Source organism: Proteus sp. G2618 (genome assembly GCF_009915995.1).
In the GTDB taxonomy this organism is placed as follows: domain Bacteria; phylum Pseudomonadota; class Gammaproteobacteria; order Enterobacterales; family Enterobacteriaceae; genus Proteus; species Proteus terrae.
Genome location: NZ_JAABNI010000016.1, coordinates 173,014 through 230,684 on the forward strand (window position 1 = coordinate 173,014; position 57,671 = coordinate 230,684).

General features: G+C 38.1%; 46 protein-coding genes, 1 tRNA gene, 1 pseudogene and 1 riboswitch (1 of these 49 running past the window's edge). Of the genes and pseudogenes, 29 read left to right on the forward strand and 19 right to left on the reverse strand.

Annotated elements, in window-relative coordinates:
• The 8 genes from GWJ01_RS09130 to GWJ01_RS09165 all read left to right on the forward strand — a co-directional run.
• On the forward strand, positions 1 to 717 hold the end of the coding sequence (locus GWJ01_RS09130; RefSeq protein WP_109394122.1) for a methyl-accepting chemotaxis protein. It extends 813 nt beyond the left edge of the window; the window shows 717 of its 1,530 coding nt (coding positions 814–1,530); its start codon lies off the left edge, out of view; it ends in the stop codon at positions 715 to 717.
• A gap of 835 nt (positions 718 to 1,552) precedes the next feature.
• Positions 1,553 to 2,098: a fimbrial protein gene (locus GWJ01_RS09135; RefSeq protein WP_109394121.1), complete on the forward strand. Its 546-nt coding sequence runs from the start codon at positions 1,553 to 1,555 to the stop codon at positions 2,096 to 2,098.
• Positions 2,099 to 2,185: 87 nt separating this feature from the next.
• Positions 2,186 to 4,684 carry a fimbria/pilus outer membrane usher protein gene (locus GWJ01_RS09140; RefSeq protein ID WP_109402053.1) on the forward strand — a complete coding sequence of 833 codons (2,499 nt, stop codon included), beginning with the start codon at positions 2,186 to 2,188 and terminating at the stop codon, positions 4,682 to 4,684.
• 31 nt (positions 4,685 to 4,715) lie between these two features.
• Positions 4,716 to 5,471, forward strand: a complete 756-nt coding sequence (locus GWJ01_RS09145) for a fimbrial biogenesis chaperone (protein ID WP_109394119.1) — start codon at positions 4,716 to 4,718, stop codon at positions 5,469 to 5,471.
• 26 nt (positions 5,472 to 5,497) lie between these two features.
• A complete protein-coding gene (locus GWJ01_RS09150) occupies positions 5,498 to 5,995 on the forward strand; it encodes a fimbrial protein (protein ID WP_109394118.1) in 498 nt (165 codons plus the stop codon).
• A 9-nt stretch (positions 5,996 to 6,004) separates the two neighbouring features.
• The gene (locus tag GWJ01_RS09155) at positions 6,005 to 6,529 is read left to right on the forward strand and encodes a fimbrial protein (protein WP_157957602.1); all 525 of its coding nucleotides are present in this window, start codon (positions 6,005 to 6,007) and stop codon (positions 6,527 to 6,529) included.
• A gap of 6 nt (positions 6,530 to 6,535) precedes the next feature.
• Positions 6,536 to 7,072 (forward strand): fimbrial protein, encoded by a 537-nt coding sequence (locus tag GWJ01_RS09160; protein ID WP_161711001.1) that lies wholly within the window; start codon positions 6,536 to 6,538, stop codon positions 7,070 to 7,072.
• 28 nt (positions 7,073 to 7,100) lie between these two features.
• On the forward strand, positions 7,101 to 7,949 hold the full coding sequence (locus GWJ01_RS09165) for an MrpH family fimbial adhesin (RefSeq protein ID WP_109394115.1): 849 nt from the start codon (positions 7,101 to 7,103) through the stop codon (positions 7,947 to 7,949).
• Between the two features lie 62 nt (positions 7,950 to 8,011).
• Here the strand turns inward: GWJ01_RS09165 and GWJ01_RS09170 are convergent.
• From GWJ01_RS09170 to rpsU, 4 genes are all read right to left on the reverse strand, one after another.
• Positions 8,012 to 8,088: transfer RNA gene (locus GWJ01_RS09170), tRNA-Ile, on the reverse strand.
• Positions 8,089 to 8,404: 316 nt separating this feature from the next.
• Positions 8,405 to 10,261, reverse strand: coding sequence for an RNA polymerase sigma factor RpoD (gene rpoD / locus GWJ01_RS09175; RefSeq protein ID WP_109394114.1), 1,857 nt, complete (start codon positions 10,259 to 10,261; stop codon positions 8,405 to 8,407).
• A 186-nt stretch (positions 10,262 to 10,447) separates the two neighbouring features.
• Positions 10,448 to 12,196 carry a DNA primase gene (gene dnaG / locus GWJ01_RS09180; protein ID WP_161711021.1) on the reverse strand — a complete coding sequence of 583 codons (1,749 nt, stop codon included), beginning with the start codon at positions 12,194 to 12,196 and terminating at the stop codon, positions 10,448 to 10,450.
• A 112-nt stretch (positions 12,197 to 12,308) separates the two neighbouring features.
• A complete protein-coding gene (rpsU, locus tag GWJ01_RS09185) occupies positions 12,309 to 12,524 on the reverse strand; it encodes a 30S ribosomal protein S21 (RefSeq protein ID WP_001144069.1) in 216 nt (71 codons plus the stop codon).
• Positions 12,525 to 12,865: 341 nt separating this feature from the next.
• On the opposite strand from rpsU, the gene tsaD reads away from it, so the two are divergent.
• Positions 12,866 to 13,888, forward strand: coding sequence for a tRNA (adenosine(37)-N6)-threonylcarbamoyltransferase complex transferase subunit TsaD (gene tsaD / locus GWJ01_RS09190; protein ID WP_109394113.1), 1,023 nt, complete (start codon positions 12,866 to 12,868; stop codon positions 13,886 to 13,888).
• 106 nt (positions 13,889 to 13,994) lie between these two features.
• On the opposite strand, the gene plsY is transcribed toward tsaD, so the two are convergent.
• On the reverse strand, positions 13,995 to 14,651 hold the full coding sequence (gene plsY, locus GWJ01_RS09195; protein ID WP_075672895.1) for a glycerol-3-phosphate 1-O-acyltransferase PlsY: 657 nt from the start codon (positions 14,649 to 14,651) through the stop codon (positions 13,995 to 13,997).
• Between the two features lie 104 nt (positions 14,652 to 14,755).
• Between plsY and folB the strand changes: the two genes are divergently transcribed.
• On the forward strand, positions 14,756 to 15,106 hold the full coding sequence (gene folB / locus GWJ01_RS09200; protein WP_075672896.1) for a bifunctional dihydroneopterin aldolase/7,8-dihydroneopterin epimerase: 351 nt from the start codon (positions 14,756 to 14,758) through the stop codon (positions 15,104 to 15,106).
• Here the strand turns inward: folB and GWJ01_RS09205 are convergent, their stop codons facing one another.
• Positions 15,107 to 16,345: a multifunctional CCA addition/repair protein gene (locus GWJ01_RS09205; protein ID WP_109394112.1), complete on the reverse strand. Its 1,239-nt coding sequence runs from the start codon at positions 16,343 to 16,345 to the stop codon at positions 15,107 to 15,109. It lies immediately after the preceding gene.
• Positions 16,346 to 16,371: 26 nt separating this feature from the next.
• A complete protein-coding gene (locus GWJ01_RS09210; RefSeq protein ID WP_109394111.1) occupies positions 16,372 to 16,992 on the reverse strand; it encodes a TIGR04211 family SH3 domain-containing protein in 621 nt (206 codons plus the stop codon).
• 219 nt (positions 16,993 to 17,211) lie between these two features.
• Between GWJ01_RS09210 and GWJ01_RS09215 the strand changes: the two genes are divergently transcribed.
• The 3 genes from GWJ01_RS09215 to hldE all read left to right on the forward strand — a co-directional run bounded on the left by GWJ01_RS09215 (position 17,212) and on the right by hldE (position 22,522).
• Positions 17,212 to 18,135 (forward strand): CYTH domain-containing protein, encoded by a 924-nt coding sequence (locus tag GWJ01_RS09215; protein ID WP_109394110.1) that lies wholly within the window; start codon positions 17,212 to 17,214, stop codon positions 18,133 to 18,135.
• Positions 18,136 to 18,161: 26 nt separating this feature from the next.
• The gene (gene glnE / locus GWJ01_RS09220; protein WP_109402050.1) at positions 18,162 to 21,002 is read left to right on the forward strand and encodes a bifunctional [glutamate--ammonia ligase]-adenylyl-L-tyrosine phosphorylase/[glutamate--ammonia-ligase] adenylyltransferase; all 2,841 of its coding nucleotides are present in this window, start codon (positions 18,162 to 18,164) and stop codon (positions 21,000 to 21,002) included.
• Between the two features lie 95 nt (positions 21,003 to 21,097).
• The gene (hldE, locus tag GWJ01_RS09225; RefSeq protein WP_109402049.1) at positions 21,098 to 22,522 is read left to right on the forward strand and encodes a bifunctional D-glycero-beta-D-manno-heptose-7-phosphate kinase/D-glycero-beta-D-manno-heptose 1-phosphate adenylyltransferase HldE; all 1,425 of its coding nucleotides are present in this window, start codon (positions 21,098 to 21,100) and stop codon (positions 22,520 to 22,522) included.
• Positions 22,523 to 22,617: 95 nt separating this feature from the next.
• Here hldE and GWJ01_RS09230 read toward each other — a convergent pair whose 3' ends face one another.
• Positions 22,618 to 23,322: a GntR family transcriptional regulator gene (locus GWJ01_RS09230; protein WP_109394107.1), complete on the reverse strand. Its 705-nt coding sequence runs from the start codon at positions 23,320 to 23,322 to the stop codon at positions 22,618 to 22,620.
• Between the two features lie 301 nt (positions 23,323 to 23,623).
• On the opposite strand from GWJ01_RS09230, the gene GWJ01_RS09235 reads away from it, so the two are divergent.
• The gene (locus GWJ01_RS09235; protein ID WP_109394106.1) at positions 23,624 to 25,252 is read left to right on the forward strand and encodes an alpha-glucoside-specific PTS transporter subunit IIBC; all 1,629 of its coding nucleotides are present in this window, start codon (positions 23,624 to 23,626) and stop codon (positions 25,250 to 25,252) included.
• Positions 25,252 to 26,574, forward strand: coding sequence for a 6-phospho-alpha-glucosidase (locus tag GWJ01_RS09240; protein ID WP_109402048.1), 1,323 nt, complete (start codon positions 25,252 to 25,254; stop codon positions 26,572 to 26,574). The genes GWJ01_RS09235 and GWJ01_RS09240 overlap by 1 nt, the downstream gene beginning before the upstream one ends.
• A gap of 98 nt (positions 26,575 to 26,672) precedes the next feature.
• Here the strand turns inward: GWJ01_RS09240 and ubiK are convergent, their stop codons facing one another.
• Positions 26,673 to 26,993: a ubiquinone biosynthesis accessory factor UbiK gene (ubiK, locus tag GWJ01_RS09245; RefSeq protein WP_098941958.1), complete on the reverse strand. Its 321-nt coding sequence runs from the start codon at positions 26,991 to 26,993 to the stop codon at positions 26,673 to 26,675.
• A 202-nt stretch (positions 26,994 to 27,195) separates the two neighbouring features.
• A riboswitch (FMN riboswitch) is annotated at positions 27,196 to 27,355 on the forward strand.
• A 124-nt stretch (positions 27,356 to 27,479) separates the two neighbouring features.
• Between ubiK and ribB the strand changes: the two genes are divergently transcribed.
• Complete coding sequence (gene ribB, locus GWJ01_RS09250; protein WP_023582768.1) at positions 27,480 to 28,133, forward strand: 3,4-dihydroxy-2-butanone-4-phosphate synthase; 654 nt, start codon at positions 27,480 to 27,482, stop codon at positions 28,131 to 28,133.
• A gap of 174 nt (positions 28,134 to 28,307) precedes the next feature.
• Positions 28,308 to 29,093 carry a 4,5-DOPA dioxygenase extradiol gene (gene ygiD, locus GWJ01_RS09255; RefSeq protein WP_075672906.1) on the forward strand — a complete coding sequence of 262 codons (786 nt, stop codon included), beginning with the start codon at positions 28,308 to 28,310 and terminating at the stop codon, positions 29,091 to 29,093.
• A 156-nt stretch (positions 29,094 to 29,249) separates the two neighbouring features.
• Here ygiD and GWJ01_RS09260 read toward each other — a convergent pair whose 3' ends face one another.
• From GWJ01_RS09260 to tolC, 3 genes are all read right to left on the reverse strand, one after another.
• On the reverse strand, positions 29,250 to 30,413 hold the full coding sequence (locus GWJ01_RS09260) for a glutathionylspermidine synthase family protein (protein WP_075672907.1): 1,164 nt from the start codon (positions 30,411 to 30,413) through the stop codon (positions 29,250 to 29,252).
• Between the two features lie 8 nt (positions 30,414 to 30,421).
• Positions 30,422 to 31,150 carry a DUF1190 family protein gene (locus GWJ01_RS09265; protein ID WP_075672908.1) on the reverse strand — a complete coding sequence of 243 codons (729 nt, stop codon included), beginning with the start codon at positions 31,148 to 31,150 and terminating at the stop codon, positions 30,422 to 30,424.
• Between the two features lie 329 nt (positions 31,151 to 31,479).
• On the reverse strand, positions 31,480 to 32,871 hold the full coding sequence (gene tolC / locus GWJ01_RS09270) for an outer membrane channel protein TolC (RefSeq protein ID WP_109402046.1): 1,392 nt from the start codon (positions 32,869 to 32,871) through the stop codon (positions 31,480 to 31,482).
• 213 nt (positions 32,872 to 33,084) lie between these two features.
• On the opposite strand from tolC, the gene nudF reads away from it, so the two are divergent.
• The 10 genes and pseudogenes from nudF (at position 33,085) to GWJ01_RS09315 (ending at position 47,702) form a co-directional block, all read left to right on the forward strand.
• Positions 33,085 to 33,720, forward strand: coding sequence for an ADP-ribose diphosphatase (nudF, locus tag GWJ01_RS09275; protein WP_161711002.1), 636 nt, complete (start codon positions 33,085 to 33,087; stop codon positions 33,718 to 33,720).
• Between the two features lie 226 nt (positions 33,721 to 33,946).
• Positions 33,947 to 34,786: a 3',5'-cyclic-AMP phosphodiesterase gene (cpdA, locus tag GWJ01_RS09280; protein ID WP_109402045.1), complete on the forward strand. Its 840-nt coding sequence runs from the start codon at positions 33,947 to 33,949 to the stop codon at positions 34,784 to 34,786.
• 3 nt (positions 34,787 to 34,789) lie between these two features.
• Positions 34,790 to 35,365 (forward strand): esterase YqiA, encoded by a 576-nt coding sequence (gene yqiA / locus GWJ01_RS09285; protein WP_161711003.1) that lies wholly within the window; start codon positions 34,790 to 34,792, stop codon positions 35,363 to 35,365.
• A gap of 124 nt (positions 35,366 to 35,489) precedes the next feature.
• Positions 35,490 to 37,385 (forward strand): DNA topoisomerase IV subunit B, encoded by a 1,896-nt coding sequence (gene parE / locus GWJ01_RS09290; RefSeq protein ID WP_109402044.1) that lies wholly within the window; start codon positions 35,490 to 35,492, stop codon positions 37,383 to 37,385.
• 32 nt (positions 37,386 to 37,417) lie between these two features.
• Positions 37,418 to 39,598: pseudogene (gene parC, locus GWJ01_RS09295) on the forward strand (DNA topoisomerase IV subunit A); the annotation flags it as partial.
• 327 nt (positions 39,599 to 39,925) lie between these two features.
• On the forward strand, positions 39,926 to 40,375 hold the full coding sequence (locus GWJ01_RS19045) for a DNA gyrase C-terminal beta-propeller domain-containing protein (protein WP_231135762.1): 450 nt from the start codon (positions 39,926 to 39,928) through the stop codon (positions 40,373 to 40,375).
• Positions 40,376 to 40,439: 64 nt separating this feature from the next.
• Positions 40,440 to 41,189: a 1-acylglycerol-3-phosphate O-acyltransferase gene (locus tag GWJ01_RS09300; protein ID WP_098941966.1), complete on the forward strand. Its 750-nt coding sequence runs from the start codon at positions 40,440 to 40,442 to the stop codon at positions 41,187 to 41,189.
• 238 nt (positions 41,190 to 41,427) lie between these two features.
• The gene (gene ftsP, locus GWJ01_RS09305) at positions 41,428 to 42,849 is read left to right on the forward strand and encodes a cell division protein FtsP (protein WP_109402043.1); all 1,422 of its coding nucleotides are present in this window, start codon (positions 41,428 to 41,430) and stop codon (positions 42,847 to 42,849) included.
• A 458-nt stretch (positions 42,850 to 43,307) separates the two neighbouring features.
• Positions 43,308 to 46,532: an autotransporter Pta gene (pta, locus tag GWJ01_RS09310; protein ID WP_161711004.1), complete on the forward strand. Its 3,225-nt coding sequence runs from the start codon at positions 43,308 to 43,310 to the stop codon at positions 46,530 to 46,532.
• A gap of 111 nt (positions 46,533 to 46,643) precedes the next feature.
• Positions 46,644 to 47,702, forward strand: a complete 1,059-nt coding sequence (locus GWJ01_RS09315; protein WP_161711005.1) for a hypothetical protein — start codon at positions 46,644 to 46,646, stop codon at positions 47,700 to 47,702.
• A 25-nt stretch (positions 47,703 to 47,727) separates the two neighbouring features.
• Here GWJ01_RS09315 and GWJ01_RS09320 read toward each other — a convergent pair whose 3' ends face one another.
• The gene (locus GWJ01_RS09320) at positions 47,728 to 48,342 is read right to left on the reverse strand and encodes a LysE family translocator (RefSeq protein WP_109402040.1); all 615 of its coding nucleotides are present in this window, start codon (positions 48,340 to 48,342) and stop codon (positions 47,728 to 47,730) included.
• Between the two features lie 174 nt (positions 48,343 to 48,516).
• Here GWJ01_RS09320 and folA point away from each other — a divergent pair, with 174 nt between their 5' ends.
• Positions 48,517 to 49,002 carry a type 3 dihydrofolate reductase gene (gene folA / locus GWJ01_RS09325; RefSeq protein ID WP_161711006.1) on the forward strand — a complete coding sequence of 162 codons (486 nt, stop codon included), beginning with the start codon at positions 48,517 to 48,519 and terminating at the stop codon, positions 49,000 to 49,002.
• 442 nt (positions 49,003 to 49,444) lie between these two features.
• Here the strand turns inward: folA and apaH are convergent, their stop codons facing one another.
• Genes apaH through lptD form a run of 6 tightly spaced genes read right to left on the reverse strand, consistent with a single transcriptional unit; the run spans position 49,445 to position 56,222 of the window.
• The gene (apaH, locus tag GWJ01_RS09330) at positions 49,445 to 50,266 is read right to left on the reverse strand and encodes a bis(5'-nucleosyl)-tetraphosphatase (symmetrical) ApaH (RefSeq protein WP_109394093.1); all 822 of its coding nucleotides are present in this window, start codon (positions 50,264 to 50,266) and stop codon (positions 49,445 to 49,447) included.
• 2 nt (positions 50,267 to 50,268) lie between these two features.
• On the reverse strand, positions 50,269 to 50,646 hold the full coding sequence (apaG, locus tag GWJ01_RS09335; protein ID WP_006535978.1) for a Co2+/Mg2+ efflux protein ApaG: 378 nt from the start codon (positions 50,644 to 50,646) through the stop codon (positions 50,269 to 50,271).
• A 25-nt stretch (positions 50,647 to 50,671) separates the two neighbouring features.
• On the reverse strand, positions 50,672 to 51,490 hold the full coding sequence (rsmA, locus tag GWJ01_RS09340; RefSeq protein WP_109394091.1) for a 16S rRNA (adenine(1518)-N(6)/adenine(1519)-N(6))-dimethyltransferase RsmA: 819 nt from the start codon (positions 51,488 to 51,490) through the stop codon (positions 50,672 to 50,674).
• On the reverse strand, positions 51,483 to 52,481 hold the full coding sequence (gene pdxA, locus GWJ01_RS09345; RefSeq protein ID WP_109394090.1) for a 4-hydroxythreonine-4-phosphate dehydrogenase PdxA: 999 nt from the start codon (positions 52,479 to 52,481) through the stop codon (positions 51,483 to 51,485). Before pdxA ends, rsmA begins: the two co-directional genes overlap by 8 nt.
• Positions 52,471 to 53,808: a peptidylprolyl isomerase SurA gene (surA, locus tag GWJ01_RS09350; RefSeq protein WP_109402038.1), complete on the reverse strand. Its 1,338-nt coding sequence runs from the start codon at positions 53,806 to 53,808 to the stop codon at positions 52,471 to 52,473. The genes pdxA and surA overlap by 11 nt, the downstream gene beginning before the upstream one ends.
• Positions 53,809 to 53,858: 50 nt before the next feature.
• Positions 53,859 to 56,222: an LPS assembly protein LptD gene (gene lptD, locus GWJ01_RS09355; protein ID WP_109402037.1), complete on the reverse strand. Its 2,364-nt coding sequence runs from the start codon at positions 56,220 to 56,222 to the stop codon at positions 53,859 to 53,861.
• A gap of 430 nt (positions 56,223 to 56,652) precedes the next feature.
• On the opposite strand from lptD, the gene djlA reads away from it, so the two are divergent.
• On the forward strand, positions 56,653 to 57,453 hold the full coding sequence (djlA, locus tag GWJ01_RS09360; protein ID WP_109394087.1) for a co-chaperone DjlA: 801 nt from the start codon (positions 56,653 to 56,655) through the stop codon (positions 57,451 to 57,453).
• Positions 57,454 to 57,671 lie beyond the last annotated feature (218 nt).

Sequence of the window (57,671 nt, forward strand, 5' to 3'; positions counted from 1 at the left end):
ATTGCTTCTGGTAACCAAGATCTCTCTTCTCGTACCGAAGAGCAAGCGAGTGCTCTGCAACAGACAGCTGCAAGTATGGAAGAGATTAAAATAGCAGTAGTGAATAATACTGATAATGCGATTTTAGCCAACTCTATTACCGCAGAAACCCGCGATTTAGCAATTGATGGCTCTAATATCATGAATGATGCTATTAACTCGATGAAAAAAATCGAGGTAGGTACATTAAAAGTTGCTGAAATCAATGATGTAGTTAATAACATTGCAAGCCAAACTAATATTCTGGCATTAAATGCTGCTGTTGAAGCTGCTCGAGCAGGTGAACAAGGCCGTGGATTTACGGTTGTTGCAACAGAAGTAAGAAATTTAGCGGCAAGAAGTGCGGATGCTGCGCGTGAAATTAACCAAATTATCAGAGAATCCGTTGCTGACGTGGCTCATGGTCGAGAATTAGTGAATAGAACGGGCGAGCATATGCAGGACATTGTTTCTTCTATTACGAAAGTTAGCGATATCATGCAGGGCATTAGTATCGCATCAGAAGAGCAAAAAGTGGGCATTGAACAGATTGCAGTCGCCATTAACCAAATGGATTCTGTTGTTCAGCAAAATGCAGCTTTAGTTGAACAGGGCGCGACGTCAACAATGATTTTAGATGAGAAAGCACAAAACTTAACAGATAAAGTTTCAGTCTTTCAAATTAAAGAACAATACTAATAAGTTGAATTAGCCAGTTAATTTCGCATTTAAAACAAGCTCACTCTAAATGCAAAACGAGAGTGAGTTTGTTTATTTAGCTATTATTTTCTATCTATTATTAATAGAAAATTCAATTCTAAGCTAATATGTTGATGAAATTTCTCCACTCACACTTTTTATAAATAGAGAGTGTTTTTGCAAAAATAAATAGCATCGATACTATCTTTTATTTTTAAAATCAAGTTTTTTCTATTTTAATTATTTTTTTGTAAGATTTTTTTTCGTTTTTTTGAAAAATAATTACCTGTTAAAAGTTTATTGATTGAATAGTAAGTTATTTTTAAAATTATCTGATTAATTATCCAGATAAGAATAATCTTAAATTAAATACTTTATTTTTTTAAAAAAAATAGAAATGAAAAATATATTTAAAATACGTAACTATATGTTTTATTTGTATTGTTTTTTTTGCTTTTTTAGTTTTTAAAATTAAGTATAAAAACGTGGTTTCTTTAAATGATGCTCTATTTCTAGATTCATTTGATTTTTAAATAATATCAAAAAAAATTATTTTTTTTAATGTTTTGATTTATATAATTTTTTTGTGCGTGTTTTTTGTTTTTTGTTTTATTTTTCATAAAATGTCATTGTTTTTTTCTTTGTGGTAATGTTTGCGAAACATAAATAATGAAATCTATCTTTTAGAACTTTAAATAGTTTGACGGGATAACTGTATCTAATAAATTTGATGTTTATTTTTTAGAAAACTAAAGATTTCATTTTTATGGTTAAGATTAATGCAGATTAATTATTTTTAATTTGCCTTTTTACAATCAAATAGAGATGGTGGAAAATGAAATTAACTAAATTAGCAGCTGTATTGGGTTTTAGTTGTTTAATGATTGCTGGCTCTGCATTTGCAGAAGATCCTGTTGCTCCGATTACTGGTGGCCATGGACAAATTACTTTTGAAGGTGAAATTATCGATGCACCTTGTTCAATCGCTCCAAATAATGACAAACAAACTGTCCAATTAGGACAAGTATCATCTTCATTATTGAAAGAAGGTGGTCGTAGCACCTCTGAAGCGTTTACTATCAAATTAGAAAACTGTTCAACCAAAACTTATAAAACAGTAGAAGCAACTTTCTCTGGTTTAGGTGCGACAGGTATTGATAACGCTATTGCTATTGATGGTACAGCAAAAGGTGCGGGCGTTATTATTTCTCAATACGGTGGTAACATCGTTAAATTAGGTGAAGCAACATCACCTGCACAAATATTATCTGAAGGCCCTAATGAATTACGTTTCTCTGCTTATTTACAAGGGAAGCAAGGCGTTGATGTGACTCCAGGTACTTTCTCATCTATTGCTACTTTTGCATTAACCTATAAATAAGATTATTAGTTCCCTGAGCCAGTTTTGGCTTAGGGACTATTTATTTGGTTACAGGTGAGAGCATTACACGCAATAGATAGGGGAACTATGTTACATTTCAACTTTAAAGTATGGCAATGTATATTCTATGTGATATTAAGCATATCGCTTGTTCATAGTTCCTTATTATATGCAGATGAACCCGTTGAGTTTAATACTGATATTTTAAATTTAGAGGATAGAAATAATATTGACTTATCCCGATTCTCTAAAGAAGATTATATTTATCCGGGTGTTTATGAAGTTTCTATATTGCTTAATGAAGATTTAATCGAGCATAATTATAAGATTAAATTTATAAAATCATCAAATAACGATGATGAAACTCTAGTTTGTATTCCTCATGAAATTGTCGAAAAATTTTCATTGCAAGAGCCTTATTTTAAGGATCTAACATGGTGGGGTAATGAACAGTGTTTGAATATAAATTCATTACCAAGCATGACAGTAAAACCACAATTAAAGAAAAGTAAACTGTTTATCACCGTACCCCAAGCTTACCTAAATTACACTGCTCAAGGATGGGATCCCCCATCTAGATGGGATGAAGGAATTTCAGGGGCATTATTTGATTATCATCTAACTGCACAAGATATAAAAAGAAAATCAGAAAGTAGCCATCAATTTAGTCTTAATGGACAAGGAACTATGGGGCTAAATTTGGGTGCATGGCGTTTACGCGCTGATTGGCAAAGTGTTTATGATAATAAAGATCCAGAAGATAAAAACTTCGATTGGAAGTGGGCTCAAGTTTATGCTTACCGCTCTATTAAGTCCTTAAGTGCTAAGCTTATGCTAGGTGAAAATTATAGTTCATCTGATTTGTTCGAAAATATTCGATATTTGGGTATGGCATTATCATCTGAAGATAATATGTTGCCACCTAATCTTAGGGGATATGCACCACAAATTAGTGGCGTTGCGTCATCTAACGCTAAAGTGATTATTAGCCAGCAAGGTCGAGTTATTTATGAAACAACGGTAAGTCAGGGGCCTTTTGCAATTCAAGATATCAACGAAAGTATTTCAGGGGTACTTGATGTTAGAGTAGAAGAAGATAATGGTAAAACCCAAGAATTTCAAGTGAATACATCAAGTGTTCCTTATTTAACGAGACCAGGACAAATTCGCTATAAAACCTTGATAGGAAAACCTTCAGATGTTGATAGGGATCGAAAAGGTCCAATGTTTGGCATGGGAGAATTTTCATGGGGAATAAATAATGGTTGGTCTCTATTTGGTGGAGCAATTGTTAGTGATGAATATAATTCTTTTTCTGCGGGAATTGGGCGTGATTTATTAATGCTTGGTGCTATTTCTGTTGATATGACGACATCATTTGCAAAAGATGTTAATAATCAAAATGATGATAAGCAAGGAAATGCTTATCGTATTAACTACTCAAAAAGATTTGAAGAGTATAATAATCAAGTTACATTAGCTGGATATCGTTTTGCTGAGCAAGATTTTTTGACATTAAACCAATACATTGATAGTAAATATTACAATAGAGAAGTGAATAAAGATAAGGCTCTCTATTTATTAACATTTAGCCAAAGTTTCCCTGATTTTGGTCTTAATGCTTACCTTTCTTATAGCCATCGTACTTATTGGAATAGTGAAAAGAGCGATTACTTTAGTTTTTCATTATCGAAATATTTTAATGTAGCAAACTTTAAAAATAATTCTATCAATATCAATGCTTACAGAAATAATAGTTACGGAAGAAGCGATAATGGCTTTTTTATTAACTTAAGCGTTCCGTTAGATACAAAAACAACAATCAGCATGAATAGTTATATTAACAGTGGAGATATCGCCAATACGGTTAGCTATAACAAAACAGTTGATGATAGAAATAACTATAATATTACAGGTGGTACGACAGCGAGAGGTCGAGCAAACGTAAGCGGTTATTATCGCCATTATGCTGACTCTGCAGTTGTTTCTGGTAGTGCTTCATATACTGATTCTGTTAGCAGTGTTGCTACATTATCTATTGACGGTGGTGCGACATTAACACCTAAAGGTGGGGCGCTTCATCGTATTAATATTCCAGGAAGCTCACGTATATTATTGGATACTAATGGGGTTCAAAACGTTCCAATTAGTGGGAATGGCCCGAATACAACCACTAACTATTTTGGTAAAGCAATTTTACCATTAGGCAGTGATTATATGCGTAGCCGTGTATCCGTAAATATTGATGATTTACCTAGTAATATTGAAGCAAAAGGCTCAATACAGCAATTTACGTTAACCGAAGGGGCAATAGGTTATCGCAAGTTTAATGTGTCTGAAGGCGCTAAAATTATTGCAAAAATTATGCTAAAAGATGGCTCTTTTGCACCATTTGGTTCAACGATATTAAATGAATCAAATCAGGATATGGGTATGGTGAGTGATAATGGCTCAGCATATTTAGGTGGTGTTAAGTCTCATGAAATATTATTCATCCAGTTATCTGAAAATAACGTATGTAAAATAGAGTTGCCAGATTTATCGTCTAATGAAAACTACACATCAGTTTTATTAGTATGTAATTGAATTTTAAAAATTAAAAATTAAGGTTTAAGATATGCGTCTATCAGTAAAAAAAATATCAATGTTAGCTTTTCCATTATTTTCTTTATTTTTTATTGAAACAGCAAATGCTGCGGTTTCTTTAGATAGAACACGGATCATTTTAAATGAAGGGAAAGGCTCGGTCAGCTTAAATATTACAAATAATAGTCCTGATCAGCCTTATTTAGCGCAAGCATGGATAGAAGATCTTGCAGGTAAGAAAATAGAAGAGCCTATTCTTGCACTTCCACCGATACAACGATTAGAAAAAAATGAACAAAGCCAAATAAAGGTTCAACCTCTTGATGTTGTTACTTCTCTTCCTCAAGATAGAGAAAGTGTATTCTATTTTAATTTAAGAGAGATCCCTCCTAGAAGTGATTCAGATAATGTTTTACAAATTGCATTGCAAACACGAGTAAAAATTTTTTATAGACCAGCTTCATTAATACTTGCCTCTGATAAGTTGGAACTTGCACCACAGAATAAATTAACCTTAGAAAAACAAGGTAATAACTATGTGATGAATAATCCAACTCCTTACAATATTACCTTTGTAAGTGCTAAAAAAGATTTTTCAGATAATACCATTGAAGAATTTAAATCTTTTATGATTGAACCCAATGGAAAAGAAAAAATTAATATCGGTGTGAGCCAGTTTAATAAAAAACCAATACTAACCTACATTAATGATTATGGTGCTCAAATAGATATTGAATTTGACTGTAAAAGTACTCAATGTACGGTAAGTAAATTAAACCAAAGCTAATAAATATAAATGATTAGGTTGCTGATATGACAAGAAGAAGGGGCGTTCTCTTTATTTTTTTATTTTTTATTACGTCATTTTTTATCGTAAGAGAAAGTGTTGCTCAAAAAAACTTGCAAGTGAATGTATATGGAGAAATATTACCTCCAGTCGCTTGTATTATTAATAATAAAAACACGATTAAAGGTGATTTTGGGGAGTTGTATCCTGCTGATTTTGATGGTAAAAAAAATAAAATTGAGCTAATTATTCCTTTATCTTGTAATGAACGACCAACGAATAATATGAAGTTTTTTATCACTGGATCTCCTTCTTCTTTTGATAATAATGCAGTTACAGCCGGACGCAGTGATATTGGTGTTAAGTTTTTTTATCTAGATAAAGAAGTTACGCTTAAATCGGAATACAATTTTACATATACAAATACAATTAAAATTGAGGCACTTCTGCTTAAAAATCCAAATGAAAAGCTCATTTCTGGTGATTTTACAGCAACCGCATTTCTAAATGTCGATTATCTTTAGGAGGAAATGATGAATAGAAATATATTTTTGTTCTCTTTTTTATTATTGATAATCGGCTTGTTGCCTAGTGTTTCTGTTTATTCAGCAGAGGCTAAAACCTCTTTAGCAACTGCAAATATAGAGCTAAAAGGTAAAATATTAAACCCTCCTCCAATCTGTACATTTAATAATAATGATCCTATTTATGTGAATTTTGGAAATAATGTGGTTATCTCTAAAATAGAACAAGATAACTATCAGCAAAAGTTTAATTATGATTTATCGTGTACAGGGGATAGTAAAGAGTTCTCTTTTAAAGTTTCAGTTAAAGGTGATCCTGCTGTATTTGATAATCAATTATTAGCAACTAGCGTTACTGACTTAGCTATAAAAATAGTATTGAATAACACAGAATTATTACCTGTAAATAAAAAAGTAAAAGTGGAACGTAGTAAATTACCGGAATTTAGTGCATTACTTGTTAAAAAACAGGGGGCTAATTTGGCTGAAGGTAAATTTCGTTCATCAGCATCTGTTATATTTGAATATGAGTAGAGGCTAATGAAACTTAAAAAGTTATATTTTAATTCACTCATTTTCTCTTTTCTTACCTTATCACTAATGAGTGTAAAGGCAGCAGATAATCTCTTTTTTGAAGGCAACTTAGTGAAAGAGCCTTGTACTGTTTTATCTGATAATAAAACATTAACGGTGAGGTTTAATACGGTTGATGTAAAAGCATTACGTGATGGGCAAAAAACAGAAGATATCCCTTTTATTATTACCGTTTCAAATTGTGATAACAGTGTCGCTAAAAATATTAATTTTTTGTTTAAAGGATTTGAATCGGATTCACATAAAGGATATTTGGGCATTAATATTAACGGCAAACCTTCAGGAATTGGCATAGGTATAGAAGATAAAAATAAGAAGTTTATCGCAATTAATAAAGATAATAGCCAATTTTCATTAAATAAAAATGAAAATCAATTTCTATTTTATGCCTTTTTGAAAGCAGAGCCCAGTGTGGTTATGAATAAAAAAATCGAATTAGGAAAATTTAGTAGTATTGCCACATTTCATATCACATATCCATAATTTATGAATACGACAAAATGGAGTTAAAGTGAAAGGTTACTTTAAAGCATTATTGATATTATCTATGATATCTTCATTTCCTGCTCAGGCGAATATTTTTTCTTATATTTCTAAAGTTGAAAATATAAGCGGAGGTATCCCTGGGTTAGCTTATATAGGACAGATTGAACGCTGGACTCTGATGCCTGGTGTAGCCAATCCTTGTTATAATGTGGCAGGCTGTGAGGTCTATGTCGCTCATCGTCATTATTCTAATGGTACAGCTGGAACCTATTCAAGCCGGGATCCAAAAATAGCCGATGCTTCTAAATATAAAACAATGGATGAATTAAGAGAGGCATTTCTTAAAATAACACCATTACCTTACACTTTTAGGGTTGTTCATTCAGGAACGATTGTTACATCTGAATGTGTAGGAATATTTTATGGTCAAAGAAGGAGTGCATCAGATCCTTTATTACCGGGTTCTATTTGTGGTGCTGCGCCATCAGCAGATTTGGTTTGTGATTTTAATGTCGAAAATATTGACTTTAACTATAATCAATTGGCATATAATGATGTGCTAAATAATAATACGGATGTTACTAAGCAAACAAAAAGTGTAAAAATTCAATGTAACTATAATTCCAAAGTTATTATTTCTGCTACAACTAATGATGAGGGGGCAATTTGGCTTAATCAAGAAAATACATTACAGTCTTTTTTAAAAATAAATAATAAACCTGCTAATGAATTGTTTGAATTACCTATTGCAAATAAAGAAACAGCCTCCCGTTATACCAACTCATTTACATTAAGTTCAGAAATTAAAAGTGTAGGAAAACCTAAATCAGGGCCTTTTCGTGGTTCTGCGGTGATTGTTATTGTTGTTCTTTGATTTTTATAATATTAAGCTACAAAAAAAGCCCCAGATAATTGCTTATCTGGGGCTTTAAAATTTGGTGGCCCCTACTGGACTTGAACCAGTGACCAAGCGATTATGAGTCGCCTGCTCTAACCAACTGAGCTAAGGGGCCTAATGAAGTGAGATTATACGTGCCATTTGGCACTAGGTCTAGCCTTTGAATGACTGTATGCGCAATTTCTGTTCAATCTAAACAATAAAAAAATAAAACAGAGAATAACTGTGATATCAATAACATAGTGTAATAATTAACGGGTGAGCTTACATATAGGTACAATAATATAAATAATAAGGCTATTTTTTATAAATATATGTAGATGAAGTCTATCGCAGCTTAAATCGTGTGTAGATACTGTTTCACAATTCCATAAAAAAACGCCTGTGATATCACAGGCGTTTATTATAACTTTTATTGAAAAGTAAGTTGATTACTCGTCAAGGAAGCTACGTAGTACTTCAGAACGGCTTGGGTGGCGTAATTTACGCAGTGCCTTCGCTTCAATCTGACGAATACGTTCACGGGTAACATCAAACTGTTTACCCACTTCTTCCAAGGTATGGTCGGTATTCATATCGATACCGAAACGCATACGTAGGACTTTCGCTTCACGTAATGTTAAGCCAGCTAACACTTCGTGAGTTGCTGAACGTAAGCTTTCTGATGTTGCAGAATCCAGTGGTAATTCGAGGGTTGTATCCTCGATAAAATCGCCTAAATGTGAATCTTCATCGTCACCGATTGGGGTTTCCATGGAGATTGGTTCTTTAGCGATTTTCAGTACCTTACGGATCTTGTCTTCAGGCATCAGCATGCGTTCTGCAAGCTCTTCTGGTGAAGGCTCACGTCCCATCTCTTGCAACATTTGACGAGAGATACGGTTCAGTTTATTAATCGTTTCGATCATGTGAACAGGAATACGGATTGTACGCGCCTGATCAGCGATTGAACGAGTAATTGCCTGACGGATCCACCATGTTGCATAAGTTGAGAACTTATAACCACGACGGTATTCAAATTTATCAACCGCTTTCATCAGACCAATATTCCCTTCCTGGATCAGGTCAAGGAACTGTAAGCCACGGTTGGTATATTTTTTCGCGATAGAGATAACAAGACGTAAGTTCGCTTCGACCATCTCTTTTTTCGCACGACGTGCTTTGGCTTCACCGATAGACATACGACGGTTAATATCTTTAACCTGTTCGATTGTCAGTCCAGTTTCAACTTCAATTTGTTGCAGTTTTTGTAAACTGCGTTGTACTTCTTCTTCAATACCTGCCAGTTTTTCAGACCAAGGCTTATTCATTGCTCGAGCTGCAGTGAACCATGTGTCATTGGTTTCGTTACCTGTAAACAAAGTAATGAAGTTTTTCTTTGGCATCTTAACTTGATCAACACAAAGACGCATGATGTGACGTTCTTGAGCACGAACTCTGTCCATCATTTCACGCATATTGTTAACCAGATAATCAAACTGTTTTGGTACTAAACGGAACTGTTTGAAAATTTCAGATAACAATAAGATTTCAAGCTCTGTATCTTTGTGGTTACGACCTTTCGCCTTGATAGTTTGGCGAGTTTTTTCGTATTGCTCACGAAGCTCAGTAAATTTCTGACGCGCTAATTCAGGATCGATGCTGTTATCATCATCGCTATCGCTGTCATTGTCGCCATCTTCATCTTCGTCTTCATCTTCGTCTTCAGCGCTGTTGTCAACTTCATCATCATCTTTGCCTAAATTGACATCTTCACTTTCTGCCATTTCTTCGGCATTAGGGTCAATAAACGCAGTAATTAAGTCTGAAAGACGTGCTTCGCCAGCTTCAACGCGATCATACTGTTCAAGAAGATAAGTAATTGCTTCAGGATATTCTGCAACGGAACATTGAACTTGGTTAATACCATCTTCAATGCGTTTTGCGATATCAATTTCACCTTCCCGGGTGAGCAGTTCAACTGTACCCATTTCGCGCATATACATACGGACAGGGTCGGTTGTACGGCCAATCTCAGATTCTACACTAGAAAGTACCTGAGCTGCGGCTTCTGCAGCATCATCATCAGTATCATTTGAATTTTCTGCCAGCATCAGATCATCGGCGTCAGGTGCTTCTTCCATAACCTGAATGCCCATGTCGTTAATCATCTGGATGATGTCTTCGATTTGATCTGAATCGACGATATCTTCCGGCAGATGGTCATTGACCTCAGCATAGGTCAGGTAGCCTTGCTCCTTACCTTTAGTAACAAGTAGCTTCAGCTGTGACTGCGGGTTTTGCTCCATAAGACGGTATCCACACTTCAAAGTAATTTGGGTTGGTGTCGGTCGGCGATAACTGTTCAGCCAACAATAACTACGGAGGGGCATTTTCATTGTCGATTGCTACGGTCCCCTCAGCGTAGCAAATGTAGGTTTTTAGTACCTACCGATAGCGGCAATTAAGCCGTGTTTTTAATCTTAATTCTGTGTTTACTTTTTAACGCGTGCCTGTATTATCAATTGGACTTCTTCGCGTTCATCTTGCGTTAGGCCTTCTGTTCTCTCTTTCGCAATAAGCGTGTTTAAACGTTCGTCCATTGCCGTTAAAAAAAGATGATCTAACGTGTCTGTAAAGGTTTTTTCTGCAATCTCATCTATATCTATATCGTTCCACATTGCCAATTTTTCAAGCTGTTTACCGAATTTATTCTCTCTATAGAGTTCGATAATCTGTCCTGTATTTAGGCCCGGTTGTGCTTGGCAAACGGAAACTAACTCAATAAAAAGCGATAGACCTGCAATTTTTTCTGTACTTAATCCCTCGAGAGGGGGCACTAATTTAGAGAATTCTGGGTTTTGTATCAATAAGGCAATCAATATACGCATTGGTGTAGTACGTAATTTTGTCGGTTGATACGACAACTCGTGATTAACCGGCGTTCTACCAAATAAACGATCCATTTGCTCAATATCGGGATTTCCCGTTAAGCTTCCAAGCTCTCTTAATAAATATAGACGTAAAGTTTCACTTGGGATCTTATCTATTAATGGTCTGGCTAAACTATATAGCTTACCATTGCCTTCTTGAGTACTCAGATCCACTTGAGGAACGAGTGAATCAAATAAAAATTCTGATAATGAATGTGCTTGTTCCATACGTTTTTCAAAAGCTTCTTTACCTTCACGACGAACCAATGAATCAGGATCATCACCTTCGGGTAAAAACATAAAACGTAAAGAGCGACCATCATTTAAAAAAGGAAGGGCGGTTTCTAATGCTCGCCATGCGGCATCACGACCAGCTCTATCTCCATCATAGCAGCAAATAATGTTATCCGTTGTCCGAAAGAGCAACTGGATATGTTCTGCTGTAGTGGAGGTTCCTAATGAGGCAACGGCATAATCAATACCAAACTGCGCTAATGCCACAACATCCATATAACCTTCGACAACTAATAGCTTTGTGACGTTATTATTAGATTGTTGCGCTTCATAAAGTCCGTAAAGTTGGCGACCTTTATGGAATATCTCTGTTTCTGGTGAGTTCAAGTATTTAGGTAAATCATCACCTAACACTCGCCCACCGAAGGCAATAACACGACCACGTCTATCTCGGATAGGAAACATGACTCGTTGGCGAAAACGATCATAAGTGCGACCATTATCGTTAGTTATTACCATACCCGCTTCAAGAAGTAAGGCTTTATTATCGGCACTTTGACCAAAACGTTTTAGGGCGTTATCCCAACCTGTTGGCACAAATCCAATAGAAAAACGGGTAATAATATCTTCACTAAGACCTCGATGCGCGAGATAGTTTCTTGCTTCCTGTGCATCAGGTTTATTGAGAGCGCTACTATAATACTGATTCAACTTCTCCATCACTTGATAGAGGTTTTGTCTTATATGTCGTTCAATAGGGCTACTGCCTGTTCCTGTTTCATAAGGAACTTCTAACCCATGCATTGCTGCTAACTCTTCAATGGTTTCGACAAAATCGAGCCTGTCATAATTCATTAAAAAATCAATAGCATTGCCATGCGCGCCGCAACCAAAACAGTGGTAAAACTGTTTGTCGCTATTTACTGTGAAAGAGGGCGTTTTTTCATTATGAAACGGACAACACGCTGAATGATTTTTGCCTTGTTTTTTTAACGGCACGCGAGCGTCGATAAGATCGATGATATCGGTTCGAGCTAGCAAATCATTGATAAATGAACGTGGAATTCGTCCAGCCATAAGCCCTTTTACGCCTGTTGTTGAACGAGAATAAGCCGCGCTCTCAGAAGAAAGCACGGCCTTTAACTGCGACTACAGTGTCTGCATATGTTGCGGTATAAGCCGCAAAATATTAGTACAGACGAGTACGACGTGCGTTTTCGCGAGCTAATTTTTTAGCGTGACGTTTTACTGCTGATGCTTTAGCGCGTTTACGCTCAGTCGTTGGTTTTTCATAAAACTCACGACGACGAACTTCTGCTAATACGCCTGCTTTTTCACAAGAGCGTTTGAAACGACGAAGAGCAACGTCAAATGGCTCGTTTTCACGTACTTTGATTACCGGCATGTGCCTCTCACCTCAATAGAAATCGGTTTGCGCTGGCATTATTTAAGCCAGCCGACATTTAAAATGGTGCGGAATTTTACTTCAAAGCAGGGCACTTTGTAAAGAGATGCACAAAATTGAAACGCAAACTCTCACTTTTGTGTCTTTTTTGGATAACACGAAAAGCGAAAGTCGCTAACCACACATTTAAATCACTTAAAATAGGTGGGTAATTATAGAACAGAAAAAGGAATTTGTCACATGCTGGTATGTAAAAGATGTGCCGAAGGCGTATAAAATCACCGAAATAATGGTACAATCGATTTATTACGCGAGTCCGCGAAGAAGAATTTGGAAGCGTCATGCGAGTTTTAGGTATTGAAACATCTTGCGATGAAACCGGTATCGCAATTTACGATGATAAAGCCGGTCTATTAGCGAATCAACTTTATAGCCAAATTAAACTGCACGCCGATTATGGTGGTGTAGTTCCTGAACTTGCTTCACGGGATCATATCCGTAAAACAGTACCTCTTATTCAAGCGGCACTGAAAGAAGCTAATCTTATGGCAAAAGATATTGATGCTGTTGCTTATACTGCGGGCCCCGGTCTTGTTGGTGCTTTGCTTGTAGGAGCAACAATTGGGCGCTCATTAGCTTTTGCATGGAATGTTCCAGCTATTCCTGTTCATCATATGGAAGGCCATTTATTGGCACCAATGCTTGAAGAGAAAACACCTGAGTTTCCGTTTGTGGCACTTTTGGTTTCTGGTGGTCATACACAATTAATCAGTGTGACAGGAATTGGTGAATACACCTTATTAGGTGAATCTATCGATGATGCTGCCGGTGAAGCTTTTGATAAAACAGCAAAATTGTTAGGATTAGATTATCCTGGCGGTCCTGTATTATCGAAAATGGCGCAACAAGGCACAGAAGGTCGATTTGTTTTTCCTCGTCCAATGACAGACAGACCGGGGCTTGATTTTAGTTTCTCTGGTTTAAAAACCTTTGCAGCTAATACTATTCGCCAAAATGACGATTCAGACCAAACTCGCGCTGATATTGCACGGGCGTTTGAAGATGCTGTTGTTGATACACTAGCGATAAAATGTCGTAGAGCTTTAGAACAAACGGGCTTTAAACGTTTAGTGATGGCGGGTGGTGTAAGTGCTAACCGGACATTACGTGCAAAAATGGAAACCGTGATGAAGCAATTAGGCGGCGAAGTTTTTTATGCGCGTCCTGAGCTGTGTACTGATAATGGTGCAATGATTGCATTAGCGGGGATGATCCGCTTTAAAGGCGGTACAGAAGGCCCATTAAGTGTGACTGTAAGACCACGCTGGCCTTTAGCTGAGTTGCCTGCCCTTGAAAATAAATAATGTATTGTAAAGTGTCTATTTCTAATTTGACACTCGATATCTGCAGAAGAAAGCCACTTTATAAGTGGCTTTTCTGTTTTAAATTCAAATTTTAAACGGACGTTAATTAATCTTCTTTTTCTTGCTCTTTCGCTTCTTGAATGATCTCTTTTTCCGTTTTTTCGGTTTTCTTTTTCAATTTGTGCCAGATCCGGCTCTCTTGGCCACGCCATAAACGTTGAATATTGTCATGATGACGGTAAAGTACAAGACATGATAATAACGCGACGGGATAAGTGAATTCTGGTTTAAACCACCAAACGTAAAAAGGGGCAAGTAGTGCGCTGATGATCGCGCCAAGTGATGAATAGCCACTCAATAAGACGGTGAGTAACCATGTTCCTGCGATAAGACCACTTAAATCCCAACCAATGGCAGCGATAGCACCAAATGCAGTGGCGACGCCTTTTCCGCCTTTAAAGTGGAAGAAAACAGGGTAGATATGCCCAAGGCAAGCTGCGATTGCCACAATGCCGAGGTAAAAAGGAGGCACATTTAAGTAGTAGGCGAGCCAAACAGGGAGCATCCCTTTTAGGACGTCACAGATAAGTACCGCCGCTGCGGCCGCTTTTCCACCAATACGTAGGACGTTGGTCGCTCCGGGATTGCCAGAGCCAAATTTTCTTGGATCAGGTAGTCTTGCCAGTCGGCAAATCAATATCGCGCTGGAGATTGAGCCGCACAAGTAGGCGAAGATGATCATTCCAAGTGCGTTAGCACTCATTTGTATTCTCCAATGTTTATGTAAGTTCGTTAGGCATGTATGGATAATACGCATATTTCATCGGAAGTGGTATCCGATGAGCAGAAAAAATAAGAGATGACGTGATGGATATCGTATTTATTGAGCAATTATCAGTAATAACCACAATCGGTGTTTATGATTGGGAAAAAACCATAAAACAAAAATTAGTGTTCGATATCGAAATGGAATGGGATAACAAACGCGCATCCCAAACCGATGATGTGGTTCATTGTTTAGATTATGCCAGTGTGAGTAACGCAATCATTGATTATGTTGAGACTCGACGTTTTGAATTAGTTGAACGCGTAGCAGAAGAAGTGGCACAGTTGTTGATAACTCAATTTGCTGTACCTAGAGTAAAAATTAAATTAGCGAAACCCGGGGCTGTTGCACAAGCCAAAAATGTGGGTGTAATTATTGAGCGTAAAGCTTAATTAAAACTGATCCTGATTAAGTCGCGATTTCCATTTTATAATCGCGACTTCTCGTTGCTTGGTTAGCGCATCTCGTATTGCACTACCTTTTAATCCACTTTCAATAATTGGCTTAATATCCACATTATTTGCAATTGCGAAAGCTTGGCAAAGAAACGCGCGTTGTGGATAAACAAGATTTTCTAATCCTTTGCGTCCTCTGGCGTCGGCTTCACTCACCATTGCTAATTGCTCAACACGTTCAGGTTTTCGCCATGCATCAATAGCATCAAATAAGCGGATTATTTTTGAAGGGCGCATTCTATCAATACGATGGATATGATCATGAAATCTTGCCGTTAAGCGTGCCAAATCACGAATATGATTAGGAATACGATAACGTTGGCATAAGGCTTCAACTAAAGGAACACCAGCAGGGCCATGTCCATGGTGATGAGGCCAATTTTCTGGAGGTGTTAATCCTTTTCCCAAATCATGGCATAAGGCGCTAAAGCGTACCGCAATATCATCGGTTAATTGGCTAGCGATATTGAGTACCATCATGGCATGAATGCCTGTATCGATTTCTGGGTGCCATTTTTCAGGCGCAGGAACACCAAACAAAGCATCAATTTCAGGAAAAAGAACACTTAAAGCACCACATTGACGTAGAACTTCAAAATAGACTTGAGGCGCGGGGCTCTCAAGGGCTTTTTCTGTTTCTTTCCAAACACGTTCAGCAGTCAGCGCGTTTAGCTCGCCACTTTGTGCCATTGTTTTCATTAATTGCAGTGTTTCAGGTGCAACACTAAATCCTAAAGGCGCAAATCGTGCAGCAAAACGTGCAACTCGCAAAACTCTTAAAGGATCTTCTGAAAATGCCTCAGAGACATGGCGAAGTTGCCTCGCATGGATATCATTTATGCCATGGTAAGGATCGACATATTCACCATCAGCAGAATAAGCAATGGCATTAATGGTGAGATCACGACGAGCGAGATCGTCTTCTAATGTGACATCCGGCGCTGCATAACAAGTGAAACCCGTGTAACCTGAGCCTGATTTTCGTTCTGTACGCGCAAGGGCATACTCTTCATGAGTATCTGGATGAAGAAAGACAGGAAAATCTTTGCCTACTTGTTGATAGCCTTGTTGTAATAGCATTTGAGGTGTTGCACCAACAACAACCCAATCTCTGTCTTTTACTGGCATCTGTAATAGTTGGTCGCGCACAGCGCCACCAACAAGGTATATATTCACGGGATCACTGTTCCTTTGGCTGGATGTTAGTTCATCCAACGATCATTACGTTTACGACGGCGCGGGATAATATGTGGAAGGATCAGACCAAAAACAAGACCTGCGCCTGCAACACCACCACCATACATAAACCACTGTAAGATGATATCGCGTTGTCTGTCATCTAATTGTTGATTAGCAAAATCGAGTTTTTTCTCTGCGACAGCGAGCTTTGTTCTCATTTGTTCATTTTCTTTTTTCAAGCCATTGATGATGTCATCGCTGTTTGAAACTTTATTTTGCATATCAGTGGTACGTTGTTTCCAGCTTTGATCGATATTCGCCAGTTTATCACGCAGTGTTTGGATCTCTTTTTCCATAGCAGGAATACGAGTACGCATACTTGGTTGAGTACTGAGTTGGTTTTCTGGTAGCCAAACGGTACGATCTTTATCGTCTTTAACCTGTACATAACCCGTTGCTGCGTTACGAGAAATGACAGTAACGGTTGAGCCCGAATTTAAAGAGCCAACAATTCGATACTGATTCCCTGGTCCACTGTGTACATAAGTGGATAGTTCATCGGAAACATAACGAGTTTCTGCGTGTGAGCTCAGAGAAACGCCTAAGCTAAGTAATGAAAGAAAAAGTAAGGGTAATTTTCGCATTATGTTTTCAACTTTTTTATCTATACAAGAGAATATTTTTACTGATACTAAAGAGTAAAGTTTGCGTAAGCAAATAGTAAACCAGAATGAGAACACTCTTAACTGGTAGAATATAGGGATAATCTGCCTTTTATTCATTATTGTTATTAGGCTATCACTTGCAAAATGAAAATGCGTCAAATATTTTACTAATTAATTGATTTACTTAAGGGAAATAGAATGAGCCAATTAGAAACTGAACTCAAAATGAGTGCCATACCTGCCGCTATTCCTCACATTATTCAGCGCATTCTGACTCTACCTCATCAGCACTCTGATCCCAAAAAGCTGACTAATCTTTACTTTGAGACGACAGATAATCAAATTCGTCGTTGGGATATGGGGTTGCGTATTCGTGGTGTTGATGAAAGTTATGAAATGACAATTAAAACAGCTGGTAAAGTGGTTGCAGGTTTGCATCAACGTCCAGAATATAACGTGAAATTAGAGCAACCTAAATTAGATTTAGCTCGCTTTCCAGCAGAAATCTGGCCTGAAAATACAGATTTAACCCTATTAGAAACACAACTCAATGTGCTGTTTAATACCGATTTTTATCGCGAAATCTGGCTGGTGGATTTTCAAAATAGCCAAATTGAAGTGGTATTAGATAAAGGTGCTATTCGTACTCATCAATATGAGTTGCCGATTGAAGAGTTCGAGTTAGAGCTTAAAAAAGGTGATGTGTCAGATGTTATCGCATTAGCAACTTATTTAGGTGAAAAGGGTGGATTGCGCCTAGCTTCTCGCAGTAAAGCGGCTCGAGGTTATTATTTAGCGAAAGATAAACCAGCCTTATCGTTGAGTGTGGTGAACCTTTCTCCTAGTGATACAACCGCTCAGCAACTTACAAAATGGTTAAGTGCAATACAAGCATTAGAAGAAGCCATTTTTGCTAACCCAACACCACCGACAATTACTATGCCAGCAATGTTGGCGTTATTTTCAGATTGGTGTAAAAAACGGTCTGATCTGCCTGAATCTATGCAACAGTCGCTCAATGGTATTTCACCGTTAACATTTACAACCGCAACCGACTATTATCATGTTTTATGGTTGAACTTTAAGTTATCTTCTATGGCGTGGTTACTATCTATTGCTTAATTTTCTGACAACTTGAGAGTCTATTTATGTCTGTTATCGGTGTATTTCAACAATTGTGGAATAAAGCACAGTGTGGGTTCTCTTCTCAATTAAACGCGTTAGCACCTTTTAGTGAGCTCGAACAACAGTTTTTTGCTTTTAGCCCTTTTGCAACAGAGCATTTACGCGTTAATCCTCAATGGTTGACTGATATCAGGCAAAATCCACCAACTAGTGTGGAATGGCTGAGTTATGAGTCTCAATTAACAGAAAAATTAGTCAATGTTGATAATGAAGATGATGTGATGCGGATCTTACGCCAATTTCGTCATCAACAATTAGTGCGTATTGCATGGCTACAATTTTTTCAATTAGGCGATATTCCTTGTGCACTAAAACATTTGAGCGTATTGGCTGAAACTTTAATTTGTGTTGCGAGAGATACGCTTTATCAGCAATGTTGTCAACAATGGGGAACACCTTGTGATCATGAGGGAAAACCTCAGCCATTACTGATTTTAGGAATGGGAAAACTAGGTGGGTTTGAACTTAATTTTTCTTCTGATATCGACTTAATTTTTGCCTATCCTGAAAATGGATTTACGCAAGGTGGACGCAGAGAATTAGATAATGCACAGTTTTTTACTCGCTTAGGTCAAAAGCTTATTAAGGCTTTGGATCAACATACCATTGATGGCTTTGTCTATCGTGTTGATATGCGATTACGTCCTTTTGGTGAAAGTGGTCCTTTGGTAATGAGTTTTGCAGCACTGGAAGATTATTATCAAGAGCAAGGGCGGGATTGGGAACGCTATGCGATGATCAAAGCGCGTGTTTTAGGTGCTGAAAAGAAAGAATATTGCCAAGTTTTACGGCAAATGTTACGTCCTTTTGTTTATCGTCGTTATATTGATTTTAGTGTGATTCAATCACTTAGAAATATGAAATCCATGATTAGTCGTGAAGTTCGTCGTCGTGGCATGATTGATAACATAAAATTGGGCTCTGGAGGGATCCGTGAAATTGAATTTATTACTCAGGTTTTCCAGCTAATTCGAGGGGGAAGAGAGCCGGAGTTACAAAGCAATTCATTATTAACAGTGCTTAATGTCATCACTAAACTTGAGCTGTTAACATCACAAGAAACCGCGCAACTAACTGAAAGTTATCTTTTCCTTCGTCGATTAGAAAATTTACTGCAATCTATTGGTGATCAACAAACCCAAACCTTACCAGAAAGTGAAGAAGATAAAGCACGGTTAACTTTTGCAATGGGATTTGATGATTGGGAAACGCTTTATCAAGAAATTAGCCACAAGATGCAGGCTGTTTCCGTAATTTTTACGCAATTAATTGGCGAAGAAGACGAGAATGATGATGAAGATGATATCTCTGAATTTAAACGCCTTTGGTTACTGGGGCGTTTGCCTGAAACATCGTCATTATTTCATGAAACATTAACCATCGAAGCTCTTGATGCGATAAATCAGACGTTGCAGAATTTTCGACAAGATATTGGCAAGCGAACGATTGGCCCGAGAGGACGTGATGTTCTTGATGCCTTAATGCCAAAACTATTAGCTAAAATTTGCCAACAACCTCAAACTTTAGTGACACTACAACGCGTGACGCCTTTGTTATTAAGCATTGTGAGTCGCACAACGTATTTAGAGTTGATGCAAGAATCGGATGAGGTTTTAACGCATGTTATACGGCTCTGTGCGGCATCTCCGATGATCGCTGAACAATTAGCGATTCACCCTTTATTGCTAGATGAATTACTTGATCCCAACTCTCTTTATCAACCCCTGCCTTTAGATGCGTATCGTGATGAATTACGACAATATTTATTACGTGTGCCAGAAGAAGACGAAGAGCAACGATTAGAAGCATTACGTCAGTTTAAGCAAGCTCAATTACTACGTATCGCCGCTGAAGATATTACAGGTGTATTACCAGTCATGAAGGTTAGCGATCACTTAACCTATTTAGCGGAAGCTATTATTCATGCAGTTGTTCATCAAGCTTGGTCATATATGGTGAAACGTTATGGTGAGCCTGAACATTTAGCTCATCGTGATGGACTGGGTTTTGCGGTGATTGGGTACGGCAAATTAGGAGGATGGGAACTAGGATATAGCTCAGATTTAGATTTGGTCTTTTTATTAGATTGTCCAATAAATACGGCGACAACGGGAGCAAAACAGATTGATGCTCGCCAATTTTATCTGCGTTTAGCACAGCGCATTATCCATTTATTTAGTACCAGAACATCTTCTGGCGTGTTGTATGAAGTTGATGCACGCTTACGCCCTTCAGGTGAATCCGGTATGTTGGTTAGTACTATTCAAGCTTTTGATGAATATCAGAAAAATGAGGCTTGGACTTGGGAACATCAGGCGCTAATTCGTGCCAGAATGATTTATGGTGATGATGAATTACAACAGATGTTTTCACGTATTCGTCATGAAACGTTATGTCTTTCTCGTGATGCTGATGTGTTACAAAATGAAGTGCGCGATATGCGTAAAAAAATGGTGCAACATCTTGCACCAACACAAGCAGACAAATTTGATTTAAAAACTTCATCTGGCGGTATTACCGATATTGAATTTATCGCGCAATATTTAGTATTGCGTTTTTCTCACCAATACCCGGCTTTAACTCGTTGGTCGGATAATGTGCGTATTTTTGAGTTAATGGCAAAACATCAAGTGATGGATGAAGATGAAGCTCTCGCTTTAACACATGCTTATGTCACCTTACGCAATGAATTGCATCATCTGGCGCTACAAGCATTACCTGCTATTGTGGATAATCATTGTTTTATCGCAGAGCGCGAGTGCGTATTAAAAAGCAAACTGAAGTGGCTCGGTGAACAAGAGTAATGATTTGTTGGCATGAAGTCTTATGTGTATCTCTTTTTGCCTAACAAGTTATGGTATTATTTCGGCTTATTTTGAAAATAAATGTGGAGTATGGGATGAAAGTAACGCTGCCGGATTTTAATAAGGCCAATGTGTTGGTTGTCGGTGACGTCATGTTAGACCGCTATTGGTATGGCCCAACAAGTCGAATTTCACCAGAAGCCCCAGTGCCAGTGGTCAAAGTAGATACCACAGAAGAGCGACCAGGCGGTGCTGCAAACGTTGCAATGAATATTGCGTCTCTTGGTGCTAATTCGCGTTTAGTGGGTTTAACCGGTATTGATGAAGCCGCAAAAGCATTGAGCAATACATTAAATCAGGTCAATGTGCGTTGTGATTTTGTCTCTGTTGCGACACATCCAACGATCACAAAATTACGTGTTCTTTCTCGTAATCAGCAATTAATCCGTCTTGATTTTGAAGAAGGATTTAACAATGTTGATCCTCAACCTATTTATGAGCGTATTCAGCAAGCATTACCTTCTATTGGCGCATTGGTTTTATCAGACTATGCCAAAGGGGCGCTTTCTCATGTTCAAGAGATGATCCAACTGGCGAAAAAAGCGGGTGTCCCGGTATTAATTGATCCTAAGGGATCTGATTTTGAACGTTATCGCGGTGCGACACTACTAACACCAAATATGTCTGAATTTGAACAAGTCGTTGGTGTTTGTAAAACGGATGATGAGCTGGTGGAGAAAGGCACAAAATTAGTTAGAGATTTAGAACTTGAAGCGCTGCTTATCACTCGCTCAGAGCGCGGAATGAGCTTGCTCCGTGCTAATGAAGCTCCACTGCATTTACCAACTCAAGCACAAGAAGTTTATGATGTGACGGGGGCTGGTGATACGGTAATTGGTGTATTGGCGACCTCTTTAGCTGCTGGCAAACCTTTAGGCGAAGCCTGTTTCCTTGCTAACGCAGCAGCGGGTGTTGTTGTGGGTAAACTAGGAACATCCACTGTATCACCTATTGAACTTGAAAATGCTATTCGCGGTCGTGCTGACAACGGCTTCGGCATGATGGAAGAAGAGCAATTAAAACAAGCTGTCGAATTAGCGCGTCAACGCGGTGAGCGTATTGTTATGACGAATGGTTGTTTTGATATTCTTCATGCAGGGCATGTTAGCTATTTAGCAAATGCACGCAAACTCGGTGATCGCCTTATTGTTGCTGTAAATAGTGATGCGTCTACTAAGCGCTTAAAAGGTGAAAGTCGTCCTGTTAATCCATTAGAGCAGCGTATGACAGTGCTAGGCGCTTTAGGTGCAGTCGATTGGGTTGTTGCATTTGAAGAAGATACACCACAGCGCTTAATTGCCTCTGTATTACCAGATATCTTAGTTAAAGGTGGTGATTATAAGCCTGAAGATATCGCAGGTAGCAAAGAAGTTTGGGCTGCTGGCGGTGAAGTAAAAGTGCTGAATTTTGAAGATGGCATTTCTACAACGAACATTATTAATGCGATTAAAAAGAAATAATGGCATAAATTAACGACGAAAGGCACTCTTTGGAGTGCTTTTTTTATAATAAAGGATCTAGCTATTATCATTTTTAATGATATTTTTATTAATGGTTATTGTTCTCTTTTTAAATGATACTCAACAATATAATCTTGAGTGTTTCTATACATAATTGAATAATTAATATAATCACCCTGAGTACTATATGATAATGTACTAAGTCTTAATATTGGAATGTTAGTTTCTATTTTTAATAATTGACAAATATTGTTATCAGGCATAATAGGGTGAAAAGTTTCATAACTCCCTGATATTTTTATTTGACAAATATTTTCAATAAAATCAAATTTAGAGCCTTCTAAATGCGTTAAGGTTAAATTACGAAAATATTTAACAGGCATGTAACTGTCTTCAACAATAAGAGGTTTATTATCGACGTAACGTATTCGCCTTGAATAAAAAATACGTTCATTTGAGTTGATACGTAATTTACTGGCGATAGATAAAGGACAAGGAATAACACGAAATTCTATAACTTCACTTCTTACATTGTGACCTGTATTTGCCATTAATTCGACAAAGCCTTTTAAGCTTGCATTTTCATGATGAACATCTTTTTCTTTAATATAAGTTCCTGAACCATGTTTTCGTTCTAATAATCCTGCGGTCACTAATAAATCCACCGCTTTACGTATTGTCATTCTCGATACATTGTATTGTTGTGCTAATGATTTTTCTGCTGGCAAAGGGTCACCAATTTGGTATCCAGCCGAATTTATTTGAATTCTTAGGCTTTTTGCAATGTCTTTATAGATCACTTTTATACCTCTTTTTATTCTTAAAACCAGCTCTCTTTATTTAATTTATATGAATATAATCTTTTGATATATAGGATAATCATTTATACCTATAAAATGTGAACGTTATCAAAAAATAAAAAGTGATCTGCTTTTTGACTAAAAATGAGATCACTTTGCCTGAAAGATTAGTATGAATCAGATCACGAATAATTCATTTTAGATGAGAGAATAAAGAGAAAAGAATCTAATCTGAATTTACAGAAAAAAAATGAATTAAATAGCATACCGTTTCAGTAGCAGTAAATAAGAGGATATTTTTATGCTCAGTCAAATACAACGATTTGGTGGAGCCATGTTTACCCCTGTCCTGCTATTTCCTTTTGCAGGTATTGTTGTAGGCATTGCCATTTTATTACAGAATCCATTATTTATTAGTGAAGATTTATTAAGACCCGATAGTTTATTTGCCCAAATTGTTCATATTATTGAAGAGGGGGGATGGACGGTTTTTCGTAATATGCCTCTTATTTTTGCAATTGGCTTACCAATCGGTTTAGCTAAAACTGCACAAGCAAGAGCTTGCCTTGCTGTAATGGTGAGTTTTCTCACTTGGAATTATTTTATTAATGCAATGGGAATCGTTTGGGGAAGTTATTTCGGCGTAGATTTTACAAATGAAATCGGCGGAAATAGTGGCTTAACAATGATAGCTGGAATTAAAACATTAGATACCAGTATTATTGGGGCGATTATTATTGCGGGTATAGTTACAGGTATTCATAATCGTTATTTTGATAAACAGCTTCCTGTCTTTTTAGGTATATTTCAAGGAACTTCGTATGTTGTATTAATTAGTTTCTTTGTTATGTTACCGTTAGCGTGGATAACATTATTTTTCTGGCCAAAAGTGCAAATTGGTATTCAATCTTTGCAAGTATTTATGGTTGAATCCGGCTCTTTAGGTGTTTGGATATATACCTTTCTTGAACGTATTTTAATTCCTACAGGCCTACATCACTTTATTTATGGTCCATTTATTTTTGGCCCTGCAGTCACTGAACATGGAATTCAAGTTGATTGGGCTCAAAATATGCAATATTTCAGTCAAAGTACTGAATCTTTAAAAGCGTTATTTCCAGAAGGTGGCTTTGCATTGCATGGTAATAGCAAAGTCTTTGGTTCTATTGGTATCGCACTTGCTCTTTATTTTACTGCTGCACCTAAAAATAGAGCCAAAATTGCAGGTTTGCTTATACCCTCTGCATTGACCGCTGTATTCGTGGGAATAACAGAACCTTTAGAGTTCACATTCTTATTTATCTCTCCGTTATTGTTTGCCATTCATGCCGTATTAGCTGCCACATTAGCGACAACACTTTATCACTTTGGGGTTGTCGGAAATATGGGCGGAGGGATCATCGATAATTTCCTACCTATGAATTGGATCCCAATGTTTCATAACCATTACGGGATGATTATTACGCAAATAGTCATAGGCCTTATTTTTACAATGATTTGGTTTGTGGTGTTTAGAACATTAATTATCAAACTTAATTTAAAAACACCCGGTCGTGAAGAGGATGATGAAGAGATCAAGCTCTATAGCAAACAAGATTATAAAAATAAAAAGTCACAAGATTCGGATAGTTCAAAAACAGCAAAAGAAGATCGCAAACTCGCACTTCCTAAAGGCATCCTTGAAGGCTTAGGGGGAAGTGGAAATATCAAATCCTTAAATAACTGTGCAACACGTTTACGTATCGAAGTGATAGATAACGAGATAATTGAAACAGATGCCTATTTTAAAGGGCTCGGTGTACATGGTGTAGTGCGTAAAGGTCATGCATTGCAAATTATTATCGGGCTACACGTTTCTCAAGTGAGAGACAAAATTGAACAACTTATGAAAGAAGATAGGCAAAATAACACCTTGTCGGAGGCTATATAATGAAGAAGTTCTCAGTCGTAATTGCAGGTGGCGGTAGTACATTTACACCCGGTATTATTTTGATGCTACTGGAAAACTTAAAACGTTTTCCATTAAGAGCCATCAAGTTTTATGACAATGATGCTGAGCGGCAAGAAATCATTGCTAAAGCTTGTGAAATCATTCTTACTGAAAAAGCACCTGAAATTGAGTTTTGCTATACCACGGATCCCAAAACGGCCTTTACAGATGTTGATTTTGTGATGGCACATATCCGTGTTGGTAAATATCCAATGCGCGAAAAAGATGAAAAAATTCCTTTGCGCCATGGTGTATTAGGACAAGAAACTTGTGGTCCTGGTGGTATCGCTTATGGTATGCGTTCTATCGGTGGCGTCTTAGAGTTGGTTGAATATATGGAAAAATATTCGCCAAATGCCTGGATGCTAAATTATTCTAACCCAGCTGCCATTGTCGCTGAAGCTACTCGTCGTTTAAAACCGAATGCGAAGATCTTAAATATCTGCGATATGCCAATTGGCATTGAATCACGTATGGCACAAATTGCAGGATTAAAATCACGCAAAGAGATGCGTGTCCGTTATTACGGTTTAAATCACTTTGGCTGGTGGACTCAGGTTGAAGATTTACAAGGTAATGATTTACTGCCAGTTATTCGTAAACATGTTGCGGAACATGGGTATATTCCCAAAGTGGCAGGTGAGCCAGTTGAAGCGAGTTGGAATGATACATTCGGGAAAGCAAAAGATGTGTGGGCACTAGATCCGACAACTATGCCGAATACTTACTTGAAATATTATTTATTTCCAGATTATGTTGTTGCGCATTCTGATCCTCATCATACTCGTGCAAATGAAGTGATGGAGCACAGAGAGAAGAATGTATTTAGCGCTTGTCGTGCCATTACGAGTGCAGGTAAATCATCAGCAGGGCATCTTGAGATTGATGAACATGCTTCTTACATCGTCGATCTAGCAACAGCTATTGCGTTTAATACTCAAGAAAGAATGCTACTGATTGTTCCTAATAACGGCTCAATTATTAATTTTGATCCAGAGGCAATGGTTGAGATCCCTTGCATTGTTGGAAGTCATGGGCCAGAGCCTTTAGTTATGGGTAAAATTCCATTATTCCAAAAAGGGATGATGAGCCAACAAGTTGCAGTTGAAAAATTAGTGGTAGAAGCCTGGATTGAAAAATCATATTTGAAACTTTGGCAGGCGATTACGATGTCTAAAACAGTGCCAAGTGCGACTGTTGCAAAAGCAATTTTAGATGATTTAATTGAAGCAAATAAAGACTATTGGCCAGCGTTAAAATAGCTATTGATAGATATTTTGAGTATATAAAAAATAACCCTGTGTCTTTATGAGATACAGGGTTTTGCTTTATAACTAAAATAAGTCATAAAGTGAATAGATTAAGCTTTATTTTCTGCTGGAGTTTCTACCACAATTTCAACTTCTTCAACTTGGGCAATTTCAGCTTGAGGTTTTGCCTGCAGACCAGCTTCTAGCTCATTTAAACGTTGCTCTAAACGATTAAGTTTTTCACGAGTACGTAATAAGACTTGAGTTTGTACATCAAACTCTTCGCGATTAACTAAATCCAATTTGTTTAATTGAGATTGTAGAACAGTGCGGATTTTTTTATCAATATCATCACCAAAATCTTTAATGCCCTGTGGCAGGACGTTTTGGATTTGGCGCGCGACTTGTTCAAGTTTTTTCGGGTCCAACATGGGAAGTCCTCACAAATAAAATAGAAAGCTGAGGCTAAGTGTAATATGAGGACAGAGGGAATAAAACCAGATATCAAGATTATTGTTACTTTTTTATTATAAATAGTTAAATAACCGTATGTCATAAAATGATTATGTGATGAAACAAAGATTGTCGCCGATTGATGATTGCCTCTTATAATTTTAAAGCGTATAGTTTCACCGTTAATCTCAGGGCGGGGTGAAAGTCCCCACCGGCGGTAGATACCTGAATACTTAGGTAAAGCCCGCGAGCGCTTTGTATTGCCATTGTGATGCAAAGGTCAGCAGATCCAGTGTAATTCTGGAGCCGACAGTTAAAGTCTGGATGGGAGAGAATAAAATAGCATCAGTAGGATCATTGTATCCATTCCTGTTGTTTCTGCTTATGTATTAATTAAGCAGAGATCCACTCCTAAGACTGCCCTGGTTCTGGTAACTTTCATTAATTATTGAGGTTTTTTTACCATGAATCAGACGCTACTTTCCGAATTCGGTAATCCATTTGAGCGTGTTGAACTTGCTCTAGAAGCCCTTCGTGCTGGTAAAGGCGTGATGGTGCTCGACGACGAGAACCGCGAAAATGAAGGCGATATGGTTTTCGCAGCAGAAACTATGACCACAGAACAAATGGCGATGTCTATTCGTCATGGTAGTGGCATTGTTTGTTTATGTATTACAGAAGAACGCCGTCAACAACTTGATTTGCCTATGATGGTGGAAAATAACACCAGTCATTTCCATACGGCATTTACAGTAACGATTGAAGCAGCACAAGGTGTAACAACCGGTGTTTCAGCATCTGATCGTTTAACCACAGTACGTGCAGCGGCAGCTGATAATGCAAAACCAAGTGATTTAAATCGTCCTGGTCACGTATTCCCATTACGTGCCCAACCTGGTGGTGTGCTAACGCGTGGCGGGCACACAGAAGCATCGATTGATTTAGCAACTTTAGCCGGTTTTAAACCAGTTGCAGTGTTATGCGAATTAACAAATGACGATGGCACGATGGCAAGAGCACCAGAAGTGATCACTTTTGCTAAAAAGCACAATATGCCTGTACTAACTATTGAAGATTTAGTGGCTTATCGTCTTCGTGAGGAGAAAAAAGCTGGCTGAAATTAACATGTTATAACCGACACTGAAAACACACACACTTATTCAAGCCATTTAAGGAAACTTAGGTGGCTTTTTTCATCTTTTTTGAATAACTATTTCATACTTCTTTGACTATATTTCAAGTAAGAAGGCGCTATGCTAACGCCATAAGATCACAAGCCATAAGAGGTGATTATGGACACAAAAATGATGCCAGCGCTGTTTATTGGACACGGTAGCCCAATGAATGTATTAGAAGATAATACATATACTCGCCTCTGGTCAAAATTAGGGGAAACGCTTCCTCAACCTAAAGCAATTTTAGTGATTTCAGCTCATTGGTATACTGATGGAACTTATGTAACAGCAATGTCGCAACCAAAGACAATTCATGATTTTTATGGATTTCCACCAGAGCTATACGCAATAGAATACCCAGCGCGAGGGTCGATAGGCTTGGCCGCACTAATTGAAGATCTTATCGATCCGATTAAATTAAAACTCGATATGGATCAATGGGGATTAGATCATGGAAGTTGGGGAATACTTGAAAAAATGTATCCCAACGCAAATATTCCTGTTGTCCAATTAAGCATTGATGCTCGTCAATCAGCGCAGTGGCATTATGAATTGGGACAAAAGCTGGTTGAATTACGTAAAGAAGGCGTCTTAATCATTGGTAGCGGTAATATCGTTCACAATTTAAGAATGATGGATTGGCAAAATAGCAATGCGACGCCTTATTCTTGGGCATTAGCCTTTAATGAGACAGTCGAAAACAGCTTACGAAGTGATAATGTACCAGAAACGTTATTTACGATTTTATCAACAGAAGAAGGGCGGTTGGCACATCCTACACCCGACCATTTTTTACCTGCGTTGTATTTATTAGGCTTAAAACAAGAGGGTGAAAAGGTAACAGTGCTGAATAATGATATTGTGAATAAATCGCTAAGCATGATGACGTTTCAAATTGGATAAAACTATCCAATAAAAACTAATTGATTTATAGAAGTGAAAGGCTAAATTCCTTTTATGGAATTTGGCCTTTTTTACTGATAACGAAACCTATTTTGAATAAAAAACACCTTACCGTTTATAAGCAATAAGGTGCTCAACATGATTTTAAGATTTCTATTAATCTAAAATAATATGTGGATAGAAGCGTGAGAGATCTTGAGTAATAAGCTCTCTATCTTCTCTAATACAAATACCTGCAGATTGGTCGTTAACCAACCAGCTACCAATTAATGTATAGCTATCGCCAAATTTTGGTAGTGGATGGAAATCTTGAACAATAAAGCCTTCTTCACCGTAAGGGCCATCTGCGACAGCAATATCCTTGCCGTTTTCAACAATGCGAATATTTGCACCTTCGCGTGAAAACAGTGGCTTGATAACATAGCGCGATAATGAATCAGGCGCTTTACCATCATAAAAATAAGCAGGTAGCAGATTTGGGTGATTAGGGAACATCTCCCAAAGCATTGGTAGCAATGCTTTATTCGAAATAATGCTCTTCCAAGAAGGCTCTAACCAACGAATACCTGCATCAGCAAGTTTAGTTGAGAAGTCTTCGCGGAACATAAATTCCCAAGGGTAAAGCTTAAACATATTACTGATTATCTGATCTTGCAGATCAGTTAATTCACCACGTTCACCTAAACCCAGATCTTCAATAAAAACAAAATCAGTCGTTACTTGGGCTTCTTCAGCACAATCTTGTAGATATTGAACTGTGCCACGATCTTCTTCAGTATCTTGGCAACAAGACATATGCAGATAACGCATTCCGTATTGATCACGAAGCTCTGCAAAACGATCAATTAACTTCTCTTGAATGCTATTAAATTGATCGGCATTTTGCGGTAAACGACCTGCATTGACTTGATCTTCAAGCCAGATCCATTGGAAAAAAGCAGATTCATACAGTGATGTCGGAGTATCTGCATTATTTTCTAACAGTTTTGCCGGACTTTTACCGTCATACGCTAAATCAAGACGTGAATAGAGGGACGGTTGAGACGATTTCCAAGAATCACGCACAAAATCCCAGCAGTGACGCGGGATCTGAAAGCGAGTCAGTAACTCTTCACTATTAGCCACTTTATCAGCGACTTGTAAGCACATCTGATGTAACTCTTCCGTCGTTTCTTCTAACGTTTCAACCTCTTCCATTGAGAATTGATAATAAGCATCTTCAGACCAATAAGGCTCGCCATACATTGTATGAAAGTTGAAGCCAAATTCCGTTGCTTTTTCACGCCAATCCGGGCGTTCAATGATATTTTCGCGTTTCATGGTTTTAATTAACCACCTGAACGATAAGAAGACGAACCGGTTGAGCTACGGTTATTATTTGTTGCATTGGTACGTTGAGCAGCTGCTTGTCTTGATACAGTGTTACCAAAGCCACCACGAGTTACCGTTGAGGTTGTTGATGGTTTTGGTGTCATGGCTGTTTTTGGTACGTTCATTTGACGACCGCCAACCGCAGGACCGTAGTTACGGCCTGTTGCATCCACAAATTTACCATTTGCAGGGCTTGTTGGGTTACGCGAACTAAACAGAGGTTGTGCTGGCGCACCACCACCCATTAGACGACCCATCATATAACCCGCCATCAATGGCATAAAGAAGCTACCACCGGAGTTAGCTTGAGCCATTTGTGAGCTGTCTGGGTTTAAATTATTGGCATTTTCAGTACTAACAGGCTGTCCATCAATAGATGCAGTTTGAGTACATTGTGCATCACCGAATTCAGCTACGCAGTCTTCTAATGTTGCATATTTAGGTGCTGTACGCTGTGCTTCTTGCAATGCAGTGCGATAAGAGTCTTCACACTGGGCCGCTTGTGAAGGATTTGCTTGAGCACATTCTTGTGCGTTCATATACAGTGAAACTGTCTCATCGCTCTCTTCACATCCTGAAAGCGCGAATACAGCAGTGATGGCGATTGCAACAGGCGCCAGACGATAAGGGCGAAATGCTTTACGGAAAGCATCACGATTAATCGATTTGGTACGTTTCATTGGCATATTGATAAGATCCATAAAAGGTAAAACGTTCAAAATAAAAGCTAGGATAGGTTAAATAGTCTAGAAAATAAATAAGAAACGCCTAATCATCAGGGATAACCAGAAATTTGTGATCTTTATAAGGTTAAGGGTAATAAAATTAGGTAAATCCTCTCTTTTTAACCTAATTGTAATTAAGGTATTTGTTATTACAAGAATATAGATATTGTAGAGATCTTAATTTAATCCATAACACAATATCTTATGTGAAGAGAAAGCATAAAAAAACCGCTTATCAGTTTATCGCTGAAAGCGGTTTTTTTATAAGTAACTAACTTCTTAATTCACGATTAAGGCGCAACGTTAAGAGCAGGGTTTGTTAACGGGCGAATAATGCTGTCTGGTGAAGTGGAAATTTCTGCACCCAGAGTATTATTTAGCTGAATTAAGTCATTTTCATTTAATGTGCCACGAGCATATTCAATATTTAATTGGTTAATTAAATAGTCATAACGTGCGTTGGACAATTTCTGTTTTGCATCATAAAGCGTTGTTGTGGCATTCAACACATCAACAATAGTACGAGTACCCACTTGGTAACCCGCTTCAGTTGCATCTAATGAACTTTGTGCAGATACAACGACTTGTTGATAGGCTTTAATGCTACTGATCGACGCAGAAATATTGTTATAAGAAGAACGAGCGATTTGAACGATAGAACGATAAACCGATTCTAATTGTTCGCTTGCACTAGTAAAACCATATTGTGCTTGTTCAACTTGTGAACTTGTTCTGCCACCAGTATACAGAGGGATGCTAACAGACAAACCAATGCTATTTTGACCGCTATAGCTGTTGCTATGACCTGCTAATGCGTCTGGTCTATGGTCGTGACTATGACTATTTGATACACCCGTTGATGCATTTAAATCTACGGTTGGTAAGTGACCTGATTGCGCTAAACGAATATTTTCGCGCGCTAAATCTTGACCTAAACGAGCACTTAATAAACTTAAGTTACGTTCTTCAGCATCTTTTAGCAGTTTCTCAATAGAGTCTGGTGAAGTTGTTGAAAAACGACCAATATTGAGTGAGGCAAGATTAATGTAATAGATACCACTTACTTGGCGTAGTTTTTCTAATGCATTATCTAATTGATTTCGACCAACCACTTCTTGCGCCAGTACGCTATCGTAATTTGCACGCGCATTTTGTACGTCAGTAATTGCTACTAAACCCACGTTAAAACGTTGAGTTGTTTGATCTAACTGGCGGTAAACTTGTTCTTTTTGCGCTTCAATAAATGATAGTGAATCGATAGCACGCAAGACATCAAAGTAAGCGGTCGCGGTGTCTAAAATCAGTTTTTGCTGACTTGTTTGGTAAGTCACATCGCTCATACCCGCTGTTTTTTCTTGCATGTTTAATTGACGCCATAAGGCCATATTAAACACACTTTGAGTCAGCGTTAAACTTGCCCCAATAGAATTAGATTCGGTATCTCTTGCATCACGGTAGCCGCTTTTATAGTCTGCAGATGCTCCTAATCCTAATTGTGGTAATAATGAGCCACGAGCTTCATTAATTTTTTCAAAAGCTTGATTTCGTTCAGCTAATGATTTGCGTAACTCAGGGTTACTGTCCTTTGCTTTTTGATAAACTTGAAGCAGATCCTCAGCCTGACTTGCAGTGCTGAATCCTGCCAAACTCATCGTGACCAAAAGAGAGAGCAGTTTTTTCATTTTAATTCCTTGTTGCAACAGTTTCGCTGAGTTGCCTCTGTTAATCTTGATTGGGGATAATTCTAGCAGATTGTTTCCCTAAGTAGGGGTAGCCATTTGTGCCATATCCTTTTATTTTAGATTAACTTTACATGAATTGTTGGCAAATTTCTTTAAATCTGTATTAAACGTAAGCAATAAAAAGACTCTTAAATGTAACTTAAGGAACATTGTATGAAGAAAAGGGAAAATACACCATTTTTATACGGTCGTGAAGATGTGAAATTGCTCAATCAGAGAGATTTATATAAAGGCTTTTTTCGCATGACCGAGTATCGCTTTAAACATCGCCTTTTTGAAGGTGGATGGAGTGAAGAAGTTAAACGTGAGGTTTTTGAACGAGGCAATGCAGGTGTTTTGCTCGCTTATGATCCCAAACGTGATGAAGTGGTGTTAATTGAGCAAATACGTATTCCTGCGTATGAAACCAGCGAGACACCTTGGTTGCTTGAAGTAGTTGCGGGCATGGTCGAACAAGGAGAAAGCCCTGAAGATGTTGTTAGACGTGAAGCCCAAGAAGAAGCGGGTGTTGTTGTTGGACGATGTGAACCTGTTGTGAGTTATCTTTCAAGCCCCGGTGGTACGAGTGAAAGAATGCATGTTTACGTCGGTGAAGTTGATGCAACAACGGCAAAAGGTATTCATGGATTAGCGTGTGAAAACGAAGATATTTGTGTTCATGTAGTGAGTCGAGAGCAAGCCTATCGTTGGGTTGAAGAAGGCGTTATTGATAATGCGGCATCTGTTATTGCTCTGCAATGGTTACAACTTCATCATATTGCACTAAGAGAGCGTTGGTCAGTAATTTAATACACTAATCAATCTTCAAAGGATGTTTTTAGTAATATTATCAAGTAGAGTAACTATCTCTAAGTGTACGATATCAAATGAATTAAATTGTAAAATGAAGTGAAAAAAACGTGATTGAAAGCGAGAATATTTCTCACTAATCTTTTGAAATGTGTATTGGTTGGCAGATCTTTACTACGAAAATACGTTAACATAACGGCTAATGAGAGTGAAACAAGGAAACCTTTTGGAAAGCCAGCTTGAATTATCGGTGAAACATAAAAACACCGTAAGAATATTACAAATCACAGACACCCACCTCTTTGCTAATGTGGAAGATACTCTGCTGGGCATTAATACCTATCGTAGCTACCATGCGGTATTAAATGCGATTAGAGAGCAGGGTCTTGATGTTGACTTGATTGTTGCGACAGGTGATTTAGTTCAAGATCAAACCTTTGAAGCTTATCAGCATTTTGCTGATGGCATCGCGACGTTGATACCTCCTTGTGTTTGGTTGCCGGGCAATCATGACTATCAGCCCGCAATGATTGATGCTTTAAATCAGGCAGGAATTTTGTCAGCTAAACAAGTGTTGATTGGTGATAATTGGCAGATGCTATTATTAGATAGCCAAATTCAAGGCGTTCCTCATGGTGAGTTATCAGATTGTCAGTTAGATTGGCTAACACGCTGTCTTGAAAGTCAAAAACACAGGGATACGATTATCTTGTTGCATCATCATCCTATGCCTTCAGGGTGTACATGGTTAGATCAACATAGTTTAAGAAATTCTCAAGAGTTGGCTGAGCGTTTAAAAGATCACTCTCAAGTAAAAATGATGCTTTGTGGCCATATTCACCAAGAAATGGATGAAATGTGGAATGGTATTCGCTTGCTGGCGACGCCTTCTACGTGCATTCAGTTTCGCCCTCATTGTACAAATTTTACATTAGATACTGTTTCTCCAGGCTGGCGCTATTTGGAAATGTCACTTTTATCTGATGAGAAGGGCAAAATTGACACACAGGTTTATCGTTTAGCAGGCACTGAATTTTGTCCTGATCTTGATGCGGATGGCTATTAAGTTATGCCTCGTATTCTTTACTTACATGGCTTTAATAGCTCACCGAAATCAGCAAAGGCACAGGCTTTTCGCCAATGGCTTGAAGTAACTCATCCTGAAATTGAATTATTAATTCCTCAATTACCACCTTATCCTCAAGAAGCCGCTCAGCTAATTGAAACGTTAGTTAAAAAGAGCGCAGATGACAAACTAGGATTAATTGGCTCATCATTAGGTGGCTATTTATCTATTTGGCTATCTCAACGTTTTAATTTACCTGCTGTTGTTGTTAATCCTGCAATACGACCGTTCGATCTTTTGCAAGACTTCTTGGGGGAGAACGAAAATCCTTATACACATCAAAAATATAAGCTAGAACCTTATCATATGGATGAGCTACTTGCTTTGCGTATTCCCACAATCACATCACCGGAACTTATTTGGTTGCTTCAACAAACTGGAGATGAAATACTTGATTATCGTCAAGCTGTCTCATATCTTGGCGCGTGTAGGCAAACCATAGAATCGGATGGAAACCATGCTTTTGTGGGTTTTGAACGTTTTTTTCCGAAAATTATTCAATTTTTAAAGATAATTTAGCCTTTCGGTCGATTAACCTGTAAAACGTAGGTTGATGTATCTAGCCGAAAATTAATATCATATTGCCGCCAACACCTGTTATTATAAACAGTATTTTTCTAACAGCGAACCGCAGATTAAAACAATGACTCAATCAAGTTATAACGCAAAGGATATTGAGGTTCTTAATGGTCTAGAGCCTGTACGTCGCCGTCCCGGGATGTATACAGATACAACAAGACCGAACCATTTGGCACAGGAAGTGATAGATAATAGCGTGGACGAGGCGCTTGCGGGACACGCATCGAAGGTCGATGTCATTTTATATGAAGACCAATCTATCGAAGTCATCGATAATGGGCGAGGAATGCCTGTCGATATTCACCCTGAACTTAATGTTTCTGCTATCGAGCTAATCCTTGCTCACCTCCACGCCGGAGGAAAATTCTCTAATAAAAACTATCAATTTTCTGGCGGGTTGCATGGTGTTGGGATCTCGGTTGTTAACGCCCTCTCAAAGCGTATTGAAGTAACTGTTCGTCGTGATGGTAAAATTTACCAAATTGCCTTTGAAAATGGCGATAAAGTTGAAGAGTTACACGAAATTGGCACCTGTGCGAAACGAGATACAGGAACGAGTGTACATTTTTGGCCTGATGGCTCCTATTTTGATGTTCCTCGTTTTTCTTCTAAGAGCTTATCTCATGTATTAAAAGCCAAAGCGGTACTGTGCCCAGGTGTTAATGTTTCTTTTGTAGATAAAGTAAATAACACTCAAGAAAACTGGTGCTACGCTGATGGCTTAACCGATTATTTAAGTGAAGCTGTTGCAGAATTTGTTCGCCTTCCTGAAGAGCCTTTTACTGGTAAATTTGAAGGTGATAATGAAGCCGTTGAATGGTCTATGTTATGGCTGCCTGAAGGTGGCGATCTACTCACTGAAAGCTATGTTAACTTAATTCCGACGGTTCAAGGTGGTACTCATGTAAATGGTTTACGCCAAGGCGTGTTAGATGCAATGCGTGAATTTTGTGAATTCCGTAATTTACTACCAAGAGGCCTTAAGTTAACGGCTGATGATACATGGGAGCGTTGTGCTTATGTATTATCAGTGAAAATGCAAGATCCTCAATTTGCAGGGCAAACCAAAGAGCGACTCTCCTCAAGACAAACCAGTGGGTTTGTTGCAAATGCTGTAAAAAATGCTTTTAGCTTATGGCTAAATCAGAATGTTCAAGTCGGTGAATTGCTTGCTGAAATGGCAATTAGTAGCGCTCAGCGTCGTATGCGTGCCGCCAAAAAAGTGGTGCGAAAGAAACTCACTTCAGGGCCAGCATTACCGGGTAAATTGGCTGATTGTACTTCTCAAGATTTACGTTACACCGAACTATTTTTAGTTGAAGGGGACTCTGCGGGAGGCTCTGCTAAACAAGCTCGGGATCGTGAATATCAAGCGATTATGCCTCTGCGCGGTAAGATCTTAAATACATGGGAAGTCTCTTCAGATGAAGTACTAGCGTCACAAGAAGTCCATGATATTTCAGTAGCGATTGGTATGGATCCTGACAGCAATGATTTAAGCCAATTACGTTACGGTAAAATTTGTATCCTTGCGGATGCTGACTCAGATGGTTTACATATCGCAACCTTACTGTGTGCTTTATTTGTGCGCCATTTTCCTGCTCTTGTTAAGGAAGGGCACGTTTATATGGCGATGCCACCACTTTACCGTATTGATTTGGGTAAAGAAGTTCATTATGCCCTTGATGAATCAGAAAAAAATGCCATTTTACAACGTCTAAGCCGTAAAAAAGGAAAGCCTAATGTACAGCGCTTTAAAGGATTGGGTGAAATGAACCCTCTTCAATTGCGTGAAACAACGCTTGATCCTAATACGCGTCGTTTAGTGCAATTGGTGATTGATGATGAAAATTATCAAGAAACTCTAGGTATGATGGATATGTTGTTAGCAAAGAAACGCTCTGAAGATCGCCGAAATTGGTTACAAGAGAAAGGCGATGAAGTTGACATCGAAGTGTAATGGATACCACAAGAGTCTGAGGAAAAAATTGAATGAGTGAATTGACTCATGATGGTGTAGAGCGTCAACCGCTCCACTTATTTACAGAGAATGCCTATCTCAACTACTCCATGTACGTCATTATGGATCGTGCATTACCTTTTATTGGAGATGGGCTAAAACCCGTACAACGTCGCATCGTTTATGCGATGTCAGAGCTTGGTTTAAGTAATAACGCAAAATTTAAAAAGTCAGCCCGTACAGTTGGTGACGTGCTAGGTAAATATCACCCGCATGGTGATGGTGCCTGTTATGAAGCTATGGTGCTTATGGCTCAGCCGTTCTCTTACCGTTATCCATTAATTGATGGACAAGGTAACTGGGGGGCGCCAGATGATCCTAAATCTTTCGCCGCGATGCGTTATACCGAATCACGCCTTTCTAAATATTCACAAACATTATTGAGTGAATTAGGACATGGTACGGTAGATTGGATCCCTAACTTTGACGGCACGATGCAAGAGCCGAAAATGTTACCTGCACGCTTACCTAATATCGTGCTTAATGGCACAACAGGTATTGCTGTTGGGATGGCAACGGATATTCCACCGCACAATGCGCGTGAAATAGGACAAGCTTTAGTGATGCTTTTAGATAATCCTGATGCGGGATTATCTGACGTGATGCAATATGTTCAAGGCCCTGATTATCCGACTGAAGCTGAAATTATTACCGCTCAAGATGATATCAAAAAGATTTATAAAACAGGGCGTGGCTCCGTTAGAATGAGGGCTGTGTGGCAGAAAGAAGAAGGATGTGCGGTGATCACTGCATTACCTCATCAAGTTTCTGGCGCCAAAGTACTCGAGCAAATTGCTGCATTAATGCGTGCCAAAAAACTGCCTTTAGTTGAAGATTTACGTGATGAATCTGATCATGAAAATCCAACTAGACTTGTTATTGTTCCTCGTAGTAATCGCGTCGATTTAGAACAAGTAATGTACTACTTGTTTGTGAATACTGACTTAGAGAAAAGTTATCGTGTTAACCTAAATATGATTGGGTTAGATAACCGCCCGGCAGTAAAAGGATTACTGACTATTTTAAACGAATGGTTAGTTTATCGTCGCCAAACAGTCACAAACCGCTTAACTCACCGTTTAGAAAAAGTTTTACGTCGCTTAGAAATTCTCAAAGGTTTATTAATTGCTTATCTCAATATTGATGAAGTGATTGAAATTATTCGTCATGAAGATGAGCCAAAAGCAGAATTAATGCGCCGCTTTGAGTTATCCGATATTCAAGCAGAAGCTATTTTAGAGTTACGTTTACGTCATTTAGCTAAACTTGAAGAGATGAAACTAAAAGGCGAAAGTGATGAGCTTGAAAAAGAACGCGATAGCATTGAGAAGTTGTTAAGTTCACCACGTCGTTTAAATACTTTACTGAAAAAAGAGATTGAAGCTGACGCAAAAGAATTTGGTGATGATCGTCGTTCGCCGATCCGTCCTCAAGAAGAGGCGAAAGTAGTTAATGAACAAGATATGTTGCCATCAGAGCCTGTCACCATTGTTCTATCTGAAATGGGTTGGGTACGCAATGCGAAAGGACATGATATTGATCCGAGTGGTATGAGTTATCGTGCAGGAGATAGTTATCACAGCGCAGTACGTGGTATGAGTAATCAGCCTGTTCTATTCTTGGATTCTACGGGACGTAGTTACACCTTAAGTCCAAATGATATGCCTTCAGGGCGTAGCCAAGGCGAGCCATTAACTGGTAAGTTAACTTTCCCACCTGATGCCAGCGTGAAATACATGTTAGCGGGAAGTGCTGGGCAAGAGTACTTACTGGCGACAAAAGAAGGTTATGGCTCTGTTCTCTCTTACGATGAGATGGAAACAAAGAATAAGACAGGTAAAGGGTTGCTGACTGTTTCTGAAGAGACAGAGTTATTAGCACCACTCTTAGTTGATCCTCAGAAGAAAAATGAGCAACACTGGTTTATTATCATCACTGATAAAACACGAATTTTAGCCATTTCAGCCGAACAGCTAAATGAAATGAATAAAAAAGGACGTGGTACACGTCTTGTTGCTTTGGGGAAAGAGCAAGGTGATGTGATTGAACAAATGCTGTTTGCACCTAAAGATGAAGCATTAATTTTTACTGTTGATGGTCAGCAAGAAGTACTTAAAGCAGAAGAACTCAATTATTTTAGTGGTAATGCGGGCGATGAACCTATTCCGTTAAAACATCTACATCCAGAGGCTGTTACCGTCATTATGTCTGAAAAAGGGCTTATTCGTTGCCAGAAAGGACATAATATTGATGCTAAATCGGTTGGCTTTAAATCCGGTGATGATTATTTTGATGCCGTTGAAGGCATGAGTAACCAACCGGTACACTTGATTGATACAACAGGTCAAAGCTATACCGTTGATGTTGATGCATTACCTTCTGGTCGTAGCAAGGGCGATGCGCTAACTGAACGATTAAAAGTTCAGAAAGGTGCGCAATTACGCCATGTTGTTATGGGCGAAAGTACTGATAAGATCTTAATGGCATCTGATGCTGGTTATGGCTTTATTTGTCAGGTTGATGATTTAACTTCTAAAAATAAAGCAGGAAAATCACTACTGACTTTACCTGAAAATGCATTACCATTACCGCCACAACGCTTGAATAATGAGCTCACGGATCTCATTATGATCATTACGAAAGGTGGCAGAATGCTGATTTTTGAAGCGGCAGAATTACCAACGATGGTAAAAGGGAAGGGAAATCAGATGGTTTCTATTCCTGCTTCACAAGCAGCAAGTGGTGAGGATAACGTCGCTTGGTTACGAGTATTACCTGAGAATGCCTCTGTGACACTGCATTTTGGTAAACGTAAAATGACTATGTCGATGAATGAGCTAGTTAACTTCAAAGCAAAACGTGGACGCCGAGGAACCTCTTTACCTCGTGGTGCCCAAGTTATCGATCATATTGATATTGAAACCAATTAAATCTAATACTTAATTGATATTTAGTGGGTCTGTTGACCCACTTCTATTTAGGACGCTAAAACTTATGTTAGCCATTATTCGAGGCATCATTGTCATCCTTTACACCATTATTGTGGTGACGTTTGGAATGATTTATTGCATGTTTTCACCAAGAAATCCTAAACACGTAATGACTTATGGACGTTTATTCGGCAAGTTATCTACTGTTTTTGGTATCAAGCTCGTTGAGCGTTTTCCAAAAGAAGCGGAAAGCTATGGCCCAAGTATTTATATCGGAAACCATCAAAATAATTTTGATATGGTGACGATGTCAAATGCAGTACAACCTAATACCGTAACAGTGGGTAAAAAAAGCTTAATTTTTATTCCTTTTTTTGGTCAGTTGTATTGGATAACCGGTAATATTTTGATCGATAGAGCAAATCGCTCTAAAGCACATGGCACTATTTCACAAGTTGCTGATCAAATTAAATCGAAGAAGATTTCTGTGTGGATGTTCCCTGAAGGTACTCGTAGCCGTGGTCGTGGCCTTTTACCGTTTAAAACAGGTGCATTCCATGCCGCCATCCAAGCAGGCGTACCTATTATTCCGGTTTGTGTTTCTACAACTCAGAATAAAATTAAGCTAAACCGCTGGAATAATGGCTACGTTATTGTTGAAATGTTGCCTCCAATTGATGTATCAAAATACACCAAAGATCAAGTTCGAGAATTAGCAGAAGATTGTCGTCAAATTATGAAAGCTAAAATCGAAGAGCTAGATAAAGAAGTTGAAGAAATGAATCAGCGTGATTTTCCCGGTAAATTAAATTAATACTTATTTGGTTTCTTTGATCATAACAATATAAGCCTGATTTTCAGGCTTATATCATTTTTAATTAATGAAAACATACTAGATTATCAACTATTTTTAGGATTTATGTCACATCCGCGCTATTATGCTCCCGTAATTTCATTTAAGTCCTTTTGTCTTTAAATCACAGCAGCTTTTTTCCTGTCTCTACATTTTTGATTATGCGATAGGAATATTTGTATTTTGTTGCGGAGAAAGTATGTCATTTAGTCGTCGCCAGTTTATTCAGGCTTCAGGCTTAGCGGTATGTCTGGGCTCAATATCTTCTTCTGTTCGTGCTGGATCAGTCAATGATAAACAATTACCTATACCGCCATTGTTGGAATCTCGCCGTGGTCAGCCTCTTTTTCTGACTTTGCAAAATGTGCATTGGGCATTTAATGGTACTCAAAAAGCGGAAGTTTGGGGGATCAATGGCTCAACACCGGGACCGACAATCAAAGTCAAAAGTGGCGATGATATAAAACTCATTTATAGCAACCGTCTTAATGAAGCAGTATCAATGACGGTGAGCGGTTTATTAGTTCCGGGAACTCAAGTCGGTGGTGCGGCAAGATTAATGTCACCCGGCGCTTATTGGTCGCCGGTATTGCCTATTCGTCAGAAAGCAGCAACATGTTGGTATCACGCCAATACTCCCTTTAAAATGGCACCTCATGTTTATAATGGATTGGTGGGAATGTGGATCGTGGAAGATGAAGAGAGCAAATCTCTTCCTTTACCAAAACATTATGGTGTAAATGATTTTCCGATCATTATTCAAGATAAACGTATCGATAATTTTGGTACGCCACAATATGACAAAGAAGCCGCTAGTGATGGTTTTTATGGCGATACATTGTTAGTCAATGGGCGTGAAGATCCTTATATTGAAGTCTCAAGAGGATGGATCCGCTTACGTTTAGTTAATGCATCCAATGCTCGCCGTTATGAACTAACCGCAAATGATGGTCGCTCACTTTACCTTATCGCCTCCGATCAAGGGCTATTAACATCTCCGGTAGAGCTGAAATCAATTCCAATGGCTCCAGGTGAGCGACGTGAAATATTGATTGATATGTCTGAAGGCGGTGAAGTCACAATTGTCGCAGGGCAAAGTGCCGGCTTTATGGATAGACTCCGTGGTATTTTTGAACCTTCAGATTTACTACGTAACGCCAATGTATTAACCATTAAACCAACCGGATTAATGTCGTTAGTGACAGATAAAGCACCTGCACAATTGGCAGTAGATGACACTCAAATCACTACTTCTATTCAGCCTAGAACCATCCAACTGCATAACAGCCCTCCGGGAATAAATAATGCGCGTTGGGAGCTTTCAAGAATTGATTTAGTAGGCAAGCAAAATGGGTGGGAACGTTGGCTTGTAACCGTATCAACACCACAACCATTCCATATTGAAGGTGCCCGTTTTAAAGTGATTAACCATAATGGTCAGAAGCCTGCACCAGCAGATTTTGGTTGGAAAGATACTGTTTGGATCGAAAACCAAAGTGAATTGCTGGTGGAATTAAAACAGCCTTCTTATTCGCATTTCCCCTTCCTGTATTATAGCCAGTTATTAGAAAATGCAGATAAAGGCATGGTAGGACAAATGGAAATCACTCCTTTTGAATAAAAAATAAGTAGTAGCACTAAATCAAATTAAAAGAAAAACAGTATTTTTAAAATAAAGATACTGTTTTTTTTGTACTTAAAATAATGTGAATTATATTTTTTAGACTAAAGTTAAATAGAGAAAATATCCTCAAAAATAAATTGTTAATCAATTTGATGTTTTTGTTTGTTTATTTAAGTTCTTTTTATTAAGTTTATTTAAATATTATTATCAATGAGGTTAATATTTGAATGGGTTAATTTTTATTGTTTGTAATATAATAATAAGCGATCTATTTTTGTTTAATCTATCTGTTAATTTGTGATTGCGTAGTCAATCTATCTATTTTTGTGGCATGAAATCATATTTTTGAGATGCCCTTCAAGTAATTATTTATCTAGAAACTAGAGAATCTTTGCGTCTTTTATTTTTGATCCTTAATTAATGTTATTAAATTTTAATATAACTGAAGGTACAGAATGAACAAAGAAATAGCTTTAAGTCACCATCACAAAATGAATAAAAAAAATAAAATAAATAATAATATATTTCAGCTTTCCATTGTTGCATCAGCACTTCTTTTTTCTGGATATTCCGTAGCATATTCAGAAGCTGGGCAATTAGGCGATGCAAAAAGTTGGGAAAGCCAAGAGTATCAAAAAGACTGGGGGCTAGCAGCTATGAATGCCTCTAGTGCTTATGCACTTGGTTTTCATGGGCAAGGTGCCAAAATCGGTGTAATGGACTCTGGTGCTTTATTATCACATCCAGAATTGAATGATGCACGTTTTCATGCAATAAAAGCCAAAGGTCAATATGGCACGACTGGTATGAGATACCCTCAGGAATTGGGTGGGCATTATGAAAAAGGCCAAGCCTTTGATGTTGATGGAGGCTGGATCAAAGGTGTGAATGATACACACGGAACACACGTTACAGGTACTGTAGGTGCAAACCGTGACGGTAATGGTATGCATGGGGTAGCGTGGGGAGCTGATGTTTATTTAGGAAATACAGGCGCAACGGACAGCAATAACTACGGCCCTTACCAAGATTACACCTATTTCTACACTGGCTGGAAAGCCATGGTCGATGCAGGTGCTCAGGTGATTAATAATAGCTGGGGTACAAATCCTCGTATTGTTAATACCATTCCAACAAAGGGGCCTGATGGTGGTACAACAACAAATCATATGCCAGTAGATACCACGGCGCAAACCGAATACGAATATTTCTACTTTAAAAAAGTCTATGGCGATAAACCATCCTTTGTTGATGCCGCTTATGACGCAGTAAAAGGTACTAACGTTGTTCAAGTTTTTACAACGGGTAACCGTGACTTTGCTCAACCTTATTATCGTCCTCTTTATCCTTACTTTAATCCTGAAGCAGAGAAACATTGGATTGCGGTTGCAGGACTTGAGCAAACAGCTGATAAATCTGGATATCAGCTTGTTAAAGTTTTTAATGAAGCGGGTAATGCCAAATGGTGGACTGTCGTAGCACCAGGTCGTGCTATTTATTCCTCTATTGTTAACGAAGATGGTAGTGCTGATTGGGCTGCATATAGTGGTACATCAATGGCGGCACCTCATGTGACAGGCGCAATGGGTGTATTGATGTCGCGTTACGAGTCAATGAATGCGATGCAAGTTCGTGATGTGATGTTTACAACTGCTAATCACCGTAATCCAGATGGCTCTTTATATGATAGCTGGACTGCTGCTGAAGGTACGCCTGATGTGCGTTATGGCTGGGGTACCCCAGATTTAGATAAAGGGATGTATGGTCCGGGTCAATTCTTAGGTAAATTTGAATATAACTTAAGTATGACACCGCTTGATGTCTGGACAAATGATATTTCACAAACTGCGTTAGATCTACGTGAACAAGAAGATTTAGCATGGCTGAAAGACTATCAAGAGAAGGGCATTGTAGCAGGTGGTGATTATAATCTAGGAACGGATTTTGTTATTAACGATGGTAACCCAGATCCAACTTCCCATATTGTTAGCAAAGAAGATGCTGAGAAATGGCGTCAAGAGTATTACCAAAAACGTGCTGATGCTATTCAAGCTAAAATTGACGCCGGTTTGTATGATGGTGCTTTAGTTAAGAAAGGTGAAGGCACATTGGTTATGACTGGCGATAATACTTATCGTGGTGGTACAACAGTCGAGCAAGGAACGTTATATGGCTTTACCGAATCGTTTGGTACTGAAGCAGTTAATGTCAACGGTGGTAAATTAAGTGTTATTGATCGCTATAACGATACCTTCACACAACAAGGCCAATTAGCATCAAATGAGAGTCATAAAGCCAATATCAATATCAACGATAAAGGAACGTATTTAGTTACCGTTGGACACGATGTTAATGTTGGTGATATGGCCTTAAATAAAGGGGCTAGTTTAGATGTTGGTGCCGATAACGAAGGCCAATTAAAAGATATCTATCTTAATAATAGTGTCGCGACAGGAACAGTTAATGCGGACAATTTAGTTGATAACCGCAATAAAACTAAAATGTTAGCAAATAACAATCCAAATAGTGATTATGCATTATTCGATAAAAATGTTTCTGTAAAAGACAACACAATTACAGGTACATTAAGTAAGAAAGAAAATACGTCTTTAGCCACATTTGCTAATAATGAAAATGGTCGCTCTATTGCGAATACATTGGATAGCACAGGTCGTGGCGATTTATTCAATGCAGTATTACCAATGAATGAAAGAGATTTGAGCAAGACTTATAATTCATTGGGTAGCGATATGTACCTTAATGCTAACAATGCAAGTGTCGTGAATGTGTTAGGTTTAACACGTACTGTGAAAGATCAAGCAATAGGTATTGGTCAAGGCCGTTATGCTAAATTGGATAATAGCAATGCACGCATTTGGATGACAGGTATTGGCCAATGGGGTAGTGCTGATTATGGCCATAGTAATATGGATGTTGATTTCTATGTCGGCTTATTAGGTGCAGAAATTGATGTGACCGAAAATACCAAAGCTGGTTTATTCTTTGGTGCGGGTTCAACTAAATATAAAGGTAATGAACACGGTAAAATAGATAGTAACGATATTCATATTGGTGCTTATGGTGTGTCTAATCTGTATGATGTGGCTTCATTAAACTATGGTTTCACACATACTAACCAAGATAGAGATGCAAAAAGAACACTTTGGGTAGGACAAAATGCAGGTTATAACTCTACAAGTTATGATGCAAAAATTACTCAAATTTTCTTAGAAGGTGCTTATACTCAATTTAATACTAATCAGTACTCTATTGAGCCATATGCAGGATTTAGCTGGTTGCGTGTATCAACTGATGATATCAATGAAAATGTCGGTAATATGAAATTTACCACTAAGACTGATTCACAAGATATTCAAATCGGTACTATTGGTTTACGTGGTGGATATCCATTTATGGCTGGCAACGTTAATATGGCTTTAAAAGGCGATATTTCTGCAAGTCATTTATTTGGTGATAACCGTCCTGAATCACGCCTCTTCTTATCAAATTCAGGTGATGCAACATTACGTGGTGGCAAACTGGATAATCTATTTGGTGTTGGCTTAGGTGTTGATGCGCAATTAAGCAAATCAACGACTTTCGGTATTTCTTACCAAGGTCAATATAATAGTGATGTAAGCTCAAGTGGTATCAATGCAACACTGAAAATTAATTTCTAAATATTATTTGTTTTTTGATATTTAAAGCCCTTAGTGATAAGGGCTTTTTTTTGTATTTATTGTCATTATTTTCATTTATAAATTTAGTTGTTTTAAACTTAAGGAGTATTTATGATTTTAAAATTAAATAATAATTCATCATCCGAAATGTATATTAATAATAAAGAAACTTCTGATCTTGATATGATAAAAAATAGACTGGATAAAATAGAGAATACTCATTTTTCTTTATTTTTATCATGTAAGAATAAAGGGTTGACACATAAGATTATTGAAAAAATAAAGTTTATTTTTAATGTTAAAAAGAAAATAGGTTCTATTAATATAGCTGGAAAACTTAATCACAATATACTTTTAACTGATGATATATGTGAAAAAAAAGTTAAGGATATTGATAAAATAAAAATTACTAAAGAGCAACTTCATGAGTTCATTGTTGATTATAACAAGGGAGATAACTCCGTATCATTTAATTGGTTTGTTGAGCAATACGTTAAAACTAAAGGTGATTTGTTGTTAGTTATAAAAACAGCATGTTTTTTAAAAAATAATAAGGATAACTTTAATCTATTAAAGCTAATATCTAATTCTTCATGCCAATTAAATATTTTATATTTATTCAATTTTCTAATAATGGAAACCAATAATAAAGTTAAAAAAGAAATTTTTTTCAATATTATTGATGATTATTTTAGTGGAAATAAAACTAGCTTCGAATCTAATCAGGCGTTAAAAAGAGCCGATTTTCTTTTGAAAAATAATTATCTCATTAAATGGTCGGATGAATTAAAAAGTGCATTTAAAAATATAATAGAGAATATGATAAATAGAAATATCGATCTTGATTTTTTTCTCAAAGGTATTGATGATTTTGAACTTATTGATGTGAAAGAATATTTTAATAAGTATGGAACTGCTGATAATTATGTAAAAAACTTGAATGATACAATACAACAATATATAGCCGATTATCCAGAAAAAGATGAATGTAAAAAAATTATTAATTATATTGTTGATAGTAAATCAAAAATTAATGATCTTTGTGAGGACTATTTAAATAAAATTAAGGATGATTTATTTATGGATAAAGAACAATATTTAATTAGATTTGAGCAAGTTATAGACTTTTTTGATGAATATAATAAGAATAGTGAAAATAAAGCACCTTGATAGATGCTTTGCTCCAAGAATGCAGTTAGCTCAATGCGACTTTAATGCCTAAACCAATCAGTACAACACCGAGTACTTTATCAATTACTTTTTGGACTTTATTAAGCACTTTTCTGACAGGTGCACTTTGAATTAATAAAACCAATAAAGGCCAGTAAACTATGGCTAAGCCCCAAATAATAAAGGCATACCACAATTTTTCACCAATACTTGAATCAACACTTAACACCTGTGTGAAAACGGCAAGAAAGAACAAGGTGGCTTTAGGATTAAGTAAATTACAGAGGAAACCTTGCATAAAGGCTTTTTTAAAGCTGATCTGCGAATGCTTATCTGAGTCTTCATCAATCGAATGATTAGATTTTGAGAGCAAACTCTGAAAACCGATCCATAGCAAATAAACAGCACCTGCATATTTCAAAATGGAAAAGAGCCAAGGCGTTGTTGTGATAAGAACGGCAATACCTGCAACACAATATGACATATGTACAAGTAATGCTGCCACAATTCCCATTGCAGTCATCATTGCCGCAGATCGTTGATAACGCGCTGCATTTTTTACAACGAGAAAAAAGTCAGGGCCTGGTGAAATCATACCGAGTAAAGCAATTGTAAAAACAACTAAAGAAGTTTCAAGCATAATAGCGCCTTGTATATAACAATATTATAATGATTGAATCTTATATGATTAAGTTAACACTTCGAGTATAAAGCAATTATTTATTATCAAGGAAGCATAATTTGTATCGACTCAGGTTTTAGCTTTACGTATAGTGTGAACAGTTTTTTCCCATCTTTACCCGTAGGTGTGTAAATGAATATTAATTTAATCGCAGCATTAGCGATGGATCGCATTATTGGTATGGAAAAGGCAATGCCTTGGACATTACCGGGTGACCTCGCATGGTTTAAAAAGAATACGCTAAATAAACCCGTTATTATGGGCCGGGTGACTTATGAGTCTATTGGACGTCCTTTACCGAATCGTCTTAATATTGTTTTAAGTAGCCAGCCAGGAACAGAGAGCGATGTTGTTTGGGTTAAATCTGTAGAAGAAGCTTTGCAAGCGGCTGAAAATAATGAAGAAATCATGGTGATAGGTGGTGGTAAAGTGTATGAGCAATTTCTGCCTATGGCAAATACACTCTATCTCACTCACATCGATGCTGAAGTTATCGGTGATACAACATTCCCGGATTATGAGCCTGATGAGTGGGATTCTACCTTTATGGAATACCATGAAGCAGATGAAAATAACTCACATAACTACTGCTTCGAAATATTAAAAAGAAGAAAATAACAAGAATTAAATAAAAAGGGAGATTAAATATCTCCCTTTTTATCATTCCTATTTTATTAATATAAAAATAATAAGAATGAAGATTTATTATTCTACTTAAATATTTCTTTTTATAAAAAGAGCATTATTTTAAACCAACCATTATTTATATTTTAATAAACTCATTTTATAAGAATAATATATGAGATATTAATCAATATAGAGATTTTTTATTCTCAATATCGTGTTTTTTTATACTTATTTCGCTGTAAAAAAAAATAACACATTGATTATTAATGATTAAATTTATAAATATTTTTAGGTGTTCGTTTTTGTGTATAAAACGTTCTCTTTAGAAGAAAAAAGAGTAATTTAGGTAATATGTGAGGGGTAAAATCAACATAGCGCAAAAGGCAATGTAGCCATTTTTGCGCTTGAAATAGGAAGGGGGATAATAGGTGAGTTATTTGGGAGCAGAAAGACTAGATTGAGTGAAGTACTGTTTGTCTTCCCAACGTAAGCAAGTGAGATTTCCACCCCAACAACATCCTGTATCTAACGCATAAACATTATCAGGAGTGCCCTTCCCTTCAAGAGAGGCCCAATGCCCAAATATAATGCTATAACCTTCAGGTAATTGACTTGGTAAATCGAACCAAGGTTTTAATGGTGCGGGGGCTTCTTGTGGTTTATCTTTGCATATCATATCAAGCTGACCATTAGGAAAGCAGTAACGCATACGTGTGAGTGCATTAGTGCTAAAGCGTAATCGCGCTAGACCTGAAAGCTCTGGTGACCAGTTGTTCGGTAAATCGCCATACATTGAGTTAATAAACAAAGGGTAGCTATCACTACTTAAAATAGCTTCAACTTCACGAGCACACATTTTGGCTGTTTCTAAATCCCATTGTGGCGTGATCCCTGCGTGAGCCATAATAATTTTCTTGTCTTCATCAACTTGCAGTACAGGTTGGCGTCTTAACCAATTAATTAATTCATCTGCATCTGGCGCATTGAGCAAGTTATTCAGCTGATCTCTTGGTTTATTGCGACTAATTTTTGCAAATACACCTAAAAGATGAAGATCATGATTACCCAAGACGAGTTTAAGTGAAGTACCTAAGCTTTTTACAAAGCGTAGTACTTCGAGTGAGTCAGGGCCTCGTGCAACAAGATCACCCGTTAACCATAATGTGTCTTGCGTTGGATCGAAACTGACTTTATCAAGAAGATGACGTAGTTCATGGTAACAGCCATGAATATCACCAATTAAATAAGTTGCCATAGTTAGTTTATCAATGTTGGAAGTGCAAGGCGGAAAACGGGGATCTCTATTTGAAATAATCGGCCATCAGTGTCAATCATTTCATAATGGCCTTCCATTGTTCCCATCGGTGTTTCAAGAACGGCACCACTGGTATAGCGGTACTGTGTGCCTGGCTCAATAAGCGGCTGTTCGCCGACAACACCTTCACCTCGAACCTCAGTGGTATTACCTTGTGCATTGGTGATTAACCAATAGCGGCGCAGGAGGCGAATTGCACATTTATTCAAATTATGAATTGATATGGTATAAGCAAAAACATATCGTTCATCTTCAGGGGAAGATTGGCTTTCAATGTAAACGCTTTGTACCTGTATCGCCACTTTTGATGAGGTGAACATAGTGCCTCCTGTCTCTGGCTTTATCTTATGCTTGTGAGTCTTGCTTTTGCGATAACCAGTTTGCCACTTTGCAGTATTGCTCAACAGAAATATTTTCTGCTCTTGCAGTTGGATCAATATCAAGTGCTATCATATCTTCTGCTGTGAGTAATCCGCCTAAGCTATTACGTAGTGTTTTACGGCGTTGATTGAATGCTTGAGCGGTAATACGGCTAAGCATTGCAATATCCGCTACTGGGTATGGTTTTTCTTTGTAAGGGATCAAGCGAACAACCGCTGAATCAACTTTAGGTGCTGGTTTAAATGAGGTAGGTGGAACTTCAAGTACAGGGATGATTTGGCAATAATATTGCGCCATCACACTTAAGCGACCATAAGTTTTGCTACCGTGACCAGCAACAAGTCGATTAACCACTTCTTTTTGCAACATAAATGTCATATCAGAAATTGCGTCAGCAAAACTGAATAAGTGGAACATAAGTGGTGTAGAAATGTTATAAGGCAAGTTACCAAAAACACGCAGAGGCTGCTGACGCTCTTTTGCTAATTGTGCAAAATCGATCGTCATTGCATCTTGCTGAATAATGGTCAGCTTGTCTTTTAATGTAGGATGAACTTCTAAACGAGCGGCTAAATCACGGTCAATTTCTACAACCGTCATTTTATCCATTCTTGCGCCTACTGGCTCTGTAATTGCACCTAAACCAGGTCCAATTTCAACAATGGCTTCACCGGGTTGAGGATAAATGGATTCAACAATACTTTCAATAATATAGCTGTCTGTTAAAAAGTTCTGCCCGAAGCGTTTGCGGGCAAAGTGCCCCTGATGGACTCTATTATTCATTACAATTTTGTATCATATTAATGGCTAAATTTAATGCGGTGCAAAAACTGCCAGCATCTGCGCTTTTCGTACCTGCAAGCTCAAGGGCGGTGCCATGATCAACAGAAGTACGGATAAAAGGAAGGCCAAGAGTTATATTCACGGCGCGACCGAAACCTTCATATTTTAGCACAGGTAATCCCTGATCGTGATACATCGCAAGCACCGCATCAGCATGTGTTAAATATTTAGGTTGGAATAAGGTATCAGCGGGGTAAGGCCCATGAAGATGAACACCTTGCTGACGTAATTGTGTTAATGCAGGCTCAATAATATCAATTTCTTCACGTCCCATATGACCACTTTCTCCTGCATGAGGATTAAGGCCACAAACGTAAATTTGAGGTTCCGCTATACCAAATTTAGTTTTTAAATCGTGATTTAAAATGGTGATAATTTCATGTAGAAGCTCACCTGTAATTGCATCCGCCACATCTCGTAGTGGTAAATGTGTGGTTGCCAAGGCGACTCTTAATGTATCTGTCGCCAGCATCATAACAACACGTTCACAATGGCTACGATCAGCAAAAAACTCGGTGTGCCCTGTAAAATGCACACCTGCATCATTGATAATACCTTTATGAACCGGCCCAGTCACAAGTGCTGAAAATTCACCATTTAGGCAGCCATCACAAGCACGAGCTAATGTTTCCACAACGTATAACCCATTGCGCTTATCTAATGTACTTGGAATGACATTAGTGTGGAGTGCGATTGGGAGTACACAAATTTGACTTGGTGTGTGTGCTTGAGGAGGCGTGGCAGGATCGTATTCAACTAATGAAAGAGGCAGGTTTAACAATTCTGCTCTTGTTTTAAGTAATTGAGGATCAGCACAAACAACCCAAGGTAAATCCCAACTCATTTGTGCTAATGAGATAATAAGGTCAGGACCAACCCCGGCTGGTTCGCCGGGGGTGATAACAAGTGGTTTTATTTGCTTAGTTTGCATTATTCTCGTTCATTATTTTTACATAAGCCCCAACTCGTAGCTCTTGTATCCAGTTTTGTACTTCTTCATTAAATTTACGGTTGAAGAGTAAACGGTATGCTTGTTCTTTATTCGCGGCATCTGTTTTATCAACACTACGAGTGTCTTCTAATTCAATTAAATGCCAGCCAAAGTTAGAACGAACAGGTTGGCTTAATTCGTTTTTATTTAAGCGCATTAACGCATCACGGAATGCCGGATCGTAAACATCTGGCATTGACCATCCTAACTCACCGCCACGTAATGCTGAACCTGGATCTTCAGAGTACTCTTTTGCTGCATCAGCAAAGGTCATTTTACCACTGCGAATATCGGCAGAGATCTGCTGTAACTTGGCATAGGCTTGCTCATCATTCATGATTGGTGAGCTTTTTAGCAGAATATGACGGCTTTTAACTTCTGTAACAGAAAGGGTATTAGTTCCACCACGAACATCGTTTACTTTGATAATGTGTAAGCCAACGCCAGAGTGAAGAGGCCCTACGATTTGACCTTTTTGTGCATTTGTTAATTCTTTAGCAAACAGAGTGGGTAATTCATCAATAGATGCCCAACCCATGTTACCGCCATTTAAAGCTTGTGGATCAGCAGAATAAGTTGCAGCCAATTTACCGAAATCTGCACCATTTTTAAGCTGGTTCATAATGCGAGTAATGACTTGTTTTGCTTTTTCCATTTCTGCTGGCGCAGGATTTTCTGATAATGGAATTAAGATATGGCTCAGATTTAGATCAATACTTTGGCTTGCTTGGCTTTCAATTTGCTTAGCAAGAGAATCAACTTCTTGAGGTAAAATAGTAATACGGCGACGCACTTCATTGTTACGAACTTCTGCCAACATCATCTCTTTACGAATATCTTGGCGATAATCATTGTAAGAAATACCATCAGCTGCAAGGCGTTTTTTCAGTTGTTCAAGTGAAATTTTATTTTCAGCAGCAATGCCCTGAATTGTAGATTCTACTGCAGCATCAGGAATATCAATTTGCATTTGCTGTGCCATTTGCAAAATGATGTTATCCATGACCAAACGCTCTAGAATTTGTTGGCGAAGAACTTGCTCATCTGGCATCTCTTGACCCGCATTTTTTGCGTTCATTTTGACCGTCTGTAGCATTCTGTTGACGTCACTTTCTAGAACGACACCGTTATTGACGATAGCCGATACACGGTTTAATTCTTGTGCAGCAAATGTTGTTGAGCTGGTAGCTGCGCCGACCGTGATCATTAAGCCGATAAACAGCGTTTTCCAATTTTTCATAAGTTTCCCATTATGTATTTTCCGCATCTAATTGCGGGGTGACATATTTATTCAGCCAATTCCGTAGTCTGATTAAATCAGAATGCTCTTTGATAAGGTAAGATACCGCGTTCAAGCATTTTCTGGCTACCCAAACTATGATTGTTACTTAGGCCTCTGAGTTCCACATTGACAGACCATTTATTATCAATATCGCTGTGGTCAACTTTCCAACCAACAATTTTTCGTTCATAACCCACATTCACAGCCCAGCAACAGGTGTTGTATTGCAGACCAACCATTTGGCTAACAGGCTCTGATTCTTTGGTATCAAAGTAATAAGCACCTACAAGTCCCCAACGCTCTGCTAATGGCCAACTTCCTACGACACCAACTTGTGAAATACCTTTTTGGTATTCAGGAAGTTTATTAATACTACCATCGTAAGGGCGAACACGCGTTGCTTGGATATAGTCACGATCAACATAACGATAGCTTAACTGTAGAAGATGATCGCTATCTGCGCGATATTCCATAACAGCATCGCCCATTGAGACGCTACCTAAACGACGGTCATATTGTAAACCACCACGCATACCTACGGTATCAGTGATCCTCCAATAAGCGTCACCTGCCCATACCATTGAACCTGTTTCATCTTTGCTATTGATGATTTCGTTTGATGAACCTGTTTTCGGACGTTCAAAGAAGTAGATTTGACCCACAGAAACGTTAAAACGTTCAACTAATTCGCTATCATAAAAACGTGAAGTGATACCTGTTGTTAATTGGTTTGCAGATGCAATGCGGTCTAAGCCACCATACATTCTATCGCGGAAAAGTCCGCCATAGTTTGATTGTAATAAAGCGGAGTCAAAGTTATTGATATTAGACTGATCTTTATAAGGGACATAAAGATATTGAACTCGAGGCTCAAGAGTTTGCGTAATATCGTTTGTTTGGTATTGACGCTCAAAAACCACTTTCATATCAGATTTAAACTGTGGTAATACACGATTAACACTGTCATCTAATTTATTAGGGTTATTTTTTTTATACGCGTCAGGAATATCTTGGTCATAATGGGTTGCCATTAACTTCAATTCATTATTAAAGCTTGCCCAGCCTGTAGATGCAGGGAGTGAAATCGTTGGCTCAATATGAAAACGATTTGCTTCAGGAATATTATCTCCGACGCTGGTAAAGCGAGCAAATTGAGCGTAAGTACGGAAATCAAACGGCCCTATATCATTCTTGTAATAATTGAGATCAAGCTGTGGCTCTGCGCGATAAGCTTTTGCATCTTTATTATCAGAGAAGACTTGGAACTGTTTAGTGGTTAATGTGGCATTCCAGTTCTGTTGTGCATAACCCGTACTAAATTTCTGAGTTGCATAACCATCTGTGGTGTTACCATATTGAGAGGTAAAATCAGTGAAGTATTTGTTATCACTTACTTTTGTGTAGTCGATATTAAATCGCCACACATTATTCATCACACCACTGTGTCCCCAGTAGAATAACCAACGATTTGCTGTATCACGAGGAAGATAGCCCGCTTTATTTTCGTCTTTATCTTTATTGTATTGGCTATCGTGATTAATCCAATCTACAGCGATGGTGCCGCGTCCTGGCGTGGTTAAATAACGGAATTCATTATCTAATTTTAAACCACGACGACTAATATAGTTGGTGGTGATGGTCGCATCATAATTAGGGGCAATATTCCAATAGTAAGGGAGTTGGAAATCAAAGCCTGAACTACGAGAATAGCTTCCGTTTGGAATTAAGAAACCTGAACGGCGTTTATCACCAATCGGTAATTGAAGATAAGGGCTATAAAAGATAGGCACATTGGCTACACGAAAACGTGCATTCCAGATTTCAGCGACTTGTTCTTCGCGGTCTAAAATAACTTCTGAGCCGACAACGCTCCAGCTATCATCTCCTGGTAAACAAGACGTGAACATGCCTTTATCCATAATGGTATAGCGATTTTCACCACGCATTTGCATTTTATTAGCGTAACCACGGCCTTGACGGCCAACCATTTGGTAATCACCTTGCTCGATGTCCGTATCTTTATTATTAAGGTTAGACCAAGCACGAGGGCCTTTTAAGATGATTTGAGGATCATCATAAGACACATTTCCCGTTGCTGTGACCATTCTTAATGGTGTTTCTCCCTCAGTTTGTGTCAGTTCAACACTGTCTGCACTTAAGGTTTGGTTTCCCTGTTTAATATCAACATCACCTTTATATTTGACCATGCGAGGATACTCACCTTGCATATCATTTGCAGTGATAGTGACAGGCAAGCTGTTAGGATCGCCCTGTACTAATGGTTTGTTATAAACAGGAACTCCCAGTAAACACTGGGAGGCAAGATCAGCATAAGCAGGCTGACCGTATATTGTGGCCCAAACTAGGGTGGCCAGCAGTGTGGGATAACTTTTTTTCATAAGTATTTATGTGCTTCCGTCATCAGTGGCTTCGTGCTGATAAACAGCGAGAAACTAACGCAGGGAGTTATGCGACACCAGCCCAACGTTCTGAACATTGTTCTAACGGTAACCGAAAAATAGGCGTAAGCCTCATTTTTTCGATGTTTCTGTGTTGAAATAGGGTTATAGCCTTATTAGAAACAAAAAAACACCGCGCTGATGCGGTATTTCGTGCTGTATAACAACGCTAAAGTTATTTGTTTGGTCACTCATTTTACTTTAACACAATTTAAACGAAAACAGCATTACCTCTGTCCAAAGAGAAACAGTAAATCTCTTCATTTTAAGAAAAAGTCTATTTAGAGGTTGCTTGGTGTTAGGTGTGCAAGCAAATGAATAGTATGATAATGCAAAATTGCAGTCAGAGCATTGAAGATTTGAGGAGTCTATGCGCTATTGGGGAAAATTATTAGGCCTTGCCATTGGTAGTTTTGCAGGAATAGGCTTTTGGGGCATTGTTATTGGTGTTTTTCTTGGGCACCTCTATGACATGCAACGAAGTAAATTAGGAAATGGTGGGCGCTATACGCGTGATAGACAAGCTTTTTTCTTTGCTGCAACCTTTCAAGTTTTAGGGCACCTGACAAAATCAAAAGGGCGAGTGACTCAAACCGACATCTCTCTTGCCAGCGAATTAATGGATCGCATGAATCTGCATGGTGTTGGTCGTCAAGCAGCACAACAAGCTTTTAGAGAAGGTAAATCACCTGATTTTCCCTTAAGAGCCACATTGCAACGCGTTCGACAAATTTGTGTGGGGCGTCGCGACTTACTTCAGATGTTTCTGGAAATCCAATTACAAGCTGCTTTTGCGGATGGTCAACTGCATCCAAATGAAAGAAAAATGCTGTTTATTATTATCGATGAGCTAGGTTTTTCTCGTGCACATTTTGAACATATATTAGCAATGATGCAGGCTGGTCAGAATTTTCATTATCAAAGTGGACAGGGGTATCAGCCTCAACCCCAAGCCCCAACGCTCTCTGATGCGTGTAAGGTACTTGGCGTTGATGAGAATGATGATGTTAAAACCATAAAGAGAGCTTATCGAAAATTAATGGGGGAACATCATCCGGATAAACTTGTTGCGAAAGGTTTACCGCCAGAAATGATGGAAATTGCAAAACAAAAAGCACAGTCTATACAAGTTGCTTACGATTTGATTAAAAAAGAAAAAGGATTTCGTTAACATCTTGTAAAAGAATATGAGAAAAGAGAGAATTATTCCGTGATAGAGATAACTTAGGTTGAGTTGAGTTTATTATTTATCACGGTAAAATATAAGTGAAATTTAATTATTTCATTCTCTCTTCTCTTAAAAAAGGAACTATATCCATGTCAAACGTCCGTGTTCTTGTTGGGGTTATGGGATTAGCGCTTTGCCTGCTCCTTGCTTCATTGAGTTCA

Coding starts and splice junctions, on each gene's coding strand:
- GWJ01_RS09300 (WP_098941966.1), top strand. CDS start 40,440: ATGTTAGCCATTATTCGAGGCATCATTGTCATCCTTTACACCATTATT.
- GWJ01_RS09140 (WP_109402053.1), top strand. CDS start 2,186: ATGTTACATTTCAACTTTAAAGTATGGCAATGTATATTCTATGTGATA.
- apaG (WP_006535978.1), bottom strand. CDS start 50,646: ATGTTCACCTCATCAAAAGTGGCGATACAGGTACAAAGCGTTTACATT.
- parE (WP_109402044.1), top strand. CDS start 35,490: ATGACTCAATCAAGTTATAACGCAAAGGATATTGAGGTTCTTAATGGT.
- GWJ01_RS09215 (WP_109394110.1), top strand. CDS start 17,212: ATGAGCCAATTAGAAACTGAACTCAAAATGAGTGCCATACCTGCCGCT.
- GWJ01_RS09160 (WP_161711001.1), top strand. CDS start 6,536: ATGAAACTTAAAAAGTTATATTTTAATTCACTCATTTTCTCTTTTCTT.
- GWJ01_RS09150 (WP_109394118.1), top strand. CDS start 5,498: ATGACAAGAAGAAGGGGCGTTCTCTTTATTTTTTTATTTTTTATTACG.
- tolC (WP_109402046.1), bottom strand. CDS start 32,871: ATGAAAAAACTGCTCTCTCTTTTGGTCACGATGAGTTTGGCAGGATTC.
- apaH (WP_109394093.1), bottom strand. CDS start 50,266: ATGGCAACTTATTTAATTGGTGATATTCATGGCTGTTACCATGAACTA.
- hldE (WP_109402049.1), top strand. CDS start 21,098: ATGAAAGTAACGCTGCCGGATTTTAATAAGGCCAATGTGTTGGTTGTC.
- pdxA (WP_109394090.1), bottom strand. CDS start 52,481: ATGCAAACTAAGCAAATAAAACCACTTGTTATCACCCCCGGCGAACCA.
- GWJ01_RS09210 (WP_109394111.1), bottom strand. CDS start 16,992: ATGCGAAAATTACCCTTACTTTTTCTTTCATTACTTAGCTTAGGCGTT.
- GWJ01_RS09240 (WP_109402048.1), top strand. CDS start 25,252: ATGAAGAAGTTCTCAGTCGTAATTGCAGGTGGCGGTAGTACATTTACA.
- lptD (WP_109402037.1), bottom strand. CDS start 56,222: ATGAAAAAAAGTTATCCCACACTGCTGGCCACCCTAGTTTGGGCCACA.
- yqiA (WP_161711003.1), top strand. CDS start 34,790: ATGCCTCGTATTCTTTACTTACATGGCTTTAATAGCTCACCGAAATCA.
- GWJ01_RS09145 (WP_109394119.1), top strand. CDS start 4,716: ATGCGTCTATCAGTAAAAAAAATATCAATGTTAGCTTTTCCATTATTT.
- glnE (WP_109402050.1), top strand. CDS start 18,162: ATGTCTGTTATCGGTGTATTTCAACAATTGTGGAATAAAGCACAGTGT.
- nudF (WP_161711002.1), top strand. CDS start 33,085: ATGAAGAAAAGGGAAAATACACCATTTTTATACGGTCGTGAAGATGTG.
- ribB (WP_023582768.1), top strand. CDS start 27,480: ATGAATCAGACGCTACTTTCCGAATTCGGTAATCCATTTGAGCGTGTT.
- ftsP (WP_109402043.1), top strand. CDS start 41,428: ATGTCATTTAGTCGTCGCCAGTTTATTCAGGCTTCAGGCTTAGCGGTA.
- plsY (WP_075672895.1), bottom strand. CDS start 14,651: ATGAGTGCTAACGCACTTGGAATGATCATCTTCGCCTACTTGTGCGGC.
- GWJ01_RS09315 (WP_161711005.1), top strand. CDS start 46,644: ATGATTTTAAAATTAAATAATAATTCATCATCCGAAATGTATATTAAT.
- rpoD (WP_109394114.1), bottom strand. CDS start 10,261: ATGGAGCAAAACCCGCAGTCACAGCTGAAGCTACTTGTTACTAAAGGT.
- GWJ01_RS09235 (WP_109394106.1), top strand. CDS start 23,624: ATGCTCAGTCAAATACAACGATTTGGTGGAGCCATGTTTACCCCTGTC.
- ygiD (WP_075672906.1), top strand. CDS start 28,308: ATGGACACAAAAATGATGCCAGCGCTGTTTATTGGACACGGTAGCCCA.
- GWJ01_RS19045 (WP_231135762.1), top strand. CDS start 39,926: ATGGCATCTGATGCTGGTTATGGCTTTATTTGTCAGGTTGATGATTTA.
- djlA (WP_109394087.1), top strand. CDS start 56,653: ATGCGCTATTGGGGAAAATTATTAGGCCTTGCCATTGGTAGTTTTGCA.
- GWJ01_RS09135 (WP_109394121.1), top strand. CDS start 1,553: ATGAAATTAACTAAATTAGCAGCTGTATTGGGTTTTAGTTGTTTAATG.
- rpsU (WP_001144069.1), bottom strand. CDS start 12,524: ATGCCGGTAATCAAAGTACGTGAAAACGAGCCATTTGACGTTGCTCTT.
- tsaD (WP_109394113.1), top strand. CDS start 12,866: ATGCGAGTTTTAGGTATTGAAACATCTTGCGATGAAACCGGTATCGCA.
- rsmA (WP_109394091.1), bottom strand. CDS start 51,490: ATGAATAATAGAGTCCATCAGGGGCACTTTGCCCGCAAACGCTTCGGG.
- GWJ01_RS09265 (WP_075672908.1), bottom strand. CDS start 31,150: ATGCCAATGAAACGTACCAAATCGATTAATCGTGATGCTTTCCGTAAA.
- GWJ01_RS09155 (WP_157957602.1), top strand. CDS start 6,005: ATGAATAGAAATATATTTTTGTTCTCTTTTTTATTATTGATAATCGGC.
- pta (WP_161711004.1), top strand. CDS start 43,308: ATGAACAAAGAAATAGCTTTAAGTCACCATCACAAAATGAATAAAAAA.
- folB (WP_075672896.1), top strand. CDS start 14,756: ATGGATATCGTATTTATTGAGCAATTATCAGTAATAACCACAATCGGT.
- surA (WP_109402038.1), bottom strand. CDS start 53,808: ATGCGGAAAATACATAATGGGAAACTTATGAAAAATTGGAAAACGCTG.
- ubiK (WP_098941958.1), bottom strand. CDS start 26,993: ATGTTGGACCCGAAAAAACTTGAACAAGTCGCGCGCCAAATCCAAAAC.
- folA (WP_161711006.1), top strand. CDS start 48,517: ATGAATATTAATTTAATCGCAGCATTAGCGATGGATCGCATTATTGGT.
- GWJ01_RS09320 (WP_109402040.1), bottom strand. CDS start 48,342: ATGCTTGAAACTTCTTTAGTTGTTTTTACAATTGCTTTACTCGGTATG.
- GWJ01_RS09260 (WP_075672907.1), bottom strand. CDS start 30,413: ATGAAACGCGAAAATATCATTGAACGCCCGGATTGGCGTGAAAAAGCA.
- dnaG (WP_161711021.1), bottom strand. CDS start 12,196: ATGGCTGGACGAATTCCACGTTCATTTATCAATGATTTGCTAGCTCGA.